At 46.8% G+C, this 57,671-nt stretch carries 59 protein-coding genes, 1 riboswitch and 1 other annotated feature (1 of these 61 only partly in view); of the genes, 5 read left to right on the plus strand and 54 right to left on the minus strand.

Going from position 1 to position 57,671, the window contains the following annotated elements; all coding sequences use genetic code 11:
• The coding region (locus H532_RS20740; RefSeq protein ID WP_211231980.1) for a hypothetical protein at positions 1-204 on the plus strand (204 nt) is incomplete at its 5' end.
• Positions 205-468: 264 nt separating this feature from the next.
• Complete coding sequence (gene asnB / locus H532_RS0114630; protein ID WP_027726072.1) at positions 469-2,316, plus strand: asparagine synthase (glutamine-hydrolyzing); 1,848 nt, start codon at positions 469-471, stop codon at positions 2,314-2,316.
• A gap of 69 nt (positions 2,317-2,385) precedes the next feature.
• Here the strand turns inward: asnB and trmD are convergent, their stop codons facing one another.
• The 8 genes from trmD to smc all read right to left on the minus strand — a co-directional run bounded on the left by trmD (position 2,386) and on the right by smc (position 10,908).
• The gene (gene trmD, locus H532_RS0114635) at positions 2,386-3,120 is read right to left on the minus strand and encodes a tRNA (guanosine(37)-N1)-methyltransferase TrmD (protein ID WP_027726073.1); all 735 of its coding nucleotides are present in this window, start codon (positions 3,118-3,120) and stop codon (positions 2,386-2,388) included.
• Positions 3,110-3,637 carry a ribosome maturation factor RimM gene (rimM, locus tag H532_RS0114640; RefSeq protein ID WP_027726074.1) on the minus strand — a complete coding sequence of 176 codons (528 nt, stop codon included), beginning with the start codon at positions 3,635-3,637 and terminating at the stop codon, positions 3,110-3,112. The genes trmD and rimM overlap by 11 nt, the downstream gene beginning before the upstream one ends.
• A gap of 193 nt (positions 3,638-3,830) precedes the next feature.
• Positions 3,831-4,061 carry a KH domain-containing protein gene (locus H532_RS0114645; protein ID WP_027726075.1) on the minus strand — a complete coding sequence of 77 codons (231 nt, stop codon included), beginning with the start codon at positions 4,059-4,061 and terminating at the stop codon, positions 3,831-3,833.
• Between the two features lie 64 nt (positions 4,062-4,125).
• Positions 4,126-4,398, minus strand: a complete 273-nt coding sequence (gene rpsP, locus H532_RS0114650) for a 30S ribosomal protein S16 (protein WP_027726076.1) — start codon at positions 4,396-4,398, stop codon at positions 4,126-4,128.
• A gap of 74 nt (positions 4,399-4,472) precedes the next feature.
• Entirely contained in the window at positions 4,473-5,819 is a 1,347-nt protein-coding gene (ffh, locus tag H532_RS0114655) for a signal recognition particle protein (RefSeq protein WP_027726077.1), read from the minus strand.
• Between the two features lie 12 nt (positions 5,820-5,831).
• Complete coding sequence (locus H532_RS0114660) at positions 5,832-6,164, minus strand: putative DNA-binding protein (protein ID WP_027726078.1); 333 nt, start codon at positions 6,162-6,164, stop codon at positions 5,832-5,834.
• A gap of 167 nt (positions 6,165-6,331) precedes the next feature.
• Positions 6,332-7,327 (minus strand): signal recognition particle-docking protein FtsY, encoded by a 996-nt coding sequence (ftsY, locus tag H532_RS0114665; RefSeq protein WP_027726079.1) that lies wholly within the window; start codon positions 7,325-7,327, stop codon positions 6,332-6,334.
• A gap of 17 nt (positions 7,328-7,344) precedes the next feature.
• A complete protein-coding gene (gene smc / locus H532_RS0114670; protein ID WP_027726080.1) occupies positions 7,345-10,908 on the minus strand; it encodes a chromosome segregation protein SMC in 3,564 nt (1,187 codons plus the stop codon).
• Between the two features lie 168 nt (positions 10,909-11,076).
• On the opposite strand from smc, the gene H532_RS0114675 reads away from it, so the two are divergent.
• Positions 11,077-11,298, plus strand: a complete 222-nt coding sequence (locus H532_RS0114675; protein ID WP_027726081.1) for a DUF1128 domain-containing protein — start codon at positions 11,077-11,079, stop codon at positions 11,296-11,298.
• 140 nt (positions 11,299-11,438) lie between these two features.
• Here H532_RS0114675 and rnc read toward each other — a convergent pair whose 3' ends face one another.
• The 10 genes from rnc to H532_RS0114725 all read right to left on the minus strand — a co-directional run bounded on the left by rnc (position 11,439) and on the right by H532_RS0114725 (position 20,303).
• Complete coding sequence (gene rnc / locus H532_RS0114680) at positions 11,439-12,179, minus strand: ribonuclease III (protein ID WP_038112641.1); 741 nt, start codon at positions 12,177-12,179, stop codon at positions 11,439-11,441.
• Between the two features lie 120 nt (positions 12,180-12,299).
• Positions 12,300-12,536, minus strand: coding sequence for an acyl carrier protein (gene acpP / locus H532_RS0114685; protein WP_027726083.1), 237 nt, complete (start codon positions 12,534-12,536; stop codon positions 12,300-12,302).
• A gap of 99 nt (positions 12,537-12,635) precedes the next feature.
• On the minus strand, positions 12,636-13,370 hold the full coding sequence (gene fabG, locus H532_RS0114690; RefSeq protein WP_027726084.1) for a 3-oxoacyl-[acyl-carrier-protein] reductase: 735 nt from the start codon (positions 13,368-13,370) through the stop codon (positions 12,636-12,638).
• A 3-nt stretch (positions 13,371-13,373) separates the two neighbouring features.
• Positions 13,374-14,318 (minus strand): ACP S-malonyltransferase, encoded by a 945-nt coding sequence (gene fabD / locus H532_RS0114695; protein WP_027726085.1) that lies wholly within the window; start codon positions 14,316-14,318, stop codon positions 13,374-13,376.
• A 21-nt stretch (positions 14,319-14,339) separates the two neighbouring features.
• Positions 14,340-15,350, minus strand: coding sequence for a phosphate acyltransferase PlsX (gene plsX / locus H532_RS0114700; protein WP_027726086.1), 1,011 nt, complete (start codon positions 15,348-15,350; stop codon positions 14,340-14,342).
• A gap of 15 nt (positions 15,351-15,365) precedes the next feature.
• Positions 15,366-15,923 (minus strand): transcription factor FapR, encoded by a 558-nt coding sequence (gene fapR, locus H532_RS0114705; protein WP_027726087.1) that lies wholly within the window; start codon positions 15,921-15,923, stop codon positions 15,366-15,368.
• A 214-nt stretch (positions 15,924-16,137) separates the two neighbouring features.
• Positions 16,138-18,177 (minus strand): ATP-dependent DNA helicase RecG, encoded by a 2,040-nt coding sequence (gene recG, locus H532_RS0114710; RefSeq protein WP_027726088.1) that lies wholly within the window; start codon positions 18,175-18,177, stop codon positions 16,138-16,140.
• A gap of 6 nt (positions 18,178-18,183) precedes the next feature.
• On the minus strand, positions 18,184-19,074 hold the full coding sequence (gene sdaAA, locus H532_RS0114715) for an L-serine ammonia-lyase, iron-sulfur-dependent, subunit alpha (RefSeq protein ID WP_027726089.1): 891 nt from the start codon (positions 19,072-19,074) through the stop codon (positions 18,184-18,186).
• Between the two features lie 35 nt (positions 19,075-19,109).
• Positions 19,110-19,769 carry an L-serine ammonia-lyase, iron-sulfur-dependent subunit beta gene (gene sdaAB / locus H532_RS0114720; RefSeq protein WP_027726090.1) on the minus strand — a complete coding sequence of 220 codons (660 nt, stop codon included), beginning with the start codon at positions 19,767-19,769 and terminating at the stop codon, positions 19,110-19,112.
• A 171-nt stretch (positions 19,770-19,940) separates the two neighbouring features.
• The gene (locus H532_RS0114725; protein ID WP_027726091.1) at positions 19,941-20,303 is read right to left on the minus strand and encodes an Asp23/Gls24 family envelope stress response protein; all 363 of its coding nucleotides are present in this window, start codon (positions 20,301-20,303) and stop codon (positions 19,941-19,943) included.
• A 215-nt stretch (positions 20,304-20,518) separates the two neighbouring features.
• On the opposite strand from H532_RS0114725, the gene rpmB reads away from it, so the two are divergent.
• Complete coding sequence (gene rpmB / locus H532_RS0114730) at positions 20,519-20,707, plus strand: 50S ribosomal protein L28 (RefSeq protein ID WP_027726092.1); 189 nt, start codon at positions 20,519-20,521, stop codon at positions 20,705-20,707.
• 38 nt (positions 20,708-20,745) lie between these two features.
• On the opposite strand, the gene spoVM is transcribed toward rpmB, so the two are convergent.
• From spoVM to remA, 14 genes are all read right to left on the minus strand, one after another.
• Positions 20,746-20,826 (minus strand): stage V sporulation protein SpoVM, encoded by an 81-nt coding sequence (gene spoVM / locus H532_RS19105; RefSeq protein ID WP_038112654.1) that lies wholly within the window; start codon positions 20,824-20,826, stop codon positions 20,746-20,748.
• A 151-nt stretch (positions 20,827-20,977) separates the two neighbouring features.
• Positions 20,978-21,622, minus strand: a complete 645-nt coding sequence (locus H532_RS0114740) for a thiamine diphosphokinase (protein ID WP_027726093.1) — start codon at positions 21,620-21,622, stop codon at positions 20,978-20,980.
• A gap of 4 nt (positions 21,623-21,626) precedes the next feature.
• Positions 21,627-22,184: an energy-coupled thiamine transporter ThiT gene (gene thiT / locus H532_RS0114745; RefSeq protein WP_027726094.1), complete on the minus strand. Its 558-nt coding sequence runs from the start codon at positions 22,182-22,184 to the stop codon at positions 21,627-21,629.
• Positions 22,185-22,385: 201 nt separating this feature from the next.
• Positions 22,386-22,496: riboswitch (TPP riboswitch) on the minus strand.
• A gap of 24 nt (positions 22,497-22,520) precedes the next feature.
• Positions 22,521-23,168: a ribulose-phosphate 3-epimerase gene (gene rpe / locus H532_RS0114750; RefSeq protein ID WP_027726095.1), complete on the minus strand. Its 648-nt coding sequence runs from the start codon at positions 23,166-23,168 to the stop codon at positions 22,521-22,523.
• 3 nt (positions 23,169-23,171) lie between these two features.
• The gene (rsgA, locus tag H532_RS0114755; RefSeq protein ID WP_027726096.1) at positions 23,172-24,059 is read right to left on the minus strand and encodes a ribosome small subunit-dependent GTPase A; all 888 of its coding nucleotides are present in this window, start codon (positions 24,057-24,059) and stop codon (positions 23,172-23,174) included.
• Entirely contained in the window at positions 24,060-26,063 is a 2,004-nt protein-coding gene (gene pknB, locus H532_RS0114760) for a Stk1 family PASTA domain-containing Ser/Thr kinase (protein ID WP_081412484.1), read from the minus strand.
• Positions 26,060-26,806 (minus strand): Stp1/IreP family PP2C-type Ser/Thr phosphatase, encoded by a 747-nt coding sequence (locus tag H532_RS0114765; RefSeq protein ID WP_027726098.1) that lies wholly within the window; start codon positions 26,804-26,806, stop codon positions 26,060-26,062. The genes pknB and H532_RS0114765 overlap by 4 nt, the downstream gene beginning before the upstream one ends.
• A 27-nt stretch (positions 26,807-26,833) precedes the next feature.
• Positions 26,834-28,192, minus strand: a complete 1,359-nt coding sequence (gene rsmB, locus H532_RS0114770) for a 16S rRNA (cytosine(967)-C(5))-methyltransferase RsmB (protein WP_245566484.1) — start codon at positions 28,190-28,192, stop codon at positions 26,834-26,836.
• Entirely contained in the window at positions 28,185-29,120 is a 936-nt protein-coding gene (gene fmt, locus H532_RS0114775) for a methionyl-tRNA formyltransferase (RefSeq protein WP_027726100.1), read from the minus strand. Before fmt ends, rsmB begins: the two co-directional genes overlap by 8 nt.
• Before the next feature lie 19 nt (positions 29,121-29,139).
• Complete coding sequence (gene priA / locus H532_RS0114780) at positions 29,140-31,557, minus strand: primosomal protein N' (protein ID WP_027726101.1); 2,418 nt, start codon at positions 31,555-31,557, stop codon at positions 29,140-29,142.
• Positions 31,554-32,777: a bifunctional phosphopantothenoylcysteine decarboxylase/phosphopantothenate--cysteine ligase CoaBC gene (gene coaBC / locus H532_RS0114785; protein ID WP_027726102.1), complete on the minus strand. Its 1,224-nt coding sequence runs from the start codon at positions 32,775-32,777 to the stop codon at positions 31,554-31,556. Before coaBC ends, priA begins: the two co-directional genes overlap by 4 nt.
• A 108-nt stretch (positions 32,778-32,885) precedes the next feature.
• Positions 32,886-33,077 (minus strand): DNA-directed RNA polymerase subunit omega, encoded by a 192-nt coding sequence (rpoZ, locus tag H532_RS0114790; RefSeq protein WP_027726103.1) that lies wholly within the window; start codon positions 33,075-33,077, stop codon positions 32,886-32,888.
• On the minus strand, positions 33,077-33,700 hold the full coding sequence (gene gmk, locus H532_RS0114795) for a guanylate kinase (protein WP_027726104.1): 624 nt from the start codon (positions 33,698-33,700) through the stop codon (positions 33,077-33,079). The genes rpoZ and gmk overlap by 1 nt, the downstream gene beginning before the upstream one ends.
• 12 nt (positions 33,701-33,712) lie before the next feature.
• The gene (gene remA, locus H532_RS0114800; RefSeq protein ID WP_038112656.1) at positions 33,713-33,976 is read right to left on the minus strand and encodes an extracellular matrix/biofilm regulator RemA; all 264 of its coding nucleotides are present in this window, start codon (positions 33,974-33,976) and stop codon (positions 33,713-33,715) included.
• Positions 33,977-34,249: 273 nt separating this feature from the next.
• Here remA and H532_RS19110 point away from each other — a divergent pair, with 273 nt between their 5' ends.
• On the plus strand, positions 34,250-35,995 hold the full coding sequence (locus H532_RS19110) for an Rqc2 family fibronectin-binding protein (RefSeq protein ID WP_051263365.1): 1,746 nt from the start codon (positions 34,250-34,252) through the stop codon (positions 35,993-35,995).
• A gap of 67 nt (positions 35,996-36,062) precedes the next feature.
• Here H532_RS19110 and pyrE read toward each other — a convergent pair whose 3' ends face one another.
• From pyrE to sigE, 22 genes are all read right to left on the minus strand, one after another.
• A complete protein-coding gene (gene pyrE / locus H532_RS0114810) occupies positions 36,063-36,710 on the minus strand; it encodes an orotate phosphoribosyltransferase (protein WP_027726106.1) in 648 nt (215 codons plus the stop codon).
• Positions 36,697-37,422, minus strand: a complete 726-nt coding sequence (gene pyrF / locus H532_RS0114815; protein WP_027726107.1) for an orotidine-5'-phosphate decarboxylase — start codon at positions 37,420-37,422, stop codon at positions 36,697-36,699. Before pyrF ends, pyrE begins: the two co-directional genes overlap by 14 nt.
• On the minus strand, positions 37,419-38,345 hold the full coding sequence (locus H532_RS0114820; protein ID WP_038112661.1) for a dihydroorotate dehydrogenase: 927 nt from the start codon (positions 38,343-38,345) through the stop codon (positions 37,419-37,421). The genes pyrF and H532_RS0114820 overlap by 4 nt, the downstream gene beginning before the upstream one ends.
• Positions 38,342-39,124 carry a dihydroorotate dehydrogenase electron transfer subunit gene (locus tag H532_RS0114825; protein ID WP_027726109.1) on the minus strand — a complete coding sequence of 261 codons (783 nt, stop codon included), beginning with the start codon at positions 39,122-39,124 and terminating at the stop codon, positions 38,342-38,344. Before H532_RS0114825 ends, H532_RS0114820 begins: the two co-directional genes overlap by 4 nt.
• A complete protein-coding gene (carB, locus tag H532_RS0114830; protein ID WP_027726110.1) occupies positions 39,121-42,333 on the minus strand; it encodes a carbamoyl-phosphate synthase large subunit in 3,213 nt (1,070 codons plus the stop codon). Before carB ends, H532_RS0114825 begins: the two co-directional genes overlap by 4 nt.
• Positions 42,326-43,420, minus strand: coding sequence for a carbamoyl phosphate synthase small subunit (locus tag H532_RS0114835; protein ID WP_027726111.1), 1,095 nt, complete (start codon positions 43,418-43,420; stop codon positions 42,326-42,328). The genes carB and H532_RS0114835 overlap by 8 nt, the downstream gene beginning before the upstream one ends.
• Positions 43,417-44,700 carry a dihydroorotase gene (locus H532_RS0114840; RefSeq protein ID WP_027726112.1) on the minus strand — a complete coding sequence of 428 codons (1,284 nt, stop codon included), beginning with the start codon at positions 44,698-44,700 and terminating at the stop codon, positions 43,417-43,419. Before H532_RS0114840 ends, H532_RS0114835 begins: the two co-directional genes overlap by 4 nt.
• Entirely contained in the window at positions 44,700-45,593 is an 894-nt protein-coding gene (locus H532_RS0114845; RefSeq protein WP_027726113.1) for an aspartate carbamoyltransferase catalytic subunit, read from the minus strand. The genes H532_RS0114840 and H532_RS0114845 overlap by 1 nt, the downstream gene beginning before the upstream one ends.
• 156 nt (positions 45,594-45,749) lie before the next feature.
• Positions 45,750-46,283 carry a bifunctional pyr operon transcriptional regulator/uracil phosphoribosyltransferase PyrR gene (gene pyrR, locus H532_RS0114850; protein WP_027726114.1) on the minus strand — a complete coding sequence of 178 codons (534 nt, stop codon included), beginning with the start codon at positions 46,281-46,283 and terminating at the stop codon, positions 45,750-45,752.
• A 348-nt stretch (positions 46,284-46,631) separates the two neighbouring features.
• On the minus strand, positions 46,632-47,561 hold the full coding sequence (locus H532_RS0114855; RefSeq protein WP_027726115.1) for an RluA family pseudouridine synthase: 930 nt from the start codon (positions 47,559-47,561) through the stop codon (positions 46,632-46,634).
• Positions 47,551-48,018 carry a signal peptidase II gene (gene lspA, locus H532_RS0114860; RefSeq protein WP_027726116.1) on the minus strand — a complete coding sequence of 156 codons (468 nt, stop codon included), beginning with the start codon at positions 48,016-48,018 and terminating at the stop codon, positions 47,551-47,553. The genes H532_RS0114855 and lspA overlap by 11 nt, the downstream gene beginning before the upstream one ends.
• A 255-nt stretch (positions 48,019-48,273) precedes the next feature.
• Positions 48,274-48,957, minus strand: a complete 684-nt coding sequence (locus H532_RS0114865; RefSeq protein ID WP_027726117.1) for a TraR/DksA C4-type zinc finger protein — start codon at positions 48,955-48,957, stop codon at positions 48,274-48,276.
• Between the two features lie 235 nt (positions 48,958-49,192).
• A complete protein-coding gene (ileS, locus tag H532_RS0114870; protein WP_027726118.1) occupies positions 49,193-51,952 on the minus strand; it encodes an isoleucine--tRNA ligase in 2,760 nt (919 codons plus the stop codon).
• Positions 51,953-51,998: 46 nt separating this feature from the next.
• Positions 51,999-52,223, minus strand: a binding site (T-box leader).
• Between the two features lie 63 nt (positions 52,224-52,286).
• Complete coding sequence (locus H532_RS0114880; protein ID WP_027726119.1) at positions 52,287-52,811, minus strand: DivIVA domain-containing protein; 525 nt, start codon at positions 52,809-52,811, stop codon at positions 52,287-52,289.
• 88 nt (positions 52,812-52,899) lie between these two features.
• Complete coding sequence (locus H532_RS0114885; protein WP_425426303.1) at positions 52,900-53,664, minus strand: YlmH family RNA-binding protein; 765 nt, start codon at positions 53,662-53,664, stop codon at positions 52,900-52,902.
• 5 nt (positions 53,665-53,669) lie between these two features.
• On the minus strand, positions 53,670-53,903 hold the full coding sequence (locus H532_RS0114890; protein ID WP_211231981.1) for a YggT family protein: 234 nt from the start codon (positions 53,901-53,903) through the stop codon (positions 53,670-53,672).
• A 172-nt stretch (positions 53,904-54,075) separates the two neighbouring features.
• Positions 54,076-54,555, minus strand: a complete 480-nt coding sequence (locus tag H532_RS0114895; RefSeq protein WP_027726122.1) for a cell division protein SepF — start codon at positions 54,553-54,555, stop codon at positions 54,076-54,078.
• Between the two features lie 12 nt (positions 54,556-54,567).
• Positions 54,568-55,248, minus strand: coding sequence for a YggS family pyridoxal phosphate-dependent enzyme (locus H532_RS0114900; RefSeq protein WP_027726123.1), 681 nt, complete (start codon positions 55,246-55,248; stop codon positions 54,568-54,570).
• Position 55,249: 1 nt separating this feature from the next.
• On the minus strand, positions 55,250-56,080 hold the full coding sequence (gene pgeF, locus H532_RS0114905; RefSeq protein ID WP_038112664.1) for a peptidoglycan editing factor PgeF: 831 nt from the start codon (positions 56,078-56,080) through the stop codon (positions 55,250-55,252).
• A 71-nt stretch (positions 56,081-56,151) separates the two neighbouring features.
• Positions 56,152-56,421 carry a YlmC/YmxH family sporulation protein gene (locus tag H532_RS0114910; protein WP_027726125.1) on the minus strand — a complete coding sequence of 90 codons (270 nt, stop codon included), beginning with the start codon at positions 56,419-56,421 and terminating at the stop codon, positions 56,152-56,154.
• Between the two features lie 369 nt (positions 56,422-56,790).
• Entirely contained in the window at positions 56,791-57,570 is a 780-nt protein-coding gene (sigG, locus tag H532_RS0114915; RefSeq protein ID WP_027726126.1) for an RNA polymerase sporulation sigma factor SigG, read from the minus strand.
• Between the two features lie 82 nt (positions 57,571-57,652).
• A protein-coding gene (sigE, locus tag H532_RS0114920) for an RNA polymerase sporulation sigma factor SigE (RefSeq protein ID WP_027726127.1) crosses the window boundary here: on the minus strand, positions 57,653-57,671 show its end. The gene runs 701 nt beyond the window's last position; the window shows 19 of its 720 coding nt (coding positions 702-720); the start codon falls outside the window, past its right edge — the gene reads right to left on this strand; it ends in the stop codon at positions 57,653-57,655.

A 57,671-nucleotide genomic window follows, 5' to 3' on the forward strand; every position in this document is an offset into this window, starting at 1 on the left:
GCGGAAAAGCCATTCCGGATCTTTATGGGGCCCCCAACGACGCGCACCCGCAAAGCCCCCATTTTCCTAGGCTTTGCGGGGGTGCAGCGTCACAACCGAATCCACTTTTTTTATTCACTTACCTTCCAGCTTCAAAACCATTCATGCGCTACACAAACCGCGCAAACATTCAAGGAATTAAAAAAACGAGTGCGGAAACTGTAAATAATTGGAGCATATAAGCAGTTTCAGTTCGAACAGCCACCGAAAATGAGCAAAAACCCAATTTATGCGCAATTTTGGGGCTCTAGCCGACGGAAAATGAGCAGACGCTCCATAAAATGGAAAACAGCCAACTTACCAGATTGTTTTTCCATCATATAAGCTGGTTTTGTCCCAATCTCATTTTTTTCTAGAAGGAATCACCGAACAAGCCTAAAAAAAATATGCTATTTTATCATTTCCATCTGAAACGAAAGGATGAATCGTATGTGTGGAATTGCGGCTTTGGTTGACTTCCGAAGAAATGTAAGTGGTGAACGTGAGACGATCAAACAAATGACGGAAACATTATCGAAGCGTGGGCCGGATGACACCAATTATTTTTTTGATCAGTCGGTAGCCTTTGGCCATAAACGGTTGGCAGTGGTGGATCTTGTTGGTGGAAAACAGCCTATGACAAAAGCGTTTAAGGGAAATACTTGCACCATCATCTATAATGGCGAACTTTATAATACCGAAGACATTCGAAAAGAGTTATTAAAACGCGGTCATACCTTTAAAGGCCACAGCGATACCGAAGTTCTGCTTTCCGCTTATATGGAATGGAAGGAGGAGTGCGTCCATTATCTTAATGGAATTTTTGCCTTCGTCGTTTGGGATCAAGCCGCACAAAAAGTCTTTGCCTCTCGAGACCGTTTAGGGGTAAAACCGCTCTTTTATCGGGAAAAAAACGGTACTTTATTAATTGGGTCGGAAATTAAAGCGATCCTCGCCCATCCAGAGGTCGAAACAAAAATTGGTCTTGATGGGCTGGCAGAAGTTTTAGCCTTGGGTCCTTCTCGCACCCCTGGCCATGGCATTTTTCAAGAGATCGTTGAATTGCGGCCTGCTCATTCCTTAACCTTTTCCCGGGATGGTTTGAAAGTTTGGCGTTATTGGCAAGTCAAAAGTGAAGCACATACCGACTCTTTGGAAGAAACGATTGAGAAGGTACGATTTTTAGTTAAAGATGCGGTTGAAAGACAGCTCGTTTCGGATGTACCGGTCTGTACCTTTTTATCTGGTGGTTTGGATTCTAGTGCAATTACAGCCATTGCCGCCAACCATTTTGCGGAAACAGGGAAAGGAGAACTCCATACTTTTTCCATTGATTATGAAGATAATGACCGCTTTTTTCAAAGTTCGGAGTTCCAACCTCATTCAGATCGTGCTTTTATCGATGTCATTGCCCGAAAATTTAACACCATCCATCACCATTGTGTCATCTCCAACGACGATTTGATCCAGTATTTAACGGAAGCGGTTATCGTTCGGGATACCCCCGGCATGGCTGATATCGATTCGTCCCTTCTTTGGTTTTGTCGGGAAATCAAAAAAGATTTTGTCGTCAGTCTTTCCGGGGAATGTGCCGATGAGATTTTTGGCGGTTACCCGTGGTTTTATAAACAGCATGCCCAATCCGTGCAGGGTTTCCCGTGGATTCGCTCATTAGAAGCAAGAAAAGATTTACTAGCGGATCATTGGTTGAGTAAGCTAAATATGGATGAATATATCGAAAATCGGTATAAGGAAACGGTTCGGGAAACACCGTTATTGGATGCAGAAAGCGAGGAAGCATCCGATCGGCGGAAACTTTTTTACTTGAACATGATTTGGTTTATGACCACTTTGCTGGATCGAAAAGACCGTATGAGCATGGGCGCATCGCTTGAAGTACGGGTTCCATTTGCTGATCATCGCATCGTTGAATATGTCTGGAATATCCCTTGGGAAATGAAAACGGCGGATGGAAGGGAAAAGGGTATTTTACGAAAGGCTTTAGAAGACCTTTTACCTAAAGAGATACTCTATCGAAAGAAAAGTCCTTACCCGAAAACGCATCATCCTGCATACACAAAAGGCGTTACTGTTTGGTTGGGAAAAATTCTAGAAGACAAAAGTTCTCCGCTTCACGAGTTTTTTAAAGGGGAAAAATTGCGGGAGTTATTAAGGACTGGTGGAGCCGTCTATCAAATCCCGTGGTTTGGTCAACTGATGACTGGACCGCAACTTTTGGCCTTCTTAGGGCAATTTCATGTATGGTTTACTGAATATAAAATTTCTGTTGTTGAATAAGATGAAAAAACATCATGAAAAAAGAGGCCGGGACAAAAGCGTTGAGAAGGTTTTGTCCGAGCCTCTCTCTTATTTTTCGTTCTTGATTTCCTCAAGCAATGCCTTTTCCACTTCATTCAACGCGTAGTTTTCGAGGAGGTCCGGCCGGCGCTCCAAAGTGCGGCGCAATGACTCTTTTTTTCGCCATGTTTCTATGCGTGCATGGTTTCCTGATAATAACACATCCGGCACCTTCATGCCGCGAAAATCAGCCGGTCGCGTATATTGCGGATGCTCGAGGAGTCCCGTTGAAAAGGAATCGGTGACGGGTGATGCTTCATTTCCCAGAACCCCCGGTAAAAGCCGTACGACGCTGTCAACAATGACCATTGCCGCGAGCTCCCCGCCGGTTAACACAAAATCACCGATCGAAATTTCATCGGTCGCTAAATGCTCGCGGATCCGTTCATCATATCCTTCGTAATGACCGCAAATAAAAATTAAGTGCTCTTCTTTGGCCAGCTCCTCCGCTTTTTTTTGCGTGAACCGTTCTCCTTGCGGCGTCATAAGGATGACGCGTGCATCCGACGCCGTTTGCGCTTTAACATGATCAACCGCATCAAAAAGCGGTTGTGGCATAAGGACCATGCCGGCCCCACCGCCGTAAGGATAATCATCAACTTTTCGATGTTTGTTATCCGCAAAGTCGCGGAAATTCGTGACGCGGAATGAAACAAGCCCACGTTCAGACGCCTTTTTTAAAATGGATTCTTGAAAAACACCGGTAAACATGTCCGGAAACAAGGTTAAAATATCAATCTTCATCATCGACCAACCCCGGCATGAGTTCGACGTCCACACGCTTGGTCGCCGGATCCACCGATTTCACGACATCAGCAATATAAGGCAGCAAAAGATCCTTTTTGCCTTTTCTTTTAACGACCCAGACATCATTTGCGCCAGGTGAGAGAATCTCGGATATGGTGCCAAGCCGCTCGCCTTTTTCATCAAAAACCTCACAGCCGATGATTTCGTGGTAATAAAATTCGTTCTCTCCCAATTCCGATAGTTGGTCCTCACTCACGTATAAGGATTGCCCTTTAAACCGTTCGACATCATTGATATTGTTAAAACCTTCAAATTTGAGGAGATCAAAATTTTTATGCCGGCGATGGCTTTCGACAACCACTTCTAACTTTTCCGATGTACGATTCTTCCCGACGTATAAATGGCTGCCCGTCGCATAGCGCTCTTCGGGAAAGTCCGTATGGCTGATCACGCGTACTTCACCGCGAATCCCATGCGTATTGACGATTTTTCCGACAAGATACCATTCCTTCACTGTAGACACCTCTTTTCAATACATGTGTGCGATGAAAAGCCGCGCGCCTTTTATGTATGTGATCATGTTGAGTAGTCAGCATTTAAACCTTTTTAGGCAAAGCTAGCTCGTTCATTAACATGATGCTAGCCGAAAAAATGCTCGACTTTCTACCCAGTAAAATAACAAGGGAAGGATGCCTCCTTCCCCCGTTTTATTCTCTGATGGTCAATGTTGCCTTTTCGTGATGAGCCAGTCCCGCCGCGTGGACGACGGTGCGGATCGCGCTTGCCATGCGGCCTTTCTTACCGATGACCTTACCCATATCCGCTTTGTTAACAGTTAAAATATATGTCACTTCATCGTTATTTTGTTCTCGTACAACTCGGACATCATCGGGATGGTCGACAAATGGCGCGACGATCCCTTTAATGAGCTCATCCATCCAACATCACCTCAAATAATAATTCGACCGGATGCTGAAATCCGCCGAGAAACTTGCCGTTTCCTTATTTAGAGTTTCTTTGGTTATGAAACTTCTCTAAAATGCCTTGTTTGGAGAACAAATTGCGGACGGTATCCGAAGGCTGAGCACCGTCGGAGAGCCATTTTAAAGCTTTTTCTTCATTGATAGAGACTTCAGCCGGTTGAGCTACCGGATTGTAAGTCCCGATTTGGTCAATAATCCGGCCGTCGCGCGGTGAACGAGAATCTGCAACAACAACGCGATAGAACGGGCGTTTTTTAGCCCCCATGCGTTTTAGACGAATTTTTACTGCCATTGTGTGACACCTTCCTAATATGTTTCTTAGTGTTTTAGTTGTTTATGTGAACGATGGCTTCATCGTTACATCCATTACATAAAGGGCAGATTAAACAAGCCTTTTTTCTTCTTGCCTTTTGTCATGCCCATCATTTGCTTCATCATTTTCTTCATGTCTTTAAATTGCTTCAGCAAGCGATTGACATCCTGAATCGATGTCCCGCTGCCATTGGCAATCCGTTTTTTGCGGCTGGCGTTAATGATATCGGGGTCGGCTTTTTCTTGTGGGGTCATCGAGCGAATGATGGCCTCGATATGACTCAGTTGCTTTTCGTCAATTTTGACGTTTTTTAAGCCCTTGACCTTATTCATACCTGGCATCATTGCCAACAAATCTTCGAGCGGCCCCATTTTCCGAATTTGCGCGAGTTGGTCCAAAAAGTCATCCAAGGTAAAGCTTAAATCGCGCAGCTTCTTTTCCATTTCTTTGGCTTTTTCTTCATCCACACTCGCTTGGGCTTTTTCAATCAAGGACAGCACATCGCCCATGCCGAGGATGCGGCTGGCCATGCGATCAGGATAAAATGGTTCAAGAGCATCGAGTTTTTCGCCCGTTGCGGCAAACTTGATCGGCTTACCGGTAACGGCCTTTACCGACAGGGCAGCCCCACCGCGCGTATCGGCATCCAGCTTCGTTAAAATTACCCCTGTGATATCGAGGCTTTCATTGAAGCTTTCCGCGACATTCACCGCGTCTTGACCGGTCATCGCATCGACCACAAGGATGACTTCGTCAGGGTTAACGGCGGCTTTAATTTGCCGCAATTCCTCCATCATCGCCTCATCAATGTGCAAACGTCCTGCGGTATCGATGAAAACGATGTCGTGATGGTCAGCCTTTGCTTTTTCCAAGCCTTGCTTGGCAATATCCACAGGATTGGCTTGGTCGCCGAGGGAGAACACCGGCATATTTAATTGTTTTCCAAGCGTCTCCAATTGCTTTATCGCTGCCGGTCGATAAACGTCGGCGGCTACGAGAAGCGGGTTTTTATTCAGCTGCTTGCGCACATAATTGGCAAGTTTTCCGGTTGTCGTCGTTTTACCGGCGCCTTGCAAGCCAACCAGCATGATGACGGTCGGTGGCTTTTGAGCGATCTTTAGCTTACTGACTTCTGAGCCCATCAGTTCTGTAAGCTCATCCTGAACAACTTTAATCACTTGTTGCCCCGGTGTCAAGCTTTTTAAAACTTCTTGACCGACGGCCCGTTCTTTCACTTTGTTAATAAAGTCTTTAACGACTTTAAAGTTAACGTCGGCTTCGAGCAGTGCCAAGCGCACTTCCCGCGTCATTTCTTTGACGTCAGCTTCGGAAACCTTGCCTTTACCCCTGATTTTCTTAAACGTTTCTTGAAGTCGGTCGGCTAAACTTTCGAATGCCATGTTAACCGCCTCCTAATCCAGGTTCTCAAGTAAGCGAATGATCTCAACACTTCTTTTGATATCGGGCGCCTTGGCTAGAAGCGCCTCTTTCAATTCCTGAAGCAGCTTCGTGCGGCGGTTGTATTTCTCATACAGGCCAAGCTTTTTTTCGAAGGCTTCCAATGCGCTTTCCGTCCGCTTGAGATTATCGTATACCGCTTGGCGACTGACCCCAAACATTTCAGCGATTTCACCGAGGGAATAGTCATCGGCATAATAAAGATCCATATATTCCCTCTGTTTCGGTGTCAAAAGCGGTTGATAAAAGTCATACAGGGCGTTAAGGCGCATCGTTTTCTCCAGCAGCATGATACCACTTCCCGTAAAGTACTGACACTTTACATCCCTATCATATCGGCAATTATCATGTGTGTCAAGTCTTTTTTCTTAACAGCTTTTTCACATGAGTTTATAAGGGCCTGTTCGCACGTCGATCGCAGTGTTCGTCCATCGGAAACGTAACGGTGGCGACCCTATTCGGCATCGCCACCCGCTTCTGTCATCATTTCGGAAAATAGACCGTAAACAAAGGCATCGGCATCGAAAGGCTGGATGTCATCAATACCTTCACCAAGTGTGACAAATTTAACAGGTAAATCCAATTCATGTCGGATGGCAAAGACGATGCCTCCTTTGGCTGTCCCATCCAGCTTTGTTAACACGATGCCGGTGACGTCTGTTGCTTTGCCAAATTCCTTTGCTTGAGAGAGGGCGTTTTGGCCGGTGGTCGCATCGAGCGCCAAAAGGACTTCGTGCGGTGCTCCTGGAAATTCACGGCTGATGACGCGCTTGACTTTTTCCAATTCCTTCATTAAATTGACTTTATTTTGCAAGCGCCCAGCCGTATCGCAAATTAACACATCGACTTTCCTGGATTTGGCCGCTTGCAGCGCATCATAAATGACAGCTGCGGGATCGGAACCTTCTTGATGTTTAATGACATCAACCCCTGCGCGCTTGCCCCAGACTTCCAATTGATCGATCGCTCCAGCGCGGAAAGTATCGCCCGCTGCCAAAAGCACGCTTTTTCCTTCCTGTTTAAAACGGTTAGCGAGCTTGCCAATCGTCGTCGTCTTGCCGACGCCATTGACACCAACCATTAAAATCACCGTCGTTCCATCCGGGTTCAGGCGAAGTTTTGTTTCTTCCTCGTCTTTTGTTAACATTTTGGCTAATACTTCAATGATCACATCTTGTAGTTCGCTCGTCTCTTTGATGTTTCGCGATCGGGCTTGATCTTTTAATTCATCAATCAAATCCATAACGGTATGAACACCGACATCGGCGGTTATTAAGATCTCTTCCAGTTCTTCAAAAAATTCCTCGTCGACTTTTCTGTAGCGTTTCACGAGGTTATTCACTTTTTGCGCGACGGAATGGCGGGTTTTAGACAAGCCATCCTTAAATTTTGATGTCACGCTCTCTTTTTGCCCGGCGAGTTTCTCTTTCAATTTTTTAAAAAAGCTCATGTAAACTCCTCCCGTGATTAGCCGACCAATTTTTCTGTATCCTCCAAGCGTACCGAGACAAGTTTGGATACACCGGATTCCTGCATGGTCACGCCATACAATACATCGGCTTGTTCCATCGTTCCCTTTCGGTGGGTGACGACGATAAATTGGGTTTCACGGCTAAAATTTCGTAGAAAATCCGCATAGCGGTCGACATTGGCATCATCAAGCGCCGCTTCGACTTCGTCCAATACGCAAAACGGGACTGGACGAACTTTTAAAATCGCAAATAAAAGGGCGATGGCCGTGAGCGCCCGCTCGCCGCCGGATAATAATGAAAGTTGTTGCAATTTCTTTCCGGGCGGCTGGGCTAAAATATCAACGCCGCTATATAAAAGGTCATTTGGGTCTGTTAACTGCAAATCGGCATGACCGCCTCCAAACAATTGTTTAAAGACGATTTGAAATTGTTCGCGGACGCGTTCGAACACATCCCCAAAGCGCTTCCGAACTTCTTCATCCATTTCATTGATGACGTTTAACAGCGTTTGCTTGGCCTGCAGGAGATCTTCGCGCTGATCCTTCAGAAAGCGTAGTCTTGTCGAGACCCGTTCGAATTCTTCGATGGCGCCGAGGTTGACATGACCGAGTTCATCGATCGCCCGCTTTAACAATTTCACTTGTTTACGAGCTTCATCGGGTTCCATGGTCAGCGGATGGCGCTCTTTTGCCATCTCATAACCGATGTGGTATTCTTCCCGCAAACGGTCAAGCAAATTATCGAGTTCGACATCGAGCCGCTCTAAGGCTATTTCATCGCGGCGCAGCGCTTCTTCTGTCCCTTTATATATCCGTTTTAATTCCTTGAGTTCTTCTTCTCCAATGCGCAATGTCTCGGATAATTCTAAGCGCATCTTCCGCCTTTCGGCAATCCAAGCATTCAGCCGCTCTTTGTCTTTTCGCCCTTCTTCAATGCTTTGGACCAGTATTTCTTGATTGCGAATTTGGTCTTGAAGTGAAGAATCCAGTGAGGCGACCGCCGATTTGGCTTGGTCAAGCTCCTTGGCAATCATCTTGAGCTGCTCTGAACGTTGGACCGTGCGTTCGGATTGGGTGGCCACCACTTCTTTTTGGCGGGCATAAGCCACTTTTAATTCGGTGATTTCATTTTGAAGCTCAACTTTCGCTTCTTCTTGATGTTGTTTTTGATGGGATAACTTTTCAATATCCCGATTGACGGCTTCTTCCTGCTTTGCGCTTTCAGCTAACGCCTTAGTGAGGGCATCAAGGCGCGCGGTAAGTTCCGCTTTTTCCTGTTCAAAGCGCTCTTGGTCCCGATTGTAGAGGGCGATGCGTTCATTCACGCTTTTTTCGACGAATCCCATTTCTTTGGCTTTTGCTTCAAGCGTTCGCACCTCATCAGCTAACAGAGCTTCTTGTTTTTCCAATGTTTGCCGACGCTTATCATCGGCTTGCAGCGCTTCCTTCAGCGTCTGTATTTCCTGAGCCAGTGCGGTGCGCTTTTCTTTCATTTCCGCTAATTGTTTTGTAAGGCTTTCGATTTCACGGCCGCGACCGAGAAGATTGACGCCAGTCGTTTTTCGGCTGCCGCCGGACATGGCGCCACCGGGGCTGACGACATCGCCATCTAAAGTGACGATGCGATACTTATAACCAAGCAATCGCGCAAGTTCATTTGCGCCTTTCAAATCTTTGGCAACGACAATCGATCCGAGCAAATGCCCAATCACCGCATGATAGGCGTGATCGTATTCCACAAGCGCGGCCCCTGTGCCGACAAACGCGGAATGATCTTGCACGGCTTGAAGCTCGCGGTCTGGAATCCAGCGCGGTTTGATTACAGAGAGCGGCAGAAAAGTGGCTCGACCCGCTTTCTTCGCTTTTAAAAACTGGATCGCCTCGCGCGCATGTTCTTCGCGGTCGACAACGATATGCTGCATCGCGCTTCCCAAAGCGGTTTCAATCGCCACTTCATAAGCCCGGTTCGCTTTAATAAGCTCAGCGACCGCGCCTTTAATTCCTTTTAACGGCTTGCCTTTTGCTTTTAGAACCGCCTTAACGCCACCGAAAAAGCCGGCGTAAGCCTCTTCCATTTCCACAAGCATCCCGCGGCGCGCTTCCGCTTGGTCGATCAATTGATCGGCCTTCTGTAAAGCTGTGCGCCGCCTTTCCCAGTCGGCTCGCTTTTGATCAAGCTCCGCTAAAAGTCGGTTCAATTCTTCTTTAATGGCTTGCCATTCAGACGATTTGGCGCGAAGTTCCGTTTCAACGGTTTTCTTCTCCGTTGCCACTGATGAAGCTTGTTCGCGAATACCTGCTTGTTCATTTTCAAGCTGAGAAGCTTTCTTTTCAATTTGCGCCAGTTGTTCTTCAAGATAGCGTTTTTCATTGCGCATGGCAGCAGCCTGATTGAGTTGTTCAAAATAATCATTTTTCAGCTTTTCAAGACGTTGCTCCAAATCTCTTTCAAAATGATCCAGCGCCTCGGTTTTCTCCCTTAGAGCCGCTTCCAGTTGGGCAAGCTGCGCTTTTTGTGCTTCGAGCGCTTTTTTTTCCTTAATCAACGCTTCTTCTTCCCGTTGCTTTCTTGCCTCAAGGTCTTCGATTTGGCGCTTAAACCGCTCGGCATTTTCTCTCGCGTGTTTGCGCCGCTCTTCCAGGACCTTTTTTTCACCTTCATATTTTTCTTGGAGTTCACTCGCCAAAAGCAGCGCTTCCTGCAATTCATCAATCGATTCATCGAGGGCTTGGATATACGTCCTGAGGCGCTCGGCTTCTGCTTCCTGTTTAGAAATAGCGGAAGACTCATCAAGCGCCTTTTGTTTTAAAGATTCAACGGATTGGGCGCGCTGTTCCCATTTCTCATGGGTCGCGCCGATGTCATGGGCGAGAAGCGCCACTTCGATGGCCTCGAGGCGTTCCTTTTTATCCAAATAATCCTTGGCCACGGACGCTTGCTCTTCGAGTGGTTCGATTTGTGAATCAAGTTCATAGATGATGTCTTCTACGCGGTTTAAGTTTTCTTGGGACTCTTCCAGCTTTCGCTCGGCGCTTTGCTTTCGGAGCTTATATTTTAAAACACCAGCGGCTTCTTCAAAAATTTTCCGTTTTTCTTCAGCCTTGCTGTTTAAAATATCATCAATCCGGCCTTGTCCAATGATAGAATAGGCTTCTCGGCCGAGCCCTGAGTCCATGAACAAATCCACAATATCTTTTAACCGGCATTTTTGCCCATTCAGCAAAAATTCACTTTCACCAGAGCGAAACACACGGCGTGTGACGCTGATCTCACTATAATCATAAGACAGGTAGTGGTCATTGTTATCGAGAACGAGGGTGACTTCCGCCATATTGAGCGGCCGTTTTTCTTCACTACCGCTAAAAATGATGTCTTCCATCTTTGACCCGCGCAACGATTTGACCGATTGTTCACCCAAGACCCAGCGGATGGCATCCGTGATATTGCTTTTTCCGCTGCCGTTCGGGCCAACAACCGCCGTAACCCCCTGTGAAAAATCGATCGTGATTTTGTTGGCGAACGATTTAAAACCGATGATTTCTAATTGTTTCAGGAACATGAAAAATCCTCCCGTGCACACTAGCCCCTTTATTTTATACTAACAGAAGGAGGAAATAAAGACGAGATACAATGGACACATGTGGTTTGGTTGTAAAACATATATTATTTTACAAATCACTTGATATGTGGCACGCTTTTATTAATCACGGAAATTGGAGGAACGATCATGGATTTAAAAACGGCTAACCTGGCCAATATACAAACGATGCTGGAAGGTATCAAAGATAAACTGCAACTCGTCAATCGCGATGTTCTTAAGGCGGAAGCCATTTCGTTTGACCGTTATGAGGATCTTTACGCCTTATATCAAATGATCATGAAAAAACCGTCATTCAGCGTCCTTGAGAGGGAAGGCATTTTAGATGAACTCAGAGCGTTAAGAAAATAAATGCCACTTGACGGTTGAATACTTTGACCTATAGTTCATGTGATAAATTCAATTCGTAAAGAATAAAAAAAGTTGACTCAAACGGTTTATCCCATCAATGATGATCAAAAATCTTTTTGACGGGACCCCGTTCATTTGAGTCAACTGTTTTCTTTTTTAAGGCTTTGAATCGCAACATGTGCCGCCATCTGTTCGGATTCTTTTTTCGTTCTTCCTTTACCAGTTCCCAATACCTTTCCATTTAAGCAGACATTTGAGACAAATTCTTTGTGATGGGCGGGTCCTTTTTCCGAGACGACCTCATAGTCCAACACACCTAAGTTTTGACGCTGCACCATTTCTTGTAACTGACTTTTATAGTCGGCCATTTGTGAAAAAACACCTGCGGAAATTTTAGGATACATCACGGTCTCGAGAAAACGGTCGACGACATCAATGCCTTGATCGAGATACAAAGCCCCGATAAAAGCTTCAAACACATCCGCTAAAAGCGCCGGACGCGTTCTCCCTCCTGTCGCTTCTTCTCCTCTACCAAGAAAAATCATTTCACCGAAACCACACGCATTGGCCAAGATCACGAGAGAGGGTTCACAAACGATCGCAGCTCTTAGCTTCGTTAATTGTCCTTCTTTCATGTCCGGGAAGTTTTTAAATAAAAAACGGGACACCAACAGTTCCAATACGGCATCCCCTAAAAATTCGAGCCGTTCGTTATCCGACCTGACTGTTAATCGGTGTTCATTGACATAGGATGAGTGGGTAAAAGCTTGTTTTAGCAACGCTTCGTTCTCAAAGGTCAATTGGTAGTCGTTTAAAAAGGTATGTATCTTGTCAAGCTGTTTTCGATCGGATTGTTGTAGGCCGCCCCTGTTTTTAGTCAAATCTAACACCTCGCACACAAGCTTACGTTTTATTATTGACGAACCGTCTTGTGAACATAACATGCTTCATTTTATTGGAAAAGTCCCGGACAACATCCGGGACTTCATTCATTCCTGAAATTACTGATGGTTTTTTATGTATTCCACTACATCGCCAACAGTCAGGATTTTTTCAGCATCCTCATCGGAAATTTCGAGATCGAATTCGTCTTCCAATTCCATAACGAGTTCAACAACATCGAGAGAATCAGCTTCCAAATCTTCTTTGAAGGAAGATTCGAGTTTGACATCGGCTTCGTCGACATCTAATCGATCTGCAACAATTTTTTTGACGCGTTCAAAAATGTCTTCGGCCACGCTTGTCACCTCCCCTCAGGGATTCTATCAATTAAAATTGAAAATGGCAATAACCTGTCTCCAATATTGTAACCGCGGATTGTCCATTGAGTCAATCACTTACATGACCATGCCGCCGTCAACACACAAGACTTGTCCCGTCATATAGTCACTCGCTTCTGAGGCAAGAAAGCCGACAACTTTGGCGACATCCTCAGGCTGCCCGAAACGCGCGAGCGGAATTTGGGCGAGCATCGCTTTCTTAACGTCTTCCGGCAGAGCTTCCGTCATGTCCGTAGTGATAAAACCCGGGGCAACGGCATTTACCGTGATGTTTCTCGCCGCCAATTCTCTCGCGGAAGACTTCGTCAAGCCGATCACTCCGGCTTTGGCCGCGACATAATTCGCTTGGCCGGGATTGCCGATGATACCGACAACTGACGCCATATTAATAATTTTACCATGTTTTTGTTTCATCATGACCCGCGATACAGCTTTAGTCATATTAAAGACGCCTTTTAGATTGGTATTGATGACGGCATCCCAGTCCTCTTCTTTCATGCGCATCAATAAATTATCCCGCGTGATCCCGGCGTTATTGACGAGGACATCCAAAGAACCAAAGGTTTCCGTGACGGTTTTTACCATCTCTTGCGCGGTTTCCGCAGAGCTCACATCACCTTGAAGCGCAAAAGCTTCGGTTCCTAACGCTTTGATTTCTTCAACGACAAGATTCGCTTTTTCGGCATTGCCGGCATAGTTTACGGCCACGCGATACCCCATGCGGCCGAGCTCGAGTGCCACGGCGCGGCCAATGCCGCGTGAAGCACCAGTCACTAAGGCTGTTTTTCCCACGTCTTATTCTCCTCCTTTTAACGCTTCGATCGTCTTGATCAATTGATCCTGGTCATAAGTCGCATACATTGTAGCGGTTTTATCGATTTTTTTGACCAGGCCCGATAACACCTTGCCGGGACCGACTTCAACAAACGTATCCACACCAAGCGATCGCAGTTTTTGAATCGTTTCAATCCAGCGAACCGGTGAATAAAGCTGTTCAATAAGCAGACGTTTAATGTCGTCTTTTTCAGTGACAAAATCAGCCGTGACGTTGGCAACGACAGGAATTTCAGCATCTTTAACGGTGATTTCCGCCAATACCGCCTTCATCTTTTCGGCCGCCGGTTTCATAAGCGAAGAGTGGAACGGACCGCTGACATTCAATGGAATGGCGCGTTTGGCCCCTTTTTCTTTGGCAAGTGCGGACGCCTTTTCCACCCCTTCCTTCGTTCCGGAGATCGCGATTTGTCCAGGGCAATTTAGATTGGCAATTTCCACCGTATCGCCTTGTTGGGACACTTCGGCGCAAATCGCTTCGAGATCTTCGGCGGCTAATCCAAGGATGGCCGCCATGGCTCCTACCCCAGCTGGAACGGCTTCTTCCATAAACAGCCCGCGCTGCCTGACCGCATATACGGCGTCTTCAAACGACAGAGCGGAAGCAGCCACCAAGGCGCTATACTCGCCAAGGCTATGGCCGGCAACGTAATCAGGGGTGATCCCGGCTTTTTGCAATAAAGATAAAGCAACCATGCTTGCTGTCAAAATCGCCGGTTGGGCGTTTTCCGTCAACGTCAGACGTTCTTCTGGCCCATTCTTAATAATATCGGATAAAGCATAACCTAGTCGTGCGTCGGCTCGGTCAAGCCATTGACTACCATCAGGATCATGAGCGACGAGGCTCTCAGTCATCCCGACAGCTTGGGAGCCTTGTCCCGGAAAAATAAAAGCAATTTTCCCCATCTAAAACAACCTCCTCCGTGACTAATTCGTCACATCCCATTTGTCTTTCGTTTTTAACACGGTTTCGTAGATCGTGCCGACGACATTTTTTTCGACAATGCGACAGGCTTGTTGAATCGTCGTAAAAATCGCCTTGGCATTGGAAGAGCCGTGGGCTTTAATCACCGGTGCTGCTAAACCAAACAAGCATGCTCCCCCGTAGCTCGAGTAATCCATCATTTTTTTAATGCTTTTAAATTTTGGATATAAAAGTGCTGTAGCTATTTTTGAATAAAAGGAGCCCAAAAGCTCGGTTTTAATGATGGAATAAAAGGCTAAGGCATTACCCTCAATGCTTTTTAAAACAAGATTTCCAGCAAAGCCGTCGCAGACGACGACGTCGACATCTCCGTTCATAAGATCACGCGATTCGATATTACCAGTAAAATGAATCGGTGCTTCCCGCAGCAATTCATAAGCTTGCTTGCTTAATTCATTACCTTTGCCCGGTTCTTCACCGATATTCAGCAAGCCAACTTTTGGCGTTTCAATTTCCAACACCTTATTAGCATAAATCGAACCCATAATCGCATATTGAAGTAAATGTTCAGGTTTAGCATCCATGTTGGAACCCGCATCCAGTAAGAGGAAACCTTTACCCTTCTTGATCGTCGGTAGTGTTGGGGCTAAGGCTGGTCGATCGATTCCTTTGATTCGTCCGACTCCGAACAACCCAGCAGCCATCAGCGCCCCAGTATTTCCCGCGGAAATCACGGCGTCGGCGCGCCCTTCTTTCACTTCCTGAATGGCTAAGACCATGGACGCGTTCTTTTTGGTGCGAACCGCTTTGACGGGTTGGTCGGTCGCCTCGATTTTTTCCGGTGTATGTAAGATGGAAAGGCGTGGCTCGCTTCCGACAAGCGGTTTGATTTTCGCCTCATCACCCACCAGCGTAATATGCATTTGAGGATTTGCCTTAAGAGCGGCAAGGGAACCCTTGACGATTTCCTCTGGGGCATTGTCCCCTCCCATGGCATCAATGGCTAATCTCACGCGTTGTTTTCCTCCTCATTTCTTTTGTGATCGATACATCGTGAACGTACCGAGGAAGACGACTTCTCCCTCAACATAGCTTTTCACTTCAACGATCGTAAATTCACGTTCTGCTCGGATCACTTTAGCTTTGGCAACGACCCGTTCGCCTTCTTTGACTTGCCGTTTAAAAACGACTTCACATTTTGCGGTTAGGGCCAGTTCATCATCGATGACAGCCACTGCAAGGGAATTCGCTTGAGCAAAAAGATGATGACCGCGAGCAATACCCGTTCGGGAAAAAACATGTTCTTTGCGAATATCTAAAATGGAGATGGCGGATTGGTCGAGTTTAAGATCGACCACATCGCCAATGACTTCATCAGGATTAAGCGCTCGAAATTTATCCAAATTTGCGGCTGCCATTGTTTTAATGCGTTCGCGCAGTTCAGGGATCGCCAATTCCAAGCGGTCAAGTCGAATCGTTTGCACGCTCACCTGAAAAAGGTTAGCCAGTTCCTCGTCTGTTACAAATGGATTTTGTTGAATGGCCGCTTGGAGTAATTCTTGTCGTTCTTTCTTTCTTTTTTTCATTTTGCCACCACCGAAATCGATGTCACACGGTTCAAACCGTGAGCATCAGCCGAAATGCAGCCAAATTTTACACCAATTTTTATGACTAGGTACTAAACTAAGTATATAAAGAAAGCGGGGAGGAATCAAGAAAGAAGGCAATGACAAGATGAAAAACCTTTATTTGATGAAGGTCATCCTTTTTCGCCTTCTCCTCCGCGCTTTGTTTGTTGACTCAATCAAATCGTTCGCTTTCCAAAAGGCCGTCACGCTCTAAACGCTCCCGTAATCCTTCGTATTCAGGCGCCTCCCAGAACGCTTTTGATGAAACCATTTCGCCCGCATCGCGGCGGGCAACTTCCAATGCGCGATAATCGTGAATGAGGTCCGCTATTTTAAAATCGGGAAGACCGCTTTGTTTATACCCGAAAAAATCACCCGGCCCCCTAAGTTTTAAATCATATTCTGAAAGCTTGAAGCCGTCCGTCGTTTCCGTCATGATTCTCATCCGTTCCCGAGCGGTTTCCGATTTGCCATCAGCAATCAAGATACAGTATGATTGGGCATCCCCGCGCCCGACCCGGCCGCGCAATTGGTGCAATTGCGCAAGGCCAAAGCGTTCGGCATCATAAATGACCATCACAGTCGCATTGGGAACGTTGACGCCGACTTCAACAACTGTCGTTGAGACGAGGACATGGATGTCGCCGCTTTTAAAAGCTGTCATGACAGCCTCTTTTTCTTCCCCGGACATACGCCCGTGTAAAAGGCCAACATGAAATTCTTTAAAAAATTGCGTTAAGTAATTGTGTACATCAATGGCGTTTTGCACATCCAATTGTTCCGACTCTTCAATAAGCGGGCAGATCACGTAGGCTTGCCGGCCTGCTTTTAATTCTTTTCTTATAAAGGTCAAAACCGCCTCTAATCGGTCGTGTTTGACCCAGGCTGTCTTAATTTTCTTACGCCCGGAAGGCATCTCGTCAATGGTGGAGACGTCCATATCCCCAAATGCCGCAATCGCCAGCGTCCGCGGGATGGGTGTCGCCGTCATAAAAAGCACGTCGGTTTGTTCTCCTTTAGAACGGAGGGCTCGTCTCTGTTCGACTCCGAAACGATGCTGTTCATCGGTCACCACGAGCCCCAAGTTGGAAAAACGGACCACCTCTTGAATGAGAGCGTGGGTGCCGATGACCACATCAATGTCACCATTTTCCAGATCTTGAAGTCGCTTTCTCCGTTCCTTTCCTTTCACCGCACCAGTGAGTAAAGCGACCTTTACATCAAAAGGCTGAAACAACTTGGACAGCTGTTCGGCATGCTGTTCAGCTAAGATTTCCGTCGGAGCCATGAGAGCTCCTTGAAAACCTGCTTGAACCGCCGCGAATAAACCGATCGCACAAACCACTGTCTTACCAGAGCCGACATCCCCCTGCAACAGGCGATTCATGCGGAATGGCGATTTTAAATCGGTCAAAATCTCATCCACTACCCGCTCTTGTGCCTTCGTTAATGAAAATGGCAAAGCGTTGATGAAACGCTCCATTATTTTTGGATCAAAGTTTTTGGCGACCCCCGAGCCTAACTGCCGATGACGGGTTTTAAGTATTTGCAGTTTCAATTGAAACAACAAAAGTTCTTCATACACCATGCGGCGTCTCGCGTGCTTCAACGATTGGCGGTCTGTTGGAAAATGCAATTGCCGCAAAGCCTGCAATCGTTCTGGGATTTTGTATTTCTTCCTGAGCGCTTCAGGGAGTAAATCATTCGTAGGATTTTCACTGACATAGTCAAGGGCATTGCGGATGATTTTCCTTAAACCTTTAACCGTCAAATCTCCCCTGACGGAGTAGACGGGTTCAACCGTTCGCTTTTCGCTCGGATTTAATTGGATCTCAGAAGCGGTAAGTGTCGCGTTATAGGCATCCCATTTTCCCACAAGCAAAACTTGGGTGCCTTCGGATAACCTTTTTTTCAGAAAGCCCCGATTAAAAACGACCGCCGTTATTAAGTAATTACCTGAGAACACGCGAAAACTTAATCGCGATTTTTTTTTCGAATAAAAACGGAGAGAAGGCTCACTATGAACCTTCCCGATGATTGTTATTTTTTCGCCGTGGGCGGCTTGAGCTAAATCTTTAGGTTGATAATTATCATAGCGATAGGGAAAATGTTCGAGCAAATCACCGACAGTTATAATGTTTAAACTTTCTAAATCGCGGACAGTTTCGGGTCCGACGCCTTTAATGACACTAACCGGTAACGTTTCCAACATCCCAAGTTATCTCCCCGAGCTGGTTTGCGATCCAAAGATTTTCTCTGCGAGCCTTCGGCCGGTCGGCGTCGCCGCCAAGCCTCCTTCTGCCGTTTCTTTATAAATGGTAGGCATCCGGCGCCCAACGACATGCATCGCTTCAATTACTTCATCACATGGAATCACGCTTTTAACCCCAGCCAAGGCGATATCGGCAGCAACGATGGCTTGAGCCGCTCCCATAGCATTGCGCATGACACATGGCACTTCGACAAGACCGGCCACTGGATCACAAATCAAACCGAGCATGTTTTTTAAAGCAATGGCCATAGCATGGGCGCTTTGTTCAGGTGTTCCACCCGCCATTTCGACAGCAGCGGCCGCCGCCATCCCTGTTGCCGAGCCGACTTCGGCCTGACAACCTCCAGCGGCTCCAGAAATGGACGCATTATTCGCGACGACAAATCCGAACGCCCCTGCCGTAAAGAGGAAGCGGATCATCGCTTCACGGCTCGGGTTCAATTTCGGCTTTAAGCCGAATAAAACCCCTGGAACAACACCGGCTGAGCCAGCGGTCGGTGTAGCACAAATTTTCCCCATCGCCGCATTGACTTCATTGGTCGACACGGCCTTACTGACAGCATCGAGCAATGTATCTCCGGATAAAGTTTTTCCTGATTCCATGTATTTTTGAATCAGTTTCGCATCGCCACCGGTCAATCCGGAGCGTGAACGAATGTTTTCATTAATGCCGCGTTCGACGGCTTTTTCCATGACCTCTAAATTCCGACCCATTTGTTCCATGATGTCTTCCCGGCTTCGGCCGGATTCTTCTATTTCCATCCGAATCATCACTTCGGAGATCGGAATCTTTTCGGTTTCGGCAATCTGCAAAAGTTCTGCGACAGTTCGAAACATGTTGAAGTCCTCCTTAAGTAAGATGATGTAAAGTGTCAGTCGAGGGTAACGACATTCAACATGCCCGGCAAATGTTTAATCTCCTCACAGATGCTTTGACTCACCGTTTGATCGGTTTCGATCACCATCAAAGCCGTGCGCCCTTTGGCACGTCGAGACACTTCCATATACGAAATATTGATTTCATGCTTGGCCAACACGTCAGCGACTTTGGCAATCGCTCCGTATTGGTCACGATGAACAACAAAAATGGCTGGCTGATTCCCGGATAAGCGAAGGGTATAGCCATTCAGTTCGGTAATTTCAATTTTGCCACCGCCGATTGAAACGCCGACGACTTCTAATTTTTCATCGCCTTTTTCCAAGACGAGGCGGGCGGTATTCGGATGCTCCATCTCCACGGCTTCTTCGTGAAACGTCACTTCCATCCCCATTTCTTCAGCCAATGTCAGCGCTTTCACGATGCGGTCGTCAAAGGTGTCAAAATCGAGCAACCCTCCGACCAAGGCAATATCCGTGCCATGACCTTTATAGGTTTTAGCAAATGAGCCGTATAAATAAATCGTCACTTTGTCGGGCAATGTGCCAAAAAGATGGCGGGCTACCCGTCCAATCCGTGCCGCCCCCGCGGTATGTGAACTAGAAGGGCCCACCATGACCGGACCTATAATATCAAAAACGCTTCGATATTTCACGTTGCATTCCTCCCCAACGCCCTTTAATTGACGGCGATCACGTCATCACAACAGGCTGGGCGCCTTCAAAATCTCAACCTCTATATTATAATGTTCTAGAAGCGAATTGGCCAACGTCTCCACTCCATCGCTGTTCACACTTATAGCATAAATCAAATTGAAGGTTCCACGTCAATCGTTTTCCAAGCGGACACCTTGAACAAAAATGTTAATCGCACCGACAGCAATGCCAAGCATTTGATCCAGCGTGTGTTTTACTTTTGTTTGCACGTTATGGGCGACCTCTGAGATTTTCGTTCCGTAACTGACAATGATGTACATATCAATCACGACATCTCCATCTTCATGACGGACGATCACACCGCGACTCGGATTGTCCCGGCCAATCAACTCGGTAAGCCCGTCCTTGATCTGCCGTTGTGAAGCCATGCCGATAATACCATAACAATCGACGGCTGTCCCACCAGCAATCGTTGCAATGACTTGATCGGTTATCTCAATCATTCCGTAATCCGTTCTCATTTCAATAGACATGAGGAGGCCTCCTTTGCAATAACTCTAGGCTTTTCCTATTTTTTATTGTACACTATCGCAAAAGGCAATAAAAGCGGGAAAGGAGAAAACCCAATACCCCCATCCTTAGAACATTTTCTTGCGTGGAAAGGGATATAGTGGTATCATATTAGCGTGTTTGTTTTCGTTACTTTGACCCCGAAGCTTCGTCTGGGGTTTTAAGGAGGTTGAATGGAATGGGAAAAAAATGCTATGTTACCGGTAAAACGACGAAATTCGGTCAAAACCGTTCGTTTGCTGAAAATAAGACAAAACGTAAATTTAAAGCAAATCTTCAAAAAGTACGGATCCTTGTCGACGGTAAACCTAAACGCGTCTACGTTTCCACCAAAGCGTTAAAGGCTGGTAAAGTGGAACGGATATAAAGGTAAACAAAAAAGCACCGATGATTGGTGCTTTTTGTTTACCCTTTTTTAAACGATCCCAAGATCGCTCGGATGAAACCACCCAAAAATCTCGGCAATTTAATGGTATAAAACTTCATAATTCTCCTCCTTGCTTGGCCCCGTTTCTTTATCTATAAACCTATAAATAAGATGATGCATGTTACTAGTATATTCATGAAATCCGAAATAGTACCACACCATGCATCAATTTCACAAAAGTTTATTGTTTCCCTAAGAAAATGCCGACTTTTAAAGGTCACGGCTGCGGATGCAAAGCAAGAGCCCTTCTTTAAAGGCTAATCTCCCTTTTTCCGCTTGCAATTCATTACTGATGCAAAGGGTGGACCCCCAACGGAGATCATGATTGTCAAGCGGATATTTAAATCCTTCCAGTGTGATCCCTTCGGTTTTTGGTGTAAACGCGATAAACGAAACATAAGGATAATTTTGGGCTTTTACTATATCATAAACACCAGGAGGTAAAAGGGTGACGATATTTTGTTGATCGATGAGTAGAATTTCCGTTTTGATACCAATGCCTTTTAATAGCAATTGGATATTGGCTAGCCCGTGATCCAGCCGACCACCGGTGGCTCCCAAAATCCAACATCGATCGGGTTTTTCGGTCAATACCCAATCAAGGGCTATTTCCAAATCAGTTTCATCCTTTTCCGAAGGGTATAACACGAGCTCTGTTCCTTGCGCTTCAAGCAAAGCCCGCTCGTCTTTATTGATGGAATCAAAATCGCCAAATGCTTTATACGGTTTGAGGCTATTTTCCAATAGCGTTATTGTCCCGCGGTCACAGCCGATCCAACGGACATTTCGAAAAAGCTCATCATGTAAATTCGGCAAATGAGCGGGAGGACCCCCCGCGAGAATCGCATATTCCACAATATTACCGCCTTACTAAATATTTCGGAATCGCACTTGCCAGCAAAATCATCACGATTAAATCAAAAATCATGCTCGGGCCCACATATGATCCATTATAGATCAGTGAGTAGAGGGCTACAGGTTGACCAGCCGGTGCGTTTGACCCATAAAAGACAATACCGGAAACATAATGACTTAAGAATTTCAATACCATGCTGATGACCGTTGCCAACCCTGCTTTCCAAAACATGACCGAGCGGGAATCGCTATCTTTAATAACGATGAGCCCAGCAAAACCGACCAGAAGAAAAGCCAAACCATAATCCAATAAATACTGAATGGGATTTAAATAATATGGCCCTTCGATAAAATTGACAAAACCATAAATAAAGCCAGCAAAAATCCCCCAAACAAAGCCTCGACGCAAGGCATACACGATCAGTGGCACCATCTCAAGCGAAATGCCCCCACCAGCTGCCCATGGACCTTTAAACTGAATGAGATTTAAGATCGCTGATATGGCAATCACGATGGCACCTTCCACTAAAACCATTGTCTTTTCTCTTTGCGTTCGCGACATGCGTTTCTCCCCCTTAATGGTAAATAAAGAAAACTCGGCTTTTATCACAGAGCCTTCATTTCCGTTTTTACTGGACGAAAACAGGATCTATTTTTTACCAGTATCATTAAAAACAGCCGCATGCCCAATGCATGCGGCCGCCAAAAGGACATTCCCTTTGTACGTCCAAAGGTCATTCGTTGAGCCATCTTAGAAATAAACGCTCAACAGCAACCACAATCCCTACGCAGGCATGATCCAGATCCAGGTTCTATGGGTCGGAAGTGAACACTTCCCTCTCAGCCTTTTTCAAAGACTCCCCAAGTGGTCCCACCGATATTCATTTGCCGTTTTTCATTATAACGCTTGCAATTCCTTAATGGCAAGCGTCCTGTCGGGTTGATTAAACACCGCCGAACCAGCGACAAATTCTCGCGCGCCAGCTTGATAGCATGCCTTAATTGTCTCTTTATTGATGCCGCCGTCCACCTGTATGACGAGGTGTGGGGCATGCTTGGCCAAGAACGCCGATGTTTCTGCAATTTTATCAACCATCTGAGGAATAAACGCTTGCCCTCCGAAACCCGGATTAACCGTCATAATCAACACAAAATCAATATCAGAAACGACGTGGCGGATGGCATCAATAGGCGTTGCGGGATTTAAAGCAACCCCAGCTTTTAATCCAAACTGCTTGATCAATTGGATGGTGCGATGAAGATGCGGACACGCTTCCGCATGGACGGAAATCCGGTCACATCCAGCTCGTGCAAAGTCGGAAATATAGCGGTCGGGATCTTCAATCATTAGATGGACGTCCATGGCGCAACGCGTGATCGGCTTTAACGCTTGCACAACAAGGGGTCCCATTGAAATGTTCGGAACAAAATGGCCATCCATGACGTCGATGTGTAGCATCTCAACCCCTGCTTCTTCGACAGAGCGGACTTCATCGCCTAGTTTTGAAAAATCAGCTGCCAGTATGGACGGAAGGATCGTGATCATCGTTCAATACCGCTTCTTTCTGTTTGAAATTTCCTGATAAAACGAAACATAATGGGCATATCGCTCTTGTGCGATTTGTCCAGCCTCTAGAGCCATTTTAACCGCACACCCCGGCTCTGAAAGATGCGTACACCCTCTGAATTTGCAATCGCTTTTTCTTTCTTTCATTTCTCGAAAGTAAAGATCTAAATCTTCTGCTTCGATGTTTTGGAACTCCAAGGAGCTGAACCCAGGTGTGTCTGCCACGTAACCGTCACCGACGGGTAGCAATTCCACATGCCGCGTTGTATGTTTTCCCCGGCCGAGAGCGCGGGAAATATCACCGGTTTGTAAAGCGAGCGACGGGTTTAAGGCGTTGAGCAATGTGGATTTCCCGACACCCGATTGTCCAGCAAAAACACTTGTTTTTCCGTTAATAAAAGGATAAAGTTGTTCGATTCCGTGAGAGACTAGGCCTGAAACCATTAAAACCGGGTAACCAATGGTGCGATATCGCTCCGCATAACGGTTGACAGCTTCTAGGTCAGACGCATCTTGCTGTGCGAGATCCATCTTGGTGATGCAGATGACCACATTCATATCATTGGACTCAACGTGGACGAGCAAGCGATCCAATAAAATATCATCAAAATCCGGGTGTTTCGCAGAAAAAACAAGAATAGCTTGATCAATATTGGCCACAGGCGGCCGCACAAGCGCGTTTTTCCTTTCTTGAATCGCCGTCACATACCCGTCCGTCGCACCGATTAGCTCATATTCGACGATGTCACCGACAAGGGGCGTGATCTTTTTTTTACGGAAATTCCCCCTTGCCCGGCATTGATAGATTTCATCACGGTCACTGACATAGTAAAACCCGCTTAAGGCTTTTACAATTCTACCGATCGGCATTTAATCCTCCCCGCTTGATCCACCGGAATAAACATCACTGTATTTGATCGTATCTTCCTTCACCAGTGCGCCATCCGCGTAGACTTGATAGCTGGCATTTCCATCAACCGGAATCGTCAAAGGAACATTATATGTTTTTGTTTGAGTAATCGACTCATTGACATATAACTTATGTTGGTTATTCATATCCGTAATGTAAATTTGAACATGAACGCCTTTATCATTCGGACCCTTTTCCTGATCGTTACCGTCAACTGTAATCGTAATGGATTGAACGACCGTCTCCGGTTTTTTCTCAGGTCCTTTGGATAAATAAATGGTCACGGTTTGACCTTGTTCCAACGTTTGACCGACCTCAGGGTCTGTTCGCATGACATGACCTTTTGGGATTTCATCCGAGTAGTCACCGTTTTCCGTTTTGACTTGAAAACCGGCATTTTCCAGGGTAGAAATGGCGTCATTTTGATTTTTACCGATGACATCTGGTACTTTGGCCGTCGGCGGGCCGGTACTATACGTTAATTCTAAAACCGTCTCAGACGGAATAATTTTTGTATTCGGTTCCGGGTTTTGGGACATAATTTGACCTTCCGGTACATCCGATGAAGGCTGGGCAATCCATTTGACATCTTTATATGGATTATTTTCTGCCAACAGTTGTTCGACGGTATCTCTCGAATAGCCAACGTAATTTTGCACAGCCTCTTTTTTCGGGCCTTTATTCACATAAAGGGTGATGGTTGTCCCTTTTTTGACAGAAGTACCTTCCCCCGGATTTTGTTTGATGACAATCCCAGTCGGTTTGTCATCGACTTCAATGCTCTTTTGCTCGGCATAAAGCTGTTTCGCGCGCAATTTATCCACGGCCTGATCATACGTTTTACCTGTCACATCCGGGACGTTGACATGACCACCCGATGCAAAAATGGGAATGAGCAAATAGATGACAATCGCAAGGATTGCGGCGCTTAAAACGGCAATGGTAGTGATGAGCCAGCGCTTTTTCTTGCGTTTCTTTTTCGCATCCCCAGAGGTCGCATCCCCTTTCGGTTTTTTAGGCGGCGGTGGCGTGCTCGACGTTTCGGTTAGAGGTGGTTTTTCTTTGAGTCCGAGAGCCGGGATGACGCGCGTCGTTTCTTCATCATCCGGTTCATCCATCAGAGAAATTCTTGGTTCATTGATACGTTCAGGATTTAATGCTGTTACTAAATCATCATACACATCACCGATCGTATCATAGCGCTTCGCCGGATCTTTGGCTAATGCCCTTATGATAATGTTTTCCAAGCTTTGTGGGATCGCCGGGTTGAGTTCCGTCGGCATGGTGTACATTTCGTTTAAATGTTTTAAAGCCACCGTGACTGGGGAATCTCCCGGAAAAGGAAGCTGACCGGTCAACATCTCATACATCACGATGCCAAAGGCGTAAATATCCGATTTTACTGTGGCTTTTCCGCCTTTTGCTTGCTCCGGTGATAAATAATGGGCGCTGCCAATAATGGACGATGTGTAAGTAATCGTTGCTGATGTTAAGGGTTGAGCAATACCGAAATCCGTCACTTTTACATGCTCATGTTCATCAATTAAAATATTTTGCGGTTTGATATCCCGATGCACAATGCCGTATTGATGAGCATGTTCAATCGCTGCTGCGATTTGCTTTAAAATATATACTGCTTCTCGGGGGGCAATGGGCGCATATTGTTTAATAAAAGATTTTAAAGTGATACCGTCGACATATTCCATGACGATGTAATATAAATCATCTTCTTCGCCGATATCATAAATATTTACGATATTTTCATGCGATAAGCTGGCAACGGACTCGGCTTCGCGGCGAAAACGGCGGATGAACGCCTCATCATTCACAAATTCGTGCCGAAGCATTTTTACCGCGCAATATCGTTCAAGTATGAGATCTCTGGCTTTATAAACGACGGCCATTCCCCCATCGCCAATGCGGGACAAAATTTCATAGCGGCCGTTGAGTCTTTTACCGATCATAATTCCTCACCATCATCATTTAAAACAATTATTAGTGTGATATTATCATGACCACCGGCGGTGTTGGCTTTATCGATGAGTAGACGAGCTTTTTCCTCAATGGTCTCATCACGATTAAGAAGGGAAGCGATTTCCCCATCATTCAACATATCGCTTAAACCGTCCGAACAAAGCAGCAATTGCTCACCTTTCGACCATTCAATGCTCGAGACATCAACGGAAATGTTCTCATCCGTTCCACATGCTCGAACAATGACGTGCTTCATCGGATGGTCGTGGGCATCTGCCTCGGATAACTGGCCGGCTTTAACTAACTGATTAACAAGCGAATGATCTTCGGTGACTTGCCTGAGCTCTCCATTTCGGTTGACATAGTAGGCGCGGCTATCCCCAACATGTGCGACGATAACGGATTCTTTGGTGCATATTGCTGCGACAATCGTCGTCCCCATCCCTTGGCATTCGGGATTCGCTTTTGCAAAGTTATAAATCGATTGGTTCGCATCGATAATGCATTGCCGCAACCAGTCCTCTGGACGCTCGATATGCGAGCCGTTGTCTGCAGTCGCCCAAGCCTCCGAAAATTGTCGTAGGGCAAGGCCGCTCGCCACTTCACCGGCTTTTTCACCACCCATACCGTCAGCGACGACCGCAAGGAGAATCGCATCGTTTTGGAAGACATCGACATGGTCTTCGTTATTCGCACGGACTTTCCCACAATCCGTTTTATATATGGCTTTCATTAGGTCCACCCCTTTTAATCCCAAAGTTCATCTCTTTAAAAAAGCGGCGATAAAAAATCCGTCCGTCCCAAAATGTTGCGGCAAGATTTGACACATACCGTCCGCAAACCATAGGCTTTTCTCGCGCACCACTTCTGGGAGTCTTTCGACAAGTGATGTATCAATCGTAAAGTCGGGATGGGTTTTTAAAAAATCTTGAACAGCAAAAACATTTTCTTCCTTATCGATCGTACAGGTGCTATAGACAAGGACGCCGCTTTTTTTAAGCAGTGGGGCATTGGCATCCAATATTTCACGTTGGAGTCGTGAGATGGAGGCCACATCCTCGGCTGTTTTCTCATATTTAATTTCCGGTTTCCGGCGGATCACGCCGAATCCGGAACATGGCGCATCGATTAAAATGCGGTCAAACGACTCTTTCGGAAAGATTTCACCCGTTCGTCGCGCATCCGCTACCATAGTTTTAATAGATGAAAGGCCGAGACGAGCCGCTTGTGACCGTACCAAGCCGATTTTATGTTCATAGATATCAAGGGCGAGAATTTCTCCCGTATCATCCATTAATTCGGCGATGTGCGTCGTTTTTCCTCCTGGTCCACTACAAGCATCCAATACCCGTTGGCCGGGCTTGGCGTCTAAAGCTCTAGCAACCAACATGGAACTTTCGTCTTGGATCGTCACTTTTCCTTCTTTATATATAGGATGGTCAATGATTTTCCCCTTTTTAAGGACGATCGCATCGGGTGATAAGTTTCCTTCTTTAACATCAAAATGCGCTTCCCGTAGCGTCGAAAGGCAAGCCTTCCGATCCCATTTTAACCGATTGACCCTGATGGTGACATCAGGCGGTGTATGATTAGCTTTACAAATGGCAACGGTCGCTTCTTCCCCATATTGCGACGTCCACCGCTTCAAGAGCCATCGAGGATGACTATGTAGAATTTCTTTTCTTTCCCATGCGTCTTGGATGGTTTGAACATCCGGTCCCCCTGTTCGGATGTACGCTCTTAAGACGCCGTTAACAAAGCCTGAAACTCTTTGACCGCCGCGTTTTTTGGCAATTTCCACAGCAACATTGACAACAGCATGATGCGGGATTTTATCAAGAAAAGCCAGCTGATAAACCGATAAGCGCAAAAGCTCCTTGACCCAAGGTTTAGTCCGAGCGCCTTTTTTTAGAAAAGGTTTTAAATGATAGTCTAAAGTCAAACGCCATTGAATCGTCCCATACACCATTTGTGTCAACAAGGCCGTATCTTGTGAATGGAACCCGGATTTCTCTATGGCATGATGCAAAGCAAGTTGACTGTATGCGCCTTCACGACTGACTTTTAATAACACGTCCAATGCAGCGCTCCTGACGGCTACCCCGTGGTCGTCATTCACCGATGACATCTCCTTCGCTAAGTGTAGCTCCTCTTAAAAAATCAGCTGCTGCCATGCGCTTTTTGCCTGCTGGTTGACATTCCAACACTTTGATGGCCGTTTGGTTTCCGGTTTGAACGGTAAACCCTTCGGCATCCTTCGCAAGGATCGTGCCTGGAGGTAAGTCCATCTTTCCCTCAACCTTTTTCGTTTTCCAGATTTTTAAAGGCTTGTTTTTATACATCGTAAATGCCCCGGGAAACGGATCCATGCCGCGCACGTGATTATAGATCGCTTCGCCGCTTTGATGCCAATCGATGCGCTCATCTTCGCGCGATAATGTTGAAACGTAAGTCGCCCGGCTTTCATCTTGCGGAATTGGGGTGATGCGCCCTTCAATCAAGTCGGGCAGGGTGGACATCAGAAGTTCGGCGCCGGCCTTCGATAATTTATCGTGTAGCGACCCAACGGTATCGGTCTCTTCGATAGGTACCTTCTTTTGCGTTAAGATGTCGCCGGCATCAAGCGCTTTAACCATATACATGATCGTAACGCCTGTTTCCTTTTTTCCGTCCATAATCGCTTTGTGAATCGGAGCCGCTCCCCTGTATTCAGGTAAAAGCGAGGCATGCACGTTAATCGCACCATATTTCGGAGCGTTGAGTAAGGCTTCGGGTAAAATTTGACCGAAAGCACAAGTAATGATTAAGTCCGGCTTATAGGCCAAAATGGCTTCGACAGCCTCTGGCTTTCTGACTTTCTCAGGTTGCAGCACAGGGATGTGGGCTTGTTCTGCGATCACTTTCACCGGTGGCGGTGTTAAAATTTTCTTTCGGCCAACCGGTCGGTCGGGTTGAGTGACGACCAGAGCTACTTGATAAGGACTTGCGATCAATTGTTCTAAAACCGGAACGGCAAAATCGGGTGTCCCCATAAATACAATGTTCATGAAAATCTCCTTTTCAAGCTTACATAATAGCATTGGGATTAATATCAACAGACAAAGTTAATCCTTCTTTAACATAAGCCTGTTGATAGTGTTCAACAATGTTTCTGAGAGCCGTTGCGAGTTCAGGTTCGTTTTTATATTTTATCATGCACTGAGAGCGATATCTATCTTTAATCTTGGCAATGGCTGGAGCGACGGGCCCAAGAATAACCGCTTGATTGGAGAGACGTTTGCGCAAATAACGGGCAACCTGGTCGGTAACGGCTTGGGCGCGAGCAAGTGAAGGATGTGTCACACTAATTAAGGTAATGTAATAAAACGGTGGATACCCCCGTCGCTTGCGGTTAACCATTTCCTGATCATAAAAAGCGAGATAATCTTGAACGGCTGAAAGCTGTATGGAATAATGTTCGGGAGCATAAGTCTGTATAACGACTTCGCCCTTCAAATCATGGCGACCCGCCCGTCCGGAAACCTGTGTTAACAATTGGAACGTCCGCTCTGCAGCCCGAAAATCGGGTAAACGGAGCATCGTGTCGGCTGAAAGCACCCCGACCAGTGTCACTTTCGGAAAATCCAATCCTTTAGCAATCATTTGCGTGCCTAGAAGGATATCCGCTTTCCCATCGCCAAAGGCTTTTAGCATCTTTTCATGAGCGCCTTTTCGCTGGGTCGTATCGACATCCATGCGTATGACTTTAGCTTCCGGCAGTAATTTTGTCAATGCTTCTTCGACTTTCTGCGTTCCTGCCCCGAAAAAGCGGATATACGGACTCTGGCATTTTGGACAGTTCGCTGGCACCGCTTCGATATAACCGCAATAATGGCATTTCATCTGATGCGTTTTTCTATGATAAGTCAATGTTATATCGCAATGCGGGCACGTCAGGGCATATCCGCAATCGCGGCACAGGACAAAAGTCGAATAACCCCTCCGGTTAAGAAATAAAACGCTTTGTTCACCGTTTTTTAGGCGTTCCCGCAATTTTTCAAGAAGCGAAACAGAAAACATGGAACGATTGCCGTTCCGCAGCTCTTCTCGCATATCGACGATTTCCGCCTCTGGCAGTCCCTGCTTGTTTACCCTCTCTTTGAGCGTTGCGAGAACATAAACGCCTTTTCGAGCTCTAGCATAGGACTCTAATGAAGGTGTCGCACTTCCTAGAATAATCGGCGCCTGATGGTAACGCCCGCGAAAAATCGCCACATCCCGGGCGTGGTAGCGAGGTGCTTCCTCTTGTTTATAACTCGATTCATGTTCCTCGTCGATGATGATCAATCCAAGACGGGTAAATGGAGCAAAAACGGCCGAACGGGCACCGACAGCAACGGAAACTTCCCCGCGATGAATTTTGCGCCATTCGTCGTATTTTTCCCCTTGGCTTAAACCGCTGTGAAGCACAGCCACTTGGGAACCGAAACGATTCTTAAAGCGCTTTACCATCTGCGGGGTTAGAGAAATTTCCGGGACAAGGACGATGGCCTCCATGCCCTTCTTGATGACTTTTTCAATCGCTTGCAAATAAATTTCCGTTTTTCCGCTGCCGGTCACGCCGTGACAAAGATGAACACGGTGCCTTTTCGCATCGATATCTTCAAGGATTGGTGCGATGGCGCGCGCTTGTTCCTCTGTTAAAGGTAAGGGTGAGGTAGCACCAGCTTGCCCTTCATAGGGATCGCGGTAGACTTCTTTTTCATACTCTAGAAGAATGCCTTTTTCCACTAAGGCGCGGATCACCGCCCGTCCCACTTGAAGAGCGTCCATCACTTCGTGCAACCATCTTTCCTCTCCATCGGAAAGCTCCATGAAATAACGGATCACAGCCTGCTGCTTTGGGGCGCGTCCGGTATGTTCAAGATGTTTCGCTAATTCTGGCTTAGGGATGGCGGAACGAACTGCTTTTTGCGTGATAACTTTCGCGCGATCTTCGACGGCACTTTTTATCTCAAGCACCCTTTTTCGAATGGCTTGAGTGACTTGAGGTAAAAGGTCCGGATGGTTTCTTTGCAATACGGACCATTCAACACGTGAACCTCCCTCAAAAAGTGCAAGCAAGTCCGGATATTCCGTTTCCAGCTCCTGCATGTTTCGAGGGTGAAGCCATTTTTTGTAATCTGCTTTAAGTGCAGCTGGCAGCATCGCCTGATAGGCCGTCACTTGAAAGCAGAGGGTTTCGCGAGCAAGCCAGTGACCCAGTTCCAATAATTCAGGGGTTAAAACAGGGGTCTCATCGATGAGTGACGCAATAGGTTTTAAGTTGCTATAATTGGACATTTCTTTTAGGCCAATGACATAACCCAAGCGTTTTTGCGACCCGAAAGGCACGATGACCCGTGAGCCGGTTTCGATGATGGTCTCCATCTCTTTCGGAACTTTATAGTCAAAAGGTCGGTCGACTTGGCTATTTGCTAAATCAACAATAATTTCCGCAATCATACCGACCCCTTCTTTTTGTCAAGCATCTCAGTCAAAAGATTACAAAGCTCTTGCGCCACCTCGGCTTTCGGCATTTTATGTAAGTGACGGATATCGCCATTTCGAAAATAAAACGTCACTTCATTATCGTTAGAGCGAAAACCCGTATCGGTCCGTGCGACATCGTTAGCCACGACCATATCTAATTTCTTTTTTTCAAGTTTTCCTTTGGCATAATGGTCAAGATCATGGGTTTCTGCCGCAAAACCAATTAAAATTTGTGTTGTTTTTCTTCGTCCCAACTCTTCCAAAATATCCGGATTACGGACGAGCTCAATTTTCGGGTGATCTTCAGTCTTTTTAATTTTCCGATCGGAAACCGCTTTTGGCCGATAGTCTGAGACAGCCGCCGTCTTGATGACGGCATCCATTTCATCAAAATGTTTCATGACAGCCTCATACATTTCCAATGCCGATTCGACACGAATCACTTCCACGCCTGCGGGAGGATCGAGCTCCGTCGGACCGGTGATCAATAAAACATCTGCTCCTCTTTTTTGCGCGCAAGCAGCAATGGCATAGCCCATTTTTCCCGAAGAGTGATTCGTCAGAAAGCGGACAGGATCAATCTTTTCCCGCGTAGGACCAGCTGTGACAAGGATCCGGTACCCTTGTAAATCTTTTTGATGGGCTTGTCCAAAATAGTCTTCGATCTCCTCATAAATGGCATCCGGCTCCATGAGACGGCCCTCACCGACCCATCCGCAGGCAAGCATGCCGCTATCCGGTTTCAACACCCGGTATCCATAGGTTTGAATGATCTCGAGATTTTTTTGGACAGCTGGATGATGGTACATATTGACGTTCATCGCAGGTGCCACCCAAACCGGCGCTTTTGTTGCTAAAACCGCGGCGGTAACCATGTCATCGGCCAATCCGTGTGCGAGCTTTGCGATCGTATGAGCCGTAGCTGGTGCGATAATGATGAGATCCGCCTGGTCGGCAAGATCAATATGTGCAATTTGATGTTCATTTTTTTCTGTGAAAATGTCATCATGGACGGGATTCCTGGAAAGCGCCTGAAAAGTCTGAGGAGAAACAAATTGCTTCGCCTCTTTTGTCATCATGACATGGACATCGCAACCAGCTTTCGTCAATCGACTGGTTAACACACAAGCCTTATAAGCAGCGATGCCGCCGGTTACACCTATAAGAATCCGTTTACCTTGAATCGCTGTCAACCTCACCCACTCCAATCCTCTATGAAAAAACGCCGCACTCGCACGTTTTAGTATCAATGTAGTCCTCATGTGAAAAAGCAACAACCCTTCGGTTGTTGCAAGACTCGTTTAATACTCGTAACTGATGACACCTTCACTGATTTCTTCCAAAGCTTTGCCGACCTCTTTATGGGACTTTGCTTTTTCGATAAACAGATCAGCGCCGTGCTGAATTTCTCTTGCTCGAATGGCAGCAAGCGTCACAAGCGTATATTTGGAATCAATTTTGTCCAGTAATCTGTCAATGGATGGATATAACATCATATTCCTTCACCCTCCATTAATTGAAGATATTTTTCCATCACGCGCGCTCTGCGCAAATGCTCGGCCATCACAACGGCTTCAATGCGGTCACAAGCGCGCTCTACTTCATCATTTTCAATAACATAATCATAGTGTTTCATCATTTCAATTTCCGCTTTGGCCACAGTCATTCGGCCGTTTATGATATCTTCGGACTCCGTGCCACGTCCAGTGATGCGCCGGCGCAATTCACCCAAACTTGGCGGCGCTAAAAAGATGAATATGCCATTGGGGTAGTTCTTTTTAACTTTCATCGCGCCTTGCACTTCAATTTCAAGCAGCACATCTTTTCCGGAATCTAATGTCTTCTCAACAAAATCAAGGGGCGTTCCGTAATAATTGCCTACGTACTCCGCCCATTCCAACAATAAGTTGTCTTTTATCATTTGTTCGAATTGCTCACGCGTTTTAAAAAAATATTCAACGCCTTCTCTTTCCCCTTCTCGAGGTTTGCGCGTTGTCGCGGAAACGGAAAAAGCAAGATTTGTTTTTCGTTTTTTCAGCGCTTTACATACCGTCCCTTTACCAACACCTGAAGGACCAGATAAGATAAATAATAAACCTTTTTCTTTATATGTCATGTCATGCCTCCGCTAATTACCGTCATCATTAATCTCATCCTGTTGAATGAGTCGTTGTGAAACGGTCTCCGGTTGAACCGACGATAAAATAATGTGATCGCTATCCATCACGATGACCGCACGGGTTCTCCGGCCATATGTTGCATCAATCAATTTATTCTCATCGCGGGCGATTTTAATCAACCGCTTAATCGGTTGTGATTCCGGACTGACAATCGATATAATGCGGTCCGCCGAAGCGATGTTTCCGAACCCGATATTAATTAATTTTACCATATTCCCCAACCCCCAATGGAAAATCCAATACGCGAAAAACGCCAACGCCGAAAGCGAGGTGTACCAACCGGAAACCCGTTATGCATTTTAATCATCGGATTTGCCTTTCGTCCGATGGCAGACAGATCCTTCTACCCGTCGACGGGCGAACTTATCTATCATTTATTCTATACAAAATAAGCGGGGGCAACAAGTCATTCACAAGAAATCGGTTTGCGTTCGGAAAACCCACTAAGGCATGGTATACTGGTACAAGAAAGCGAGGAATGCTGTATGGCTTTTGACGGCATTGTGGCAAGAGCCGTCGTTCATGAACTGAATGAACGACTGAAAACGGGAAGGGTTGTAAAAATCCATCAACCCCATAAAACCGAGCTTGTCCTTGGCATTCGGGCACACCGCCAAAACTATAAAGTGCTGCTATCTATCCATGCGCAATATGCCCGTGTGCAAATCACCAATAAAAATTATGAAAACCCTCCGGAGCCGCCGACTTTTTGCATGCTGCTTCGAAAGTACTTGGACGGCGCGATTTTAGAAAATGTATCCCAAGTCGATTTTGAGCGCATTATCCGCTTTGAATTTCGCTCGCGTAACGAGCTCGGCGATGAAGTGAAGTTGACGTTAATTATTGAGACGATGGGCAAGCACAGCAATGTGATTTTAGTGGATTCGCTCTCGGGACGAATCATTGATGCCATGAAACGGCTCTCACCGGCGATGAACCGATATCGAACAGTGCTCCCGGGAGCTTCTTATGTATTACCACCGAACCCCGGCAAACTGAATCCGGAAACAGCCACACCCGAGGAGTTGCTGAGCGTTTTGGATTTTAACGCCGGAAAACTTGATCGACAGCTTGTTGACCACCTTGAAGGGTTCTCTCCCGTGTTAGCTAAGGAAGTGCTTCACCGCGCAGGACTTCCGTCGCGCGCGAATCTCATCCGCGCATTTACGGAAATCCAGATGGCAATCTGCAACCAAGACTTCCGACCACAAATCATCCGCCATCCGGGACACAAGGACGATTTTCATGTTCTTGATCTCACACATCTTCCGGGGGAAAAGGAACATTTTGATACACCGAGCGCAATGCTTGATACGTTTTATGCGTATAAAGCAGAACACGATCTTGTCCGCCAGCGCACAGCTGATATTGGCCGCTTGATCGCAAACGAGAAAAAGAAAAATGAACGGAAGCTGCAAAAATTGCGACGGGAATTGGATGAAGCGGGGGCAGCGTCTCGTTATCAGTTGTACGGCGAACTTGTGACCAGCCACATGCATTTAATCAAAAAAGGTGACCGCGAAGTTGAAGTCATCAATTATTATGATGAACAGCAAAAGCCGATGACCATACCCCTTGACCCGCAAAAAAGCCCGGCGGAAAATGCGCAAAATTATTTCCGAAAGTATAACAAACTTAAAACGGCTCGGGCTGAAATTGAAAAGCATATCCAAACGACGGAAAAGGAGATCCTTTATTTAGACGGCATCCTTCAACAATTGGAAGCTGCATCCTTGAAAGACCTTGATGAAATCCGCGAGGAATTAGAGGTCGGCGGTTACCTTAAGCAGAAGATCGCCAAAATACGAAAATCGAAACCCAATCGCCCTGAACCGGAACGCTACATATCTTCTGACGGAACGCTGATCCTCGTCGGCAAAAATAACCGGCAAAATGACTATTTAACGACGCGCTTAGCTTCCCCAGGTGATACGTGGCTGCATACAAAAGACATCCCCGGCTCTCATGTTGTCATACGCTCAAACCGGGTAAGCGAGACGACACTGCTTGAAGCCGCAAATCTTGCCGCCTTTTTTAGCAAAGCGCGGCAGTCAAGCCAAGTGCCGGTAGATGCAACACTCGTGAAACATGTGCATAAGCCGAATGGCGCAAAACCGGGCTTTGTTATTTATGATCATCAAAAAACCGTTTATGTCACACCGGATGAGCGTCTGGTCACCCAACTAAAAAAAAATAAAGAAAAAACCGCTGAACAAAATGCCGAAACATAAAATCGGCGTTCGGCTTCAGCGAGCTAAACGTGCAAAAAGCTGTGGGAGAGTCCCACAGCTTTTTAAATTAATGAGGTTGTTTCATCCAATCGGAATGTTTCGGGTTTTGGTGCCAACGCTTTAATAACGTTAACTGTTGAGGGGAGATTTTCCCTGTTTGAACGGCTACATTAATGAGCGTCGGATAATCGGTTAACGTTTCATATGGAATGCGCGCTTTTGAAAAGGCTGCTTTCGCCTCCTCTAAGTCATAGGAAAAAATGGCGAGCACCGCTTGCACTTCACAGCCTTCGTTTCTTAATGCTTCCGCTACGGCCAGTGAGCTGGTTCCAGTTGAGATGAGGTCTTCAATCACGACGACCTTTTGACCAGGTTTGACGACACCTTCAATTTGACTTTTTTTGCCGTGGTCCTTTGCTTTGCCACGGACATAAACCATCGGCACATCAAGTTTCTCACTCACCCAGGCAGCATGGGCAATGCCGCCGGTGGCAGCACCTGCGATGACTTCAACTTCCGGATATTGGGCACGAATCCTTTCTGCAAACCCGTTTGCAATATCGCATCGTATGGCGGGGTATGAAAGGGTTAAGCGATTGTCACAATAAATCGGTGCTTTCAAACCACTTGACCAAGTAAAAGGGTCATCGGGTTGTAAAACGACGGCATTAATATTAAGAAGATGTGCGGCGATTTTTTCTTTATCGTTGGACATAGCCGTCCTCCCATTCCTTTAAAATTTGCTGATAAGCCTCAACCGGGTTTTCGCTGCGGGTGATGCTGCGGCCGACAACGATGTAGTCACTTCCGAGCGCGCGAGCTTCCCCTGGGCTTGCGACACGTTTTTGGTCATCTGCCTGTTCCGAAGCTAGGCGGATCCCAGGCGTCACAGTAATAAAGGTCTCTGCGGTCGCTTGTTTCACTCGTTGCGCTTCCCAAGGTGAGCAAACGACACCGTCTAGCCCGCTGCGAAAGGCCAGCTTGGCATACGCACAGACAACGTCTTCAATTGGTTCGTTTATCAATATTTCCTTTTCCAGCATCTCTTGGTCCGTACTTGTCAGCTGGGTGACGGCGATTAAAAGCGGGCGCTTTGCCTCGGACGGTGTGCCCTCCTCTAAGCCTTTGAGCGCTTCGTTCATCATTTTTGCACCGCCAGCCGCATGGACATTGACCATATCAACGCCAAGTTTGGCGAGACCGCGCATCGCTTTACGAACCGTTGTCGGTATATCATGCAATTTGAGGTCTAGAAAGATCTTGAAGCCTTCCTCTTTTAATGCTTTAACAAGTGCTGGTCCTTCCTGATAGAACAATTCCATGCCAACTTTAACAAAAGGTTTTAAGTCTGAAAGTGACTTCGGTAAAACTTTTTCTAATTCTTCACGTGAGCTAACATCTAGGGCGATAATGATCGGGTTGTTCACGACTTCCAGCTCCTTCCGATCAATTCAGAGATGTGTTTCACACCATAAGCTGCCAGTTTTTCGGGGAGCGTCTCTATAATTTTGGGACAAATCAATGGATCGATAAAATTCGCCGTACCAATAGCCACCGCGCTGGCGCCAGCGAGCATAAACTCGATGACATCGTCCGCCGACTGAATGCCACCCATGCCGATAATGGGGATCGTCACGGCTTGGGAAACTTCGTAGATCATCCGGATGGCGACAGGTTTAATCGCCGGTCCGCTTAGCCCTCCGGTTTTATTGGCTAGGATCGGTTTCATCGTTTTTAAATCGATGCGCATGCCAAGGAGGGTGTTAATCATGGAAAGCCCATCTGCCCCCGCCGCTTCAACGGCCTTAGCCATCGCCACAATATCCGTGACATTAGGCGATAGCTTCACATACACCGGCACTTTCGATACAGTTTTCACTTTTTCGGTCAACGTCGCGGCAATCCGTGGGTCCGTCCCGAATTGAATGCCTCCCTCTTTCACATTCGGGCAGGAAATATTCAGTTCCAATGCGGAAACGATGTTCGTGTCCGAAAGGCGTGAAGCCGTTGCCACATAATCTTCCACCGTGGTACCGGCGATATTAGCAATTATTGGCGTATTCAGTGCCGATAGTCTTGGCAATTCCTCACGGATGATGGCATCCACGCCTGGATTCTGAAGACCGATCGCATTGAGCATTCCGCTCGGCGTCTCAGCGACTCTCGGGGTCGGATTGCCGAAACGCGCCTCACGCGTTGCTGCCTTCAGGACGATGGCGCCAAGCATATATAAATCATATAAAGCCCCATATTCTTTACCGAAGGCAAAACATCCTGATGCCGGCATAATCGGATTTTTCATCTTTAAACCGGGAAGTTCCAGTTGCAAAGGATTCGCCGTATCCTTCATCCGAGCACCACCTCACCGACTTTAAAAACAGGACCGTCCGTGCACACTTTGCGGTAACTCGCCCCATCCGGGTCATCCGCCGTGTGGAGGACACAAGCATAACAAGCGCCGATGCCGCACCCCATTCGTTCCTCAAGGGAGAGGTAGACGGGCTTATCCTCGGCGTATGTTTCCAATGCCCGAAGCATCGGCATCGGTCCACAAGCAAACATCGCGTCATACTCGGGCTCGATCGATTGGATCAAGTCCGTCACAAACCCTTTCGTACCGGCGGAACCGTCGACCGTGGCAAGGTAGGTGGGGCCGAGCGTCCGAAATGCCTCTTCATAATACATGACGGACTTATCCGAAAAGCCAAAGACATGGGTGACTTTTACGCCTTTTCTTTTAAGTTGTTTGGAAAGTTCGAAAAGAGGCGCCACACCAACTCCTCCGCCAACTAACAGCGCTTTTTCACTCGGCTTGCAGGCATCAAGAGGAAAGCCGTTGCCGAGCGGGCCGAGGACGTCCACATCGGCACCAACCGGAATCTCAGCCATTTTTTTCGTCCCGGCGCCTTCTGCACGGTAGATCAACGTCAACTCCCTTTGTGCTTCATCCACAGAGGCGATGCTGAAGGGCCGTCTCAACAATGTCCCACAGTGATAACCGGGTTGAAGATGGACGAATTGACCTGGTGCCCGAATTTCTTCCACAAGGTTTCCCGACAAACGCATTTCATATATTTGTTTGGCGATTTCTCGGTTAAGCGTCACCAACATGTTTTCCTTTTGCATCAATGAACCACCGCGCTTTCGGGTTTATTCATCGGCGGCATGCTGACGGTTGAGAAAGAGAGCGACTCAAGGACGGTGAGTAAAGCTTCAGCTGTGTCCAATGAGGTTAAGCAGACGACGCCGTTTTCCACAGCTTCGCGGCGAATGCGGAATCCGTCCCGCGCCGGTTTTTTTCCTTTTGTCAATGTGTTAATGACAAATTGTGCCCCGCCTGTGCGGATGACTTCCAACAAGTTTGGGCGTTCACCGGCAATTTTTCCAACAACGGTCACAGGAATGCCCGCATCGCGAACCGCTTTGGCCGTTCCTTCGGTCGCTAAAATCGTAAAACCGATTTCGCTAAAGCGACGGACTAACGGTATCGCTTCGGCTTTATCTTTATCAGCAATCGTAAACAAAACAGAACCTTCTGTCGGAATCGTCATGCCGCTGGCCAAGAGCCCTTTATATAAGGCTTTTTCCAATGTTTTGTCCCGTCCCATGACTTCACCGGTTGACTTCATTTCCGGACCGAGCGTGATATCGACGCTGCGCAGTTTAGCAAAAGAAAAGACGGGGACTTTCACAAAGACTTCTGCTGGTTCTGCATGATAGCCGGTTTGATAGCCCATTGAAGCTAAAGATTCACCTAAAATCGCTCTGGTTGCGAGATTAGCCATCGGAACACCCGTGATTTTGCTTAAGAAAGGGACCGTGCGGCTTGAGCGCGGGTTGACTTCGAGCACAAAAACTTCATCTCGATGGATGACAAATTGGATGTTTAAAAGGCCGACGATCTTTAAACCACGGGCGATTTTTACGGTCGTCTCAATAATTTTATCCTTAACCTCAATGGCTAGATTTTGCGGCGGATAAACGGCGATGGAATCTCCCGAATGAACACCTGCCCGCTCAATATGTTCCATAATTCCAGGGATATAGACATCGACGCCATCGGAAATGGCATCGACTTCGACTTCTGTGCCGACAAGATAGCGATCAATGAGAACAGGATGTTCGGGATTCACCTTGACCGCATGTTCCATATAAGTGAGAAGCTCCATTTCGTTATAGACGATCTCCATCGCGCGGCCGCCGAGCACGTAAGATGGACGGACGAGGACGGGATAGCCGATTTCTTGCGCAACGACGGCGGCTTCTTCTACAGTAAAAACGGTACGACCTTCCGGCATGGCAATGCCAAGTCGTTCCATTAGTCGTTCAAATTTTTCCCGGTCTTCTGCCTCATCCATGGCATCAAGGGATGTTCCCAAAATGTTGACACCGCGCCGTGCCAATTCGCCGGCTAAATTTAATGCCGTCTGACCGCCAAATTGGACGATGACGCCTTTCGGTTTTTCGAGATCGATGATGTGCATGACATCTTCAACGGTTAACGGTTCGACATACAGTTTGTCCGAGACGCTGAAGTCTGTCGACACCGTTTCCGGGTTATTGTTAATGATGATCGCTTCATAACCGGCCTCTTTAATGGCCCAAACCGTATGCACCGTCGCATAATCGAATTCCACACCTTGACCGATGCGGATCGGTCCGGCGCCAAGCACGAGGACGCTTTCTTTTTCCGTTCGGATGGATTCATTTTCCTCTTCATACGTGCCGTAGTAATAGGGCGTTTCCGATTCAAATTCGGCAGCACACGTATCGACCATCTTATAAACCGGACGAATCCCCTTTTCCATGCGGTATTTGTACAACGCCCATTCATCCATGTTCCAAAGGCGGGAGATAAATGCATCGGCAAATCCCATCGCTTTAGCTTCTTTTAAGATCCCGTTATTTTGGGGATTGTCCTTAAGTTTTCTTTCCATGGCCACGATGTTTTGGATTTTCCGCAAGAAAAAGCGATCAATGTTTGTTTCCGCCCAGATCTTTTCAATGGTCACACCGCGCCGGAAAGCTTCGGCAATATAAAACACACGTCGGTCATCCATCTTCAAGATGCCGGTCAACACCTCTTCATCCGTTAAACGCGCGATGTCTTGATCAAAAAGATGATCATATCCGGCTTCAAGCGAGCGGACGGCTTTTAGGAAAGATTCTTCAAACGTGCGGCCGATGGCTAAAACTTCTCCCGTCGCCTTCATTTGCGTGCCAAGCGTCCGGTTCGCAGAATCAAATTTATCGAAGGGCCAGCGCGGAATTTTCGTGACGACATAATCCACAGCTGGTTCAAAACTCGCATAGGTTGTTCCTGTCACGGCGTTTTTAATTTCATCCAATGTATAGCCGACGGCGATTTTCGATGCGACTTTGGCAATCGGGTAACCCGTCGCTTTCGAAGCAAGTGCCGACGAGCGGCTGACGCGCGGGTTAACTTCAATGACATAATAATGTTGGCTGTTTGGATCAAGGGCTAATTGGACGTTACAACCGCCCTCGATTTTTAAAGCGCGGACGATGCGAAGCGACGCGCTGCGCAATCGTTGCACATCTTTATCGCTCAGCGTCTGCACCGGTGCGGTTACGATGGAATCCCCGGTGTGAATGCCAACAGGGTCAATATTTTCCATAGGGCAGATGACAATCGCCCCGTCACTGGCATCGCGCATGACTTCAAATTCGATTTCTTTATAGCCGGCAATGCTTTTTTCAAGAAGCACTTGATGGACGGGACTTAATTTTAAACCGTTGGAGACGATCTCACGCAGTTCTTCCCAGTGATGAGCGATGCCGCCACCAGTGCCGCCGAGCGTGTAGGCGGGACGGATGATTAAAGGGAAACCGACCTTCTTTGCAAAGGCTTCGGCCTCATCAAGCGAATGAACGATTTCGCTGTCAGGCGTCGGCTCACCAATTTCTTTCATGAGGGCACGAAACGCATCGCGGTCTTCGGCTTTTTGGATCGCATCCAGTTTCGTTCCAAGAAGCTCTATGCCGTATTCATCCAAAATACCCAAACGGGACAGCTCAAAGGCGAGATTCAATCCGGTTTGCCCACCTAGAGTGGCAAGCAGGCCGTCCGGACGTTCTTTGCGGATGATTTTACTGACAAACTCCGGTGTGAGTGGTTCCATATACACGCGGTCTGCCATATCCGGATCGGTCATAATCGTTGCCGGATTGGAGTTCACGAGGATGACTTCATAGCCCTCTTCCTTCAGGGCTTTGCACGCTTGGGTGCCGGAATAATCAAATTCCGCCGCTTGACCGATGACAATCGGCCCCGAGCCGATCACAAGAATTTTATGAATGTCGTGGCGTTTAGGCATATTGAATCCCCGCTTTCTTGGTTGCTGATAGATTGGCGAGAAACCGATCGAAGAGATAAGCACTGTCTTCTGGTCCGGGTGTTGCTTCTGGATGGAACTGCACGCTGAAGGCTTTAAACTTCGTATGCGCCAAACCTTCAATGGAGCCATCGTTAATGGCTATATGGGTCACAACGAGATCCGTTCCCGCCAATGATTCTGGATCAACGGTATAGCCATGATTTTGTGATGTCATATAAAAATGACCAGTCGTCAAATCTTTCACCGGATGATTAGCCCCGCGATGACCGAACTTCATTTTGACCGTATCGGCCCCGCAAGCAAGGGCCAAAAGCTGATGGCCTAGACAAATGCCGAAAATCGGTACTTTCCCTAACAAGTTTTTCACCATTTCCACAGCATACGGCACATCTTTTGGATCACCGGGTCCGTTGGATAGGAGCACACCATCCGGATGAAGATTTAAGATTTCCCGGGCGGTCGTATTATGCGGCACGACAAGACAATCACAGCCGCGTTTAATGACTTCACGAAGAATGCCTTTTTTCATTCCGAAATCGGCAATGACGACTCTCGGACCACTCCCCGGGCTCGCATACGCCGCTTTCGTTGATACCCGGCTGACTTGATCGGTCGGAAATTTGGCGGTTTGAAGTTCGCTCACAATTTTTTGCACATCCGCATTCACGTCACTCGTCAAACGTCCTTTTAATGTGCCGTATTGACGGATGATTTTCGTAAGCCGTCGCGTATCGATGCCAGCTAGTGCCGGAATGCCTTTTTCTTTTAACATCGCCTCAAGCGATTGCTCACTTTGCCAATGGCTTGGCACATCGGTTAATTCCTTAACAATAAGTCCCGCAACGGACGGGGAGATCGATTCAAAATCCTCATGGTTCACCCCGTAGTTGCCAATGAGTGGATAGGTTAGCGTCACAATTTGCCCGCAGTAGGACGGATCGGATAAAATTTCTTGGTACCCCGTCATGCCGGTATTAAAAACGACTTCTCCATCACAGTCGCTTTCTGCACCAAACCCCATTCCCGTAAAAACCGCTCCATTTTCCAAAATCAACATGCGCCTCATACACGGACACCTCTTTCATCCCAAATCAGTTTTCCATTTACGATAGTCATCACCGGAAAGCCGCAAACCTTCCAGTTTCTAAACGGCGTATTCCGCCCTTTTGATGCAAATTGTTCCGGGTCGATTGTGCGTTCTTTTTCCAAATCAATGACGGTGACATCAGCCGGTGCGCCAATTTTTATTGGGCCATAAGGAAGGTCAAACGCTTCGCACGGTTTCTTCGTCATACAATCAATCAGCTGCTCCAATGATAAAACGCCTGTTTTTACTAAATGTGTGTAAAGGAGCGGAAAAGCTGTCTCAAGCCCGACGATGCCAAACGGTGCCTCATCAATGGGTCGCGCTTTTTCCTCCGCTGTGTGCGGGGCATGGTCCGTCGCAATGAAGTCGATGGTGCCGTCAAGAAGACCCTCGATGAGCGCTTCCCGGTCGGCTTGAGAGCGTAGCGGCGGATTCATTTTATAGTTGGCGTCTATACCCGGAATGTCGTCTTCCGTTAGGAGTAAATGATGGGGCGTGACTTCCGCTGTCACGCGGATGCCTGCCCGTTTCGCATCGCGAATGACGCGAACGGATTCCTTCGTGCTGACGTGACAGACGTGGTAATGACAGCCAGCCGCTTCCGCCAAGAGCACATCCCTAGCAATGTGTACCGATTCGGATAGGCTCTTCATGCCTTTAATGCCATGCTTTTTGGTGAAACGGCCTTCATGAAAAGATCCGCCCGAAAGGAGGGTATTGTCTTCACAGTGGGCAACGACGGCAATCCCAGACCGTGCCGCTTTTTCCATCGCCTCGAACATCAGCCCAGCGCTTTGCACCCCGACGCCGTCATCGGTCAAGGCAAAAGCCCCAACTTGGTGAAGGCTTTCGATATCTGTTAGTTCCTGACCTTTCTGACCTTTAGTGATTGCTGCATAGGGCAGGACTCGAACGACGGCATCTTTTTCAATGCGTTTGTACAGATCTGTCAATGTGTTGACATCATCCGGAACGGGATTTGTGTTCGGCATCGCTGCGATCGTTGTAAAACCGCCCCGGGCAGCTGCTTCTGTACCGGTTTTGATCGTTTCTTTATGTTCACCGCCCGGCTCCCTTAAATGGACATGGAGATCGACGAATCCGGGCACAAGGAGCTTGCCGTTAAGGTCCATGACTTCAGCATTTTCCACCTGTAGGTTTTGACCGATGTCTGCAATCCTTTCTTGGTCAATGAGAAGATCCGCTTCCGTGATCGCGCCATTGAAATAGACGCGTCCGTTTTTCAATAAAATGGCCATTAAGACATCACCGCCTTTTCAGTTGTAAGCGCCCATTCAAGCACCGCCATACGGATGGGGACGCCGTTATGGACTTGTTGAAAAATCCGCGATGGTTTCGCTTCGACCAGGGCATCAGAAATTTCCACCCCACGGTTAAACGGTCCAGGATGCATGATGATCGCTTTTGGTTTCATCAGTTGTGCGCGTTTTTCCGTCAGTCCGTATGCCTTGTGATAATGTTCTTTTGTCCATCGACCGGCTTCGGCATGACGCTCGGTCTGGATGCGGAGCAAGTTGACGACATCGGCTGTCTGTATCGCCTCATCGATCGAGACATAATCGGTGGCCAAACTATCTTCCTGCCATTCCGGTGGACCAGACAAGATGACTCTCGCCCCCATTTTTCTTAACGTCTGTATGTTGGAGCGGGCGACGCGGCTATGACGGATATCGCCAATCATCGCTACCGTCAAGCCTTCAAAGCGCCCAAACTCTTGATAGATGGTGAAAAGATCGATCAACGTCTGGGTGGGGTGGTGCCCTGTGCCATCACCGCCATTGATGATGCTCATGGAAAGACGATCTTTCAGGTCGTGATAATACCCCTCTTGCGGATGGCGTATGACAGCCATTTTGACACCGATTGACTCAAGCGTTTTTAGCGTATCGTACAAAGTCTCACCTTTTTTCGTACTCGAGACGTCGCTTGCAAAATTCAACACATGCATGCCGAGCTTTTTTTCTGCCACCTCAAAACTGAAGCGGGTCCTTGTGCTCGGTTCAAAGAAAAGATTCGCTGCAAAAATAGGCATATTCGGAATGTCTTTTCCAGCTTCGATAGCGAGTGCGCGATCTAATAATTGGTAAATGGCCTCACAGGTCCAATCCGTTAGTTCAAGAACATGTGGCATGCTTAATCCTCCCGAAATGGTTTAGGCAAAAGAAAAACCCTTCTGTGAATGTGACAGAAGGGTTTGGCGCAAACGACGGGCAAATGAGCCCGCACGGAAGCAACCCCTTTGTCAGCCTCACAGGACTGCCCGTTAAAAGGGTGAAAATGCTTCTTATTAAGTTCGATGGCGAATGGCGACTTCGTCCTTGCCGTCAATTTCGGTTAATTGCACGGCAACGAGTTCCTCTTGGGATGTCGGTACGTTTTTTCCGACATAGTCCGGACGAATGGGCAATTCGCGGTGTCCTCGGTCAATGAGGACGGCCAGTTGAATGACGCTTGGCCGGCCGAGATCCATCAGCGCGTCTAAGGCGGCGCGTGCCGTCCGGCCAGTATAGAGAACATCGTCAATAAGAATCACTTTTTTATTCGTGATGTCAACCGGTATATCTGAACCTTTGAGCTTCGGCTCCTCGGTTTTTTTCACTAAATCATCTCTGTAAAGCGTAATATCCAATGTGCCGACCGGAACCGAGCGGTTTTCAAATTGTTGAATTTTCTCTGCAATGCGGTTAGCAAGATAAATCCCGCGCGTTTTAATGCCGACGATCACCACGCCTTCTACGCCTTTATTTCTTTCGATAATTTCATGGGAAATGCGCGTTAAAGCACGGCGAATCGCTTCAGCATCCAATATAATTTTATCCATGCCGATCACCTCAATGTTTTTTCACGAATTGAAAAAGCTCCCAGACCACGCTGGGAGCTTTGAATAGGCGTTAACAACGGCGAGCGGGCTGATTGCCCTACCCGCCACATATAACTCCGATTCCCTTCCCAGCCTCACAGGACTGAATTAAAAGGTCATTCACTGTTATCAACAGTATCGCACACCCCACCCGCCTTGTCAATAGGGGGTCAGTCCCCCACCATACTAAAGCGTTAAAGCGAAAAAAATTCCGGTTTTCTCGTCTCACCGTTAAAATTTGCTCAATCACCAGCATAAAACCGAATATTTTTCGTAAATTAATGTTAAAACATTCGGAAAAATACTTTATTACACTAGTGAAGTGGGGGACTGACCCCGAAGTTGGTCGAGGAGGCGGGCCATGTCTTGCGGAAGGGGGGCGGTAAAGCGCATGAATGCTTTTGTGCTTGGGTGGTAGAAGCCAAGTTCGGCGGCATGGAGTGCCTGGCCGTTGATATCAAGTGTTTTGCGCGGGCCGTATTTTGGGTCGCCAGCAACGGGATGCCCGATATAAGCCAAATGCACGCGAATTTGATGTGTCCGGCCGGTTTCAAGGCGGCAAGCGACATAGGTATACTTTTCAAAACGCTCGAGAACGGTAAAATGAGTTATCGCTTCTTTAGAATGATGCCGCGTGACAGCCATTTTTTTACGATCGTTTTCATCCCGCCCAATTGGCGCATCAATTGTTCCTTGGTCATGTTCAAAAAAGCCGTGGGCGATCGCCTTATAGATACGGTGTGTCGTTTTCGCTTTCAATTGCTCTGCTAACGCGCGATGGGCAAAATCATTTTTGGCGCAAACGAGCACACCGGAAGTATCTTTGTCAATACGATGAACAATACCAGGCCGAAGCACGCCATTGATGCCGGATAAATCCCGGCAATGCGCTAAAAGGGCGTTCACAAGCGTTCCCGTTGTATGCCCAGGTGCCGGATGGACGACCATCCCCCTTGGCTTGTTAATGACAATGACATCCTCATCTTCGTAAAGGATATCTAATGGAATGGCTTCTGGTTGAATGTCAACGGGTTCCGGTTCGGGAATGCGAATGTGGATGGCCTCCCCTTCCGACAGTTTGTAGTTCGGTTTTACCGTACGGTCATCCACCGTGATCGCACCCGTTTTGATCATCTCTTGGACATGTGTGCGGGATAAATCTGTTAGCCGGTCGGAGACATATTTGTCAATCCGCTGACCGGCATCTTCCTCATTCACGATAAGCGTTTCACTGTTCATGAGCGTTCACCTTTTTCTGATCAAACAAAGTGAAAATGACGATTAGAATGGCGCCGATCACAAGGGATGAATCGGCCACATTAAAGACGGGATAACTGTAGTTTCCCAAGAACACATGGATGAAATCAACAACGGAGCCACGGAATAATCGGTCAATAAAATTACCGAGTGTGCCGCCGATCACAAGACCAAGGGCCACTCCGAGAAAGGGCCTATGTCTGCCATATTTTTGCATATAAAAAATGACGATGGCAAGGACGACGACCGTGACTAAATAAAAAAACCACATTTGCCCTTCCAATATGCTCCAAGCCGCACCTGTATTCCGAGCGGAGGTTATGTATAAAAAATGCGGGATGATTTCGATGCTTTCACCGATATGCATTTGTTGGACGATGATCCATTTCGTCAGTTGGTCAAGGATTAAAACAATCAAGCCAATGGCATAATAAATCACAATTTCTCCCCCATTTTCATCAGACTTTTTTTATTTTAGCACAAAAAAAGTTCACGCCCCAAGTGTTATTAAAGAAATCCTGGCTCTGCCAAGCTGTTTGGGTGTAGACAGAGCCTTCGTTGTCCTTATACCGAACAGATAACAGAAAACTTTCCCACCAGGACAAACTTTTTGGGTTGATGATAGCGCAAATAGTTGCCTGTTGCTTACAGAAGTGATTTATTTACTGACTCACCCCGTATAAAAAGAGGACGGCTAATACGACTCGTCGTCCTCTGCAACATCATCTTGATTCATCCATTTGTCATATTGTATGTTTCTCATAAATTGGACATGATCGTCGCCTCGGTACCCTTCGATATCGGTGGCACCGATGGCTTCAACAAGCTCCACATACCCCATGCCATCTTCGTTGTCCATTAAAGATGCATCATCAAAAGTCATGCTGTTTTCATTAAATGATGCAACAAGATCCCATGCATTTTGTTCATTATATTCGGTTTCATCGCTGCCCGTTGCGTATTCTTCTTCCATATTCCGAATGACCTTTTCCTCAATCGGACGGTCATCGTTCATTTCTTGGTTCGGTGAATGTTCTTTTGTCGTGCGCGCCGTAGGCATGGCCTCAAGACGCGCCAAGGGAATTTTTTCACCGGTCACTTCATCCACACCATATGTGCCATTTTCAAATTTTGCTAAGGCATGGTTAATGTCTGACAGCTCTTCGTGAGCCATTTTTCTTAAGATAAAATCTTTTTCCCGCTCAAAAAGCTGTGTGCCTTCGTCCGCCGGATGATTGTCGTATTGGGACAATTCCCCCGATGCTTGACTTGAAGCATACGGGATTTCCATTCCAAATTCATTATTTAAGTCCAGTTGCCTTTCAAGCTCTTCTTTTCGCTTTAAAAGCTGTTCTTTAAGTTTTTTATACGGATCCATCTGTCTCCTCCTTTTTTTGGAGGCATGAGGTTTTAGGGCGATAGCCACCCTGTTTTATTATTTTTTATCCGAATCGACAATATTACCACACATAAGGTTTACCAGGAGCGGAAGAATTCGGTGGTAAAAGAAAAACCGAACCCCTGTTAGAGTTCGGTTTAAGAGTCATGTAGGGCGCTCTGAATGCCGACTTGTGCGCCGAGTGTTTAAAAGCCAAGCATACGGCTCACTGTCATCACGCATAATATTTTTTGACGGTATCTGCACATGACGGACAAAGTGTCGGGTAATCCGGATCTTGACCGACGTCTGTCGAAATAACCCAGCAGCGTTCGCATTTCTCACCTGGAGCGACTTCTACGACAACACCGGTTTCCCGATATTTTCGAGCATTTTCCGGCGCATCGTTTAAAGTTCCGCCAAGGGTAACTTTGGAGACGATAAAAAGTTTATCCAAGTCCGGAAGATGCTCTAACAAGGTGCGGTTTTCTTCGGTTGGATAAAGGATGACGGCCGCCTCCAATGATTTCCCAATCATTTTTTCATTTCGAGCTTCTTCCAGGGCTTTTAACACATCATCGCGAATCGCCATGATTTGGTTCCATTTTTTAACAAGGGCGTCTTGATCATCGATGGCTTCTGGTTCCGGCATATCGGTGAGTTGGACAAACTCCGCCTTTTCGCCTGGCAAGTACTTCCACGCTTCTTCCGTCGTATGCGGGATGACCGGTGACAGCATTTTTAACAGCGCTACAAGTGTTTTGTAAAGCACGGTTTGAATGGAACGGCGACGATGACTGTTTTCAGGATCGGTATATAAGGCGTCCTTAGCGATATCCAAATAAAAGGCGCTAAGTTCGACCGTGCAATAGTTATGAATCGCGTTATAAACGGTAATGAACTCGTATTCATTGTAGGCGGTTAAAACCTTTTCAATCAGTTCATTCAAACGCGCCATCATATAGCGGTCAAGTTCCGGAAGCTCTTCTGTCGCAACAAGATGTTTACCGGGATCAAAACCGTGGAGATTTCCGAGCATAAAGCGAATCGTATTTCGGATTTTCCGATACACTTCGGAGACTTGTTTTAAAATATCATCGGTTACCGGTGCATCCGCCGTATAATCAACCGAGGCGACCCAAAGGCGGATGATATCAGCGCCGAGCGTTTGGATGACCTTCAGCGGGTCGATGACGTTACCAAGCGATTTGCTCATTTTATGCCCTTCGCTGTCAATCGTAAACCCGTGCGATAAAATGCCTTTGTACGGCGCATGTCCTGTTGTTGCCACCGCCGTGATGATCGAGGAATTAAACCAACCGCGATATTGGTCGCTTCCTTCGAGATACAAATCCGCCGGGCGCTTTAATTCTTCACGCTGAGCGAGCACTGCGGCATGCGAAGAACCCGAATCAAACCAAACGTCCATGATGTCTGTTTCTTTTCGGAAAATGCCATTCGGACTGTGCGGCGACGTAAAACCTTCGGGTAATAAATCTTTTTCATCCCAATCAAACCAAATGTTTGATCCGTGCTTGGCAAAAAGATTCGCAATGTGGTCAATCGTCTCCGGCGTCAAGATCGGCGTGCCATCTTCAGCATAAAAGACCGGAATCGGCACACCCCAAACGCGCTGGCGAGAAATACACCAATCTTCACGGTCGCGAATCATGTTATGGAGGCGAACTTCACCCCACTTCGGTTTCCATTCCACTTCCTCAATGGCTTTCAGTATCTCCTCACGAAAATCTTTAATGGAGGCAAACCATTGCTCGGTAGCCCGGAAGATGACTGGTTTTTTCGTGCGCCAATCGTGCGGATACGAGTGGGTGATGAATTCAAGCTTAAGGAGTGCCCCGACTTCTTCTAATTTTTCCGTAATCGGTTTATTGGCCTTATCATAGAATAAACCTTCAAAACCTGGAGCTTCCTCCGTCATGACGCCTTTCTCATCCACTGGGCATAAAATATCCAAACCATATTTTTTGCCGACGTTAAAGTCGTCTTCCCCGTGGCCAGGCGCCGTGTGGACACATCCCGTGCCGGCATCCAGCGTGACATGATCGCCTAAGATGACCAAAGAATCGCGATCATAAAACGGGTGGCGGCAGACGACATATTCCAAATCCTGACCTTTAAATCGCTGTTCGATTTGCGGGTTGGACCAATCGAGTTTCGCTTTTAAGGGTTCAAGGAGTTCTTCAGCGACGACATATTTTTGCCCATCGACATTCACGAGAACATAAGTATATTCGGGATGAACGCAAATGCCCAAGTTGGCCGGAATGGTCCAAGGCGTTGTCGTCCAAATGACAATCTTCGCGTCTTCTGGCAATACCCCTTTTCCGTCTTTGACGTTAAAAGCGACGTAAATGGACGGCGACTTTTTGTCCTTATACTCAATTTCGGCTTCCGCAAGCGCGGATTCGGATGTTGGCGACCAGTAGACGGTCTTTTTATCCTTATAGATATAACCGCGTCTAGCCATTTCGCCGAAAACGCGGATTTGCGCCGCTTCGTATTCCGGAAGCAGCGTGATGTACGGATTTTCCCAATCCCCGCGGACGCCTAGGCGTTTAAATTGGCTGCGCTGCCGGTCGATTTGTTCGTAGGCATAGTTTTTGCAAAGTTCACGGAATTCGGCGACCGTCATTTTTTTGCGGTCGACCCCTTTTTTCGTGAGCGCCTGTTCGATCGGCAGCCCATGAGTATCCCAACCAGGTACATAAGGTGCTTGGTAGCCCATCATTGAGCGGGAGCGAACGATCATGTCTTTTAAAACTTTGTTTTCCGCATGTCCAATGTGGATGTCGCCATTCGCATAAGGCGGTCCGTCGTGTAAGACAAATTTTGGCCGGCCCTCTGTGCGTTCCAAACTTTTTTTATAGACATTGGCCGCATCCCATTCGGCCTGTAATACCGGTTCTTTATTAGGCAGATTTCCGCGCATCGGGAAATCCGTTTTCGGCATAAGCAGAGTTTCTTTAAAATCCACTGTCATTCCTCCCAAATTTTTTTACAATAAAAAAAGGCCCTCATCCTTAAGGGACGAGTAGGCCCGCGGTACCACCCTTATAGTCTGCGGAAAGAAGTCCGCAAACCACTTTGCTTTCTTAACGCAAAAGAAGGCGCCGTCACTTACTTCGCTTTTCGGTGACGGAGCTCTGAGGTGATTTTCATTATGCGAGCGCACCGGGCTCCCACCTTCCCCGATTCGCTGAACGAGCGCTTTTCTGCATAATGACTGTCCTCTTCATCGCTTTTCTTGTCATCTATTTTCTTGCATGTCAATTTTATACGGTTAGTATATGAAAATCTTGACGCATTCGTCAAGGGTTTACCTTCACGTGTCCGTGCACATGATTATCTTCATTTTCTTCAAATTCTTCTATGGACTCGCTCAGTTTGTCCCAATCATCGCTTTTTAGTAATTCCAATTGAGCTTCAATTAACATCCGGAAGCGCGTGCGATAGACTTTTGCCTCTTTCTTTAGTTCTTCGATCTCCAGCGTGATTTTTCGCGATTTGGCCAATGCTTCATTGATGATGCGATCCGCATTTTTTTCCGCTTCTTTAATAATGAGACGTGCTTCTTTCGTCGCATTTTGTTTGACTTCTTCGGCCGTTTCCTGGGCGACGAGAATCGATTTATTTAACGTTTCCTCAATTGATGAAAAATGGCTGAGGCGCTCTTCTAACTTGCGCACGTTTTCTTCAAGCTGTTTTTTTTCACGGATGACAGCTTCATAATCCTTTATAATTTGATCTAAAAAATCGTTGACTTCATCTTCATCATAACCCCGAAATCCACGCGTAAATTCTTTATTATGAATATCCAACGGTGTTAACGGCATGCTTGCACCTCCATGATTCTATGTAAAGTTGTTTAATTATTCGACAAGTCTCGTTTTGTTTCCTGCTTTTTTTTAAAAATGATTGCGTTTATTTCAAACGGCTGTAGTCGATCGAGAGATGCCCCCTTTTGGTCATCCCTTTTATAGCATCAAGGCGCGCGCGGCCAAAACCGCGAACGGATAATAGATCGCCAACCTCAAGCTCTAGGGAAGGTTTGTCCACGAGCTTCCAATTTACTCTGGCTTTTCCGGCTAAAATCACATCCTGTGCCTTTGCCCGCGAAAGATGGAAGATTTCGGATATCACCACATCTAGCCTGAGCGATGTGACAAAGCCATGTTTCTCCTCCCATTCTTCCTTCGGTTGAATGAGTTGATTAGCTTCGATTTCTCGGCATGAGACTTTCTGCCGTCCGACTTCCGTAAGATGAAGCCGCACATAATCGCGGATTTCTCTTGCGCAAACCCATTGAATGCGGCCGTCTTCGACTAAAATATCACCAAGTTTATCTCTCTTAATGCCAAGGGAAAGAAGCGCTCCAAGCAGATTCGGATGCTCGATTCGGACAAATTTCTGCGGGTAGACGAGTTCAAAAAAAGCAAGGGAAAAATCGCTTTCGTCACTGTAAGGCGGAAGAATGATGGCGCGTTTTCTCTCAGCCTGATCATACCCGCCGGAAAAAATCACGCGAACGGCTCCGGATACGCCAATGATGCTTCGAATGATGTCTTGTCTTCGCGGGTCTAAAAAATCGGTGCGGGTCGGTATAAAGCGTTCTTCTGCCCGTGTTTTCCAATCGAGCACGCGATCGACAAACGGCCGTTCTTCTTCATTAAAATGTTGATGGATCAAGACCATCACCCAAGCAATAAATATGGCAATTGATTCAAGCCGAGTCTTGCCAAATATAAAACGATAAAGGCAAGCCATGGCGAAATATCGATCATTCCGCCGATCGGCGGAATGATGCGGCGAAACGGTTCAAGATAAGGCTCACAGACTCTTGCAAATAGCTCGCCGATTGCCGACTGACGCACATTCGGTACCCAAGACATCAATATGTATATCAATAGTACCCAATAATAAATCATCAACAATTCGGACAGGATATTTGTTACCAAAAATAGGCCATTCAAAAGATTCACCTCACGGAATGGATGCAATTATCATTCATGAATGAGAAAGCTTTACGTCGTCACAAAACTTATGAACTGTTCGATGGAGCCTTCCAATATCCACTCATCTCTTCAATCCCAACGCTTTTCACAGCCTTTTTTCCATGACTTCCGAGATAACTCCATTGATATCCACATGTGCCGGCGCACATAGGAAAGTGTCAGGGCCGAGCTTTTGAATATGGCCATCCAACGCGTAGACAGCCCCACTAATAAAATCGATCATCCGGCGAGCATCGACAATGCTTGCGCGCTGCAGATTGAAGACGACCGATCGCTTGTTTCGGAGATGGTCGGCAATGGTTTGCACATCATCGAAATGACGTGGCTCAATAAGCATGACTTCGGTCTTGGCTGGCGGTTCTTTGACGGCATGTAAAGTGACGATATTCGATTCGCTTCGGCGACTTTGGCGTTCGACATAAGGTTTTCTTCCAGGCTTACCAGAAGCGCCTTGGCGACGGCGAGAACCATCCTCTTCATTTTCCCAACCGAAGGCGTCTTTTATCACTTCATCAAAATCATCGTCAAGATCGAAAAATTTTTTAAAAGTCGTTTTCAACCCCATAGCCCTTCTCCTTTATCCTTCTTTGCCAACCAGCGCCGTTCCTATACGTACAAAGGTAGCCCCTTCTTCAACCGCTATGGTATAATCCCCGGACATCCCCATTGACAATTCATGACACGGGGCATGGGCCCAACCTTTGGCCTCAACGTCACACTGTAATTCTTTAAGTTTTCGAAAAACGGATCGCAAAAGACTTTCGTCATCTGTTTGCGGTGCCATTGTCATCAGTCCAACCACTTGAATTTTGGAAAAGGTTTGGAGGGACTCGATAAACGGCACGGTTTCAGCCATGGACAATCCATGTTTCGTCGCTTCACCGGAAACATTGACTTGAACAAAACATTTGACGGATTGTTCCGCGCGCTTTTCAATCTCTTTTGCCAAGGAGAGTCGGTCGAGTGAATGAATATAATCGGCATAGGGTAGCACCATTTTCACTTTACGCGATTGTAAAGTGCCAATAAAGTGGAACGATACACCGTCTTCCTTTAAGGCTTCATATTTTTCAATGAGACCCTCTGGGCGATTTTCACCAATATGCCTTATGCCGGCAGAAACAGCTTCTTTGGCTCTTTGGGAGTTGACATATTTTGTCACCGCTATGACTTCAACTTCTGAGGCTTTTCGCCCCGCTTTAAGACAAGAGGCATTGATCTTTTCTTGAATGATGTGCAAGTTTTCTGCGACAGACATTTCAATCACCACTAAATATACCGATATAACCCATCATGCGGCCGGTCGGGGCTCCCTCTTTTCTGTGCGAATAAAAGAGATCCGTATGGCAACTTGTACAAAGGCCGGACATATGGATGGCTGCTTCAGGTAAACCGCTCCTTATCAAAATCTGTTTGTTTAATAAAGGCAAGTTCAACCGATAATGGCCTTTGGCTTTCGGCATTAATACATCCGGATGGTGTATCCCGGAAATGGCACGAACGCGCTCGGCCACCCTTTCATCGACTTCATAACAACAAGATCCGATGGTTGGGCCAATGGCGGCTTCCAAGTCAGAAGGTAACAAGCCAAAGGTTTCGGTAATCTTCTGAACCATGACAGCAGCGATTTCCCCGGTCGTGCCCTTCCAGCCAGCATGGGCGATCCCGACAACGGGTTGTGATTCACTCCAAAAAAACAAGGGGGTGCAGTCGGCAAAACATGCTGTAAGAAGTACATCCGGTGAATCGGTAAAAAGGCCGTCCATCCCCGATATGGCGCTTTCAATGTCTAAAGCGCCTTTGCCCTTATGAGCATGGGTGACGTGAGTGACAGCATGTCCATGTACTTGTTCCGCACCAATCCAATTTTCAGGGGCAAGGCCAATAAGCTCCCCCAAACGGCGGCGGTTTTGCGTCACTTTTACGGGGTCGTCACCGACATGGTAACCGAAATTCAATGACGAATACCTACCGGTGCTATACCCGCCGTTTCTTGTCGTCATGCCGGCCCGAATCGTTCCACTTTTCGTGTGAATAGGTGGAAGCGTCAAGTATTCAGGCTGGTGATTCTGAAAAATTTCTGTAGACATGGCATTCTCCTTCAGAGGAAAAGCATCTGTCTTTATCATATCATATTTTTTGCTTTGCGGGCATTAATGGTTTAAGTCTCGGGCGGTTTTTCATATCCGTTTGCGGCTTCATAGAAACGGACTAAAATGACATCCGCACCGATTCGAACAATATTTCGCCAAGGTATGATCACTTCGCTTTCTCGGCCAAAAATCCCGAGCATTTTGCCCGACCCAGGAATGATGAGATTTTCAATTTTTCCGGTTGTAATGTTGATGTCCAAATCACCAATATGCCCGAGCAACTTGCCATCTTCGACATTGACCACTTCTTTTGCTTGAAATTCCGAAATTCTCGTCAAGGGTTTCTCCTCCTTAAGTCTTCGATTGATCTTGTAACTAATATATGTCCAGTCATCTAAAAAAGACGCAAGGTGGGCGATCGTTGCGATGCTTACCTGTACCTTTTTTCATGATTAAATGAAAACAATCCTTACTTGACATGCTTGAATCCGTTCAACCTTCTTGATTCTGTCTTTGGTCAAAAAGGAAGAAAGGGATTCCGAATCAAATTCAGTTGCGTTTTATTTTTTCGTTTTAAAAGCAATAAAAGCGCCACTTAAACGTTGGCGCTTTCGTTCATGGATGAGATTGACAATCCCTCATGCACAGAAGGCGAGGAATTCGAGAACATACTGCACTTTGCCATATTTTTATGTAAACTCCTTGACTTAACTTTGGATGTTCTTATTCATTTCTTTTATAGCTGCCTTTTCCAAGCGGGATACTTGAGCTTGGGATATACCGATTTCTTCGGCCACTTCCATCTGCGTTTTACCTTGGAAAAAGCGCATCGACAGGATATTTTTCTCACGCTCATTCAATCGCGTCATCGCCTCCCGCAAGGCGATTTCTTCTATCCATTGGTTATCCTTATTCCGCTCATCGCTGATTTGATCCATGACAAAGATCGGATCCCCGCCGTCGTTATAAATCGGCTCAAATAAAGAAACGGGATCTTGGATCGCGTCTAAGGCAAAAACGACGTCTTCAACGGGGACATCTAAAACCTCAGCGATTTCGGACGGACTTGGTTCGCGGGAGTATTTCGAAATGAGTTTTTCTTTAACTTGTAAAGCTTTATACGCAATGTCTCTGAGCGATCGTGACACCCGAATGGGGTTGTTATCGCGAAGGTAGCGGCGGATTTCTCCGATGATCATCGGAACGGCATACGTGGAAAATTTCACGTTTTGGCTTAAATCAAAGTTATCGATGGATTTCATAAGACCGATGCAGCCCACCTGAAACAGATCATCGACATATTCGCCGCGGTTATTGAAACGCTGGATCACGCTTAACACAAGGCGTAAATTGCCGTTAACAAGCTTTTCTCGGGCTGACATGTCACCGTTTTGCAATTGAACGAATAGTTTGCGCATTTCTTCATTTGTCAATACGGGAAGTGTGGATGTATCGACACCACAAATTTCCACTTTATTGCGTGCCATCTCATTCCCTCCCCAAACGGAGTGTTGTTCATGTAAAGTATCTCCGGGGGAGGGAAAATTATGCACTGCTATACGCCCACGCTTATACCATTTTGTTAAAT

This window comes from Tuberibacillus calidus DSM 17572 (assembly GCF_000430685.1).
In the GTDB taxonomy this organism is placed as follows: domain Bacteria; phylum Bacillota; class Bacilli; order Bacillales; family Sporolactobacillaceae; genus Tuberibacillus; species Tuberibacillus calidus.

Bases quoted from the DNA above. Each gene is read 5' to 3' on its own strand.
- ffh (WP_027726077.1), bottom strand. From the start codon at position 5,819: ATGGCATTCGAAAGTTTAGCCGACCGACTTCAAGAAACGTTTAAGAAA.
- sigG (WP_027726126.1), bottom strand. From the start codon at position 57,570: ATGGCACGCAATAAAGTGGAAATTTGTGGTGTCGATACATCCACACTT.
- fabD (WP_027726085.1), bottom strand. From the start codon at position 14,318: ATGGGGAAAATTGCTTTTATTTTTCCGGGACAAGGCTCCCAAGCTGTC.
- H532_RS0114855 (WP_027726115.1), bottom strand. From the start codon at position 47,561: ATGAACAGTGAAACGCTTATCGTGAATGAGGAAGATGCCGGTCAGCGG.
- H532_RS19110 (WP_051263365.1), top strand. From the start codon at position 34,250: ATGGCTTTTGACGGCATTGTGGCAAGAGCCGTCGTTCATGAACTGAAT.
- H532_RS0114725 (WP_027726091.1), bottom strand. From the start codon at position 20,303: ATGTCTATTGAAATGAGAACGGATTACGGAATGATTGAGATAACCGAT.
- fmt (WP_027726100.1), bottom strand. From the start codon at position 29,120: ATGAACATTGTATTTATGGGGACACCCGATTTTGCCGTTCCGGTTTTA.
- pyrR (WP_027726114.1), bottom strand. From the start codon at position 46,283: ATGGATAAAATTATATTGGATGCTGAAGCGATTCGCCGTGCTTTAACG.
- H532_RS0114895 (WP_027726122.1), bottom strand. From the start codon at position 54,555: ATGGGGTTGAAAACGACTTTTAAAAAATTTTTCGATCTTGACGATGAT.
- sdaAA (WP_027726089.1), bottom strand. From the start codon at position 19,074: ATGTTTCGAACTGTCGCAGAACTTTTGCAGATTGCCGAAACCGAAAAG.
- fapR (WP_027726087.1), bottom strand. From the start codon at position 15,923: ATGAAAAAAAGAAAGAAAGAACGACAAGAATTACTCCAAGCGGCCATT.
- gmk (WP_027726104.1), bottom strand. From the start codon at position 33,700: ATGACATATAAAGAAAAAGGTTTATTATTTATCTTATCTGGTCCTTCA.
- rpsP (WP_027726076.1), bottom strand. From the start codon at position 4,398: ATGGCAGTAAAAATTCGTCTAAAACGCATGGGGGCTAAAAAACGCCCG.
- H532_RS0114765 (WP_027726098.1), bottom strand. From the start codon at position 26,806: ATGAAAGCCATATATAAAACGGATTGTGGGAAAGTCCGTGCGAATAAC.
- H532_RS0114845 (WP_027726113.1), bottom strand. From the start codon at position 45,593: ATGCCACATGTTCTTGAACTAACGGATTGGACCTGTGAGGCCATTTAC.
- H532_RS0114900 (WP_027726123.1), bottom strand. From the start codon at position 55,248: ATGTCTGTCGCAGAAAACTTGCACATCATTCAAGAAAAGATCAATGCC.
- smc (WP_027726080.1), bottom strand. From the start codon at position 10,908: ATGTTCCTGAAACAATTAGAAATCATCGGTTTTAAATCGTTCGCCAAC.
- recG (WP_027726088.1), bottom strand. From the start codon at position 18,177: ATGTTGGAAACGTTACCGGTTAGTGTCATTAAAGGCGTCGGACCCGAA.
- rpmB (WP_027726092.1), top strand. From the start codon at position 20,519: ATGGGAAAAAAATGCTATGTTACCGGTAAAACGACGAAATTCGGTCAA.
- asnB (WP_027726072.1), top strand. From the start codon at position 469: ATGTGTGGAATTGCGGCTTTGGTTGACTTCCGAAGAAATGTAAGTGGT.
- priA (WP_027726101.1), bottom strand. From the start codon at position 31,557: ATGATTGCGGAAATTATTGTTGATTTAGCAAATAGCCAAGTCGACCGA.
- H532_RS0114675 (WP_027726081.1), top strand. From the start codon at position 11,077: ATGGATTTAAAAACGGCTAACCTGGCCAATATACAAACGATGCTGGAA.
- carB (WP_027726110.1), bottom strand. From the start codon at position 42,333: ATGCCTAAACGCCACGACATTCATAAAATTCTTGTGATCGGCTCGGGG.
- H532_RS0114880 (WP_027726119.1), bottom strand. From the start codon at position 52,811: ATGCCGTTAACACCGTTGGATATTCATAATAAAGAATTTACGCGTGGA.
- thiT (WP_027726094.1), bottom strand. From the start codon at position 22,184: ATGTCGCGAACGCAAAGAGAAAAGACAATGGTTTTAGTGGAAGGTGCC.
- pknB (WP_081412484.1), bottom strand. From the start codon at position 26,063: ATGATCGGTAAAAGACTCAACGGCCGCTATGAAATTTTGTCCCGCATT.
- rsgA (WP_027726096.1), bottom strand. From the start codon at position 24,059: ATGCCGATCGGTAGAATTGTAAAAGCCTTAAGCGGGTTTTACTATGTC.
- H532_RS0114645 (WP_027726075.1), bottom strand. From the start codon at position 4,061: ATGGATGAGCTCATTAAAGGGATCGTCGCGCCATTTGTCGACCATCCC.
- pgeF (WP_038112664.1), bottom strand. From the start codon at position 56,080: ATGTCTACAGAAATTTTTCAGAATCACCAGCCTGAATACTTGACGCTT.
- H532_RS0114890 (WP_211231981.1), bottom strand. From the start codon at position 53,903: ATGATTTATTATTGGGTACTATTGATATACATATTGATGTCTTGGGTA.
- H532_RS0114865 (WP_027726117.1), bottom strand. From the start codon at position 48,957: ATGGATCCGTATAAAAAACTTAAAGAACAGCTTTTAAAGCGAAAAGAA.
- rpoZ (WP_027726103.1), bottom strand. From the start codon at position 33,077: ATGTTATATCCATCCATTGACAGATTACTGGACAAAATTGATTCCAAA.
- H532_RS0114820 (WP_038112661.1), bottom strand. From the start codon at position 38,345: ATGAAGGATACGGCGAATCCTTTGCAACTGGAACTTCCCGGTTTAAAG.
- rpe (WP_027726095.1), bottom strand. From the start codon at position 23,168: ATGATCACGATCCTTCCGTCCATACTGGCAGCTGATTTTTCAAAACTA.
- pyrE (WP_027726106.1), bottom strand. From the start codon at position 36,710: ATGTCCAACGATAAAGAAAAAATCGCCGCACATCTTCTTAATATTAAT.
- spoVM (WP_038112654.1), bottom strand. From the start codon at position 20,826: ATGAAGTTTTATACCATTAAATTGCCGAGATTTTTGGGTGGTTTCATC.
- trmD (WP_027726073.1), bottom strand. From the start codon at position 3,120: ATGAAGATTGATATTTTAACCTTGTTTCCGGACATGTTTACCGGTGTT.
- ftsY (WP_027726079.1), bottom strand. From the start codon at position 7,327: ATGAGCTTTTTTAAAAAATTGAAAGAGAAACTCGCCGGGCAAAAAGAG.
- H532_RS0114835 (WP_027726111.1), bottom strand. From the start codon at position 43,420: ATGAGGCGCATGTTGATTTTGGAAAATGGAGCGGTTTTTACGGGAATG.
- H532_RS0114840 (WP_027726112.1), bottom strand. From the start codon at position 44,700: ATGGCCATTTTATTGAAAAACGGACGCGTCTATTTCAATGGCGCGATC.
- remA (WP_038112656.1), bottom strand. From the start codon at position 33,976: ATGGTAAAATTAATTAATATCGGGTTCGGAAACATCGCTTCGGCGGAC.